This is a genomic window from Proteus sp. G2609 (assembly GCF_963896135.1).
In the GTDB taxonomy this organism is placed as follows: Bacteria; Pseudomonadota; Gammaproteobacteria; order Enterobacterales; family Enterobacteriaceae; genus Proteus; species Proteus mirabilis.
Genome location: NZ_CAWQNB010000026.1, coordinates 1 through 49,157, shown reverse-complemented (window position 1 = coordinate 49,157; position 49,157 = coordinate 1). Strand labels below are relative to the sequence as shown.

The following is a 49,157-nucleotide window of genomic DNA, read 5'->3' as shown; positions in this document are numbered from 1 at the left end:
TCCATTTGGTCTTTGTCACAAAATACCGGCGAAAAATATTTGATCAGGATGCAATTGAAAAATGGCGAGGCTACTTTGCCAGTGTTTGTGCTGATTTTGATGTTGAACTGGTTGAAATGGATGGGGAACGGGATCACGTTCATTTACTGATTAATTACCCGCCAAAACTGGCGATATCTAATCTGGTTAACAGCCTTAAAGGGGTATCGAGTCGATTACTTCGACGTGATCGTCCTGATATTGCCCAACGTGATTACTACAAAGGGGTTCTTTGGTCGCCGAGTTATTTCGCGGGGAGTTGTGGTGGCGCACCAATATCCATTATCCGCCAGTACATTGAGCAACAGGAAACACCTAGTTAGTTAAAAAACCGCGCCTTATATCCCCGACCTGAAGGACGGGGTTTTACGGTGCTTTGGATAAGCTGATTTACAGCTGACCCTCTTTTTTGCGGATCAAATAACGATAAGGTGTTGCTTGCGTCTCTTGCTGTAATAGGTCATGTTCCATAAAACGACAAAAACCGGGAATATCACGCACTGTAGCCGGATCATCAGCAATCACCAACAGTGTTTCCCCCTGAGCCATATTTCTTATGGTCTTACGCACTAACATAACAGGCTCAGGACAACGTAGTCCTAAGGTATCTAATGTTTTTGTCGCATCATCAAATTGGGCATTCATTGTATTAACCATTTTTTCGCACTAACAGATAGCACTATTATATCTCGCTTTGCCTCGCACATCACGGCACATTCATCAACTTCACGTTGAGTTATCGCCGATCTTTGCTTTTGTTGCGCAACAAGAGTATGATGCGCATCCTCTCCTGATGAGAGAAAATCATACGTTTTATTGGGTTCCCTCACCCCAATCACTAAAAAGGTACAATTTATGTATAGGTTTACCTCCCGCCAAAAAGCGGCGGCGCTATTATGGCTTTCGTTATTTCATATATTGATAATTACTTCTAGTAACTATCTTGTTCAATTGCCTATTTCTATTTTTGGCTTCCATACCACATGGGGTGCATTTACTTTTCCATTTATTTTCTTAGCGACAGATTTAACTGTTCGTATCTATGGAGCCCCTCTGGCAAGACGCATTATTACTGCCGTTATGATACCGGCATTAGCTATTTCCTACCTAATATCAACACTCTTTTTCCAAGGAAGTTGGCAAGGTTTTGCCTCACTCAATGATTTTAATATCATGGTGGCAAGAATAGCGACAGCAAGCTTTATGGCGTATGTGTTAGGGCAAATTATGGATGTTTCTGTCTTTAATCGTTTAAGACAGCAACAAAAATGGTGGGTTGCACCAAGTGCAGCGATGTTTTTTGGTAATTTCTTAGATACTGTTGCCTTCTTTTTTATTGCCTTTTATCGCAGTACAGATGCGTTTATGGCGGCCAATTGGGTCGAAATAGCGCTCGTGGATTACACTTTTAAATTGACGATTTGTATGCTGTTTTTCTTACCGGCCTATGGCGTATTATTGAACTTTATTTTGCGCTATTTTTTTGCACAAGAAAATCAACAACAAAGCTATGCTCAAATCCGTCCTTAGCTGATTGACTCCCCCAATAAGGCTTTATTCTTTGTACAATAAAGCCTTAGCTTACTTTTACCAATACCTTGATCTACCGGCAATAAATACCATTATTTAGCATAATAAGTGAAGACACCGCACTACTATTGATAAATGATAAAGAGTAAGACTTTTATTGCCTAGCAATACAAAAATTAACCCGTTTCAATATAATATTTTTATTATCAATTAAACTATTAAAGTATTCTGGATCATCTCAGCTTTTTTCCATCTCGGTTAAGATGATATTCCCCGCCATAAAGATTTTTTACTCTTTTGAAGATAGTAGGAGTCTATTATGTTAAAAGTTATTCAATCCCCAGCGAAGTATATCCAAGGGCCTGATGCGTTATATCATATTGGGAAATATACAAAACCTTTGGGTGAGAGAGCATTGATTATCGCTGATAAGTTTGTCATGGATCTGGCTGGCAGCATCGTCAAAGACAGCATGACACAGTATGAAGTCAATGGACACTTTGAACAGTTTCACGGTGAATGTACACATAAAGAGATTGACCGCTTAGTTGAGATAGCCAAACAACAAGCCGCTCTTGTTATCATTGGTGTTGGGGGAGGAAAAACCCTTGATACCGCCAAAGCCGTCGCCTACAAATGCCAGTTACCTGTGGTGATCTCTCCGACTATCGCATCAACCGATGCCCCTACTAGCGCACTTTCTGTTATTTATACAGAATTAGGCGCATTTGATAGCTATCTTTTCTACCCGAAAAATCCTGATATCGTTGTTATGGATACCAATGTAATTGCCTCAGCACCACCACGTTTATTAGTGGCAGGGATGGGAGATGCCTTAGCGACCTATTTTGAAGCAAGAGCCTGTAGTCGAGCACAAAAGCAAACAATGGCTGGAGGTAAAACCACCCTTGCAGCACTGGCATTAGCAGAGCTTTGTTATCACACCCTACTTGAAGATGGCTATAAAGCCAAACTGGCCGTCAGCCGTAGTGTGTGTACTACTGCGGTTGAAAATATTATCGAAGCAAATACCTTTTTAAGCGGTATTGGTTTTGAAAGTGCCGGATTAGCCGCCGCACATGCAATACATAATGGTTTCACTGCATTAGAAGAGTGCCATGCAATGTATCACGGTGAAAAAGTCGCCTTTGGTACTTTAGTTCAACTAGTGCTAGAAAATAGCCCGTTAGAAGAGATCGAAGAAGTACTCGATTTCTGTGTTCAAGTTGGCTTACCTGTTACCTTAGAAGAATTAGGCGTACATGCTACAGGTGATGAATTAAATGAAAAAATCATGGCTGTCGCAGAATTAAGCTGTGCAGAAGGTGAAACAATTTACAATATGCCATTTGATGTTGATTCCGATAAAGTGTTTGCGGCGATTATGGCAGCAGACCAATTAGGGCGTGAGTGGTTATATTAAGAATTAATATTAATGGCGCCAACAGGGTGCTCTGTACCCTGTTGACTCACGATGTGATGTAAAGTAATAAAAAAGGGAATAAAAGGTCGACTTTTATTCCCAAATTGCTTGTTATTGTAATCAGTGACTACGTTATTGTTATCTCATTAATTTTTTCTACAATGCCCGAGCTAATAAGCTAATTGGGTGTTCACATTTTTTGGTTGTTGACATTTCTATTTGCCATTTACAGGTTTCGCAATCTGTAATGACTAAATCACAACCACTCTCTTCAATTTGACGGAATAATCCCGCCCCAATGCCTTGCGCAACATCGTAGTTTTCCGATTTAAAACCATAAGTACCGGCAATACCACAACATTGTGAATCTAATACAATCACTTCTACCCCAGGAATACGTTTGATTAAATCAATGGAGTAAGCCGCCCACCCCATTTTTTCCATATGGCAAGGGGTATGATAAACCACTTTTAATGGGGTATGTTTTAATGGTAATTCACGCCCTTCTTCCAATAACCGATAAATATAACGTGTTGCTAATTCTATATTTTCCCGTACTTTTGAGGTATCGATATCTAGAATATGTTCATATTCATCACGAATAGTGAAAGTACAAGTAGAAGATGTAGCAACAACCGGAATGTTGTTCTCCACAATTTTTTCTGTCAGAGATTCAAGGTTTACGGTGGCTTGTTTTTTCGCTTGTTTCACAAAGCCGTTGGCAATTAATGCAACACCACAACATTTTTCACGTTTTAATAGTTGAACACCAATATTCATTTTATTGAATACTTTAACTAAATCTTTCCCTAATTGAGGGTGATTGTAGTTAGCATAGCAACCGTGGAAAAACGCAACCTGATCTTTAAAGCGTGCTTGCTCTTCAACCTGTTTTTTCATCCATGTTCTAAATGTACCAAAAGAGTATTTGGGTAATTCACGACGATGGTCGATTTTAAGCGCTTTATCCAAGATTTTACGTACTGGTTTTAATCCGGTAATAGTGTTAACAATCGGCGCCATTGGCGTAGAGAGCGTTCCCATTAAATCAGTATGACTTAAAATAGCATCACGAATTTTAGGTGTTTTAGGATTGTAGTTAAGTTTAGCACGGGAAATGATATCCCCTATTTTTACATCTGAAGGACATGCCACTTCACAACGTTTACAGTTAGTACAGTATTTCAGTGCTTCATCATAAAGCATGGGATCTTTTAAGCGTAAACGCTCACCATCAGGGCCTGCTTGTTTAGGCCCAGGATAGAGTGGATTGACCTTTGCCACAGGACAATAGGTCGTACAAACTGTACATTTAATGCAACTTTCAAAACTGGTATCTTGTAAACTCATAGTATTGCCTCCACAGCCGCAGATGTGGTGTGCTGCGATTTATCACTCTGTAATATTTGTTGAGCGGCATAGAGTGCACTTATCATGGAGACACCTGCACCACAGCCTTCATTTAGAGGATCAAAACCACCTAAAAGCGCCCCCACCGCATAGACATTGTCTAACGCTTCACCATATTTTAACGGTCTTAATTGACTATCTGTATTAACACCAAATCGCATATAAGGCTGTTTGGCAAACACATTGACTTGTGTCCACTCATTACGCGGTAAGCTTTCTAACAAATCTAATTCCATTAATGGCTCGTAAATACGATCAAACTCCGCAATTAAGCCATTATTGAAAAAACTGCCTGTGGCTAATACGACATGCTCGCTACGGATAGGGATATCAGTATGATTACGGGTATGAATACCGACAACCTTATTACCGACTAAATCGGCTTCTTCTGCGCGATCACCCGGCATGATCAAACCACCCGCTTGTTGAAAACGCAGTTTTAGTGCCTGATGTAGGCGAATACCTAATAATGAAGGCGGTAATGTCGGTAATAGACAAATTGGTTTACCCACACACTCTTGTAATAAATTAACTGGCGCTTCTTCATCTAGCCCGATACATGCAGGTAGTACAATTGCCTCAACACTATTATCTATGTGTTTAATTAATTCTTCTGCTAATGCTTGCGTGTTTTCAGGCTTATCTAAATAGCGCGCAATATTAATTGCTCTAAACTCACTTGGATTATCACGTAGTCTATCCAATAAAGGTAAATGAATGTGATAAGGAATGGCCTCAATACCTTGTTCATTTAAAGTACTACTTGCAAACTGCGGTTGAAAATCCAAGAATCCCTCAATCCCCACCACCGCTATTTTTTTCCATGGGAATGGTTGATTAACGCTATAAGTCGGCACGCGCTGTGGGCTCATCCAACTCATGCGAGAACGTCCAACCGGGGTAATACGGTAATGGTTTTCATCACCGTTACCTTTATAGTCTAAATTTCTCGTTGTTGATAACAGCGTTTGCGCTTGCTCTATCAATTGAGTGACATTTGCTTCACCAATACGACTATATGGATGCTCTGGTGCTTGTTGTGCCAGTGTTGATAACGCTTGTTTCGGATGAGAAACTGGCGTGCCATCGGGAAGATGCGTTAATAAATCCAGTGATCCAGATGAAAAATGTAACGCACTTTGTCCATTACTGATAATGGCGCAAGATTTGCCCGCTTCAGCAAGGCGGATCCCCGCAGTCAGTCCTGCTAATCCGCTTCCTATAATGATAACGTCAAATTTCATCATCGGCCTCCACTGAAGCTGTTTTATCAATCATATCGGCATCTAAGCCACATAAACCTTGGTACACCCAACTGGTAAACTCACTTTCACGTAACGCATTACCCCATGCGATAGGACGAATACCTTTCCAACGTTCATTTAGAAAATGAGCCAGTTGTTGTTCGGAGCCATGAGGCGTTGTGACTTGTAAACGATTTAATAATCCTGCTGCGCGACAAGCACATAACTCACCTTGGCAAGTTCCCATTCCCACACGAGTACGACGGCGTAAATCGAGCAAATTATTCACGGTTAAAGAATTCACTGCATAACGCACTTCACCGGCCGTGACCGCTTCACATTCACACACTAAGCTTTTATCAATACGCTCATTACTCAATAGTTTATTGGCTAAATCGCCATGACGATAAACCGCTGAGCCTCGAATTGGCGCCGGTAACGACACCACACTACGCAATGCTTGCTCTGCTGATTGGCGAGAGCCAGGCAGTGGCTCTTCAGCCGTGGTACATTTTGCTGAAATATTTAATTTCTCACAGATCTTGTTTGTGGCCCATTCAGCCATTAATCGGTAAGTCATTAATTTACCACCCGTTATGGTGATAAAGCCCTCGAGTCCATCCCGTTGTGCGTGGTCAAGTAATACAATACCGCGGCTCACATTACGACCAGAAGGATCATCGTCGCTGGCCACTAAAGGACGTACACCGGCATAAGCACGTAAAATACGAGTTTGAGCCAGTTTAGGTGCCAGCATTGAACCTTCGCGGATCAGGATATCAACCTCTTCAGGGGTGACATACATATTGTCGATTTCATCATAAGGAACGCGAGTTGAGGTGGTTCCTATTAATGAGATGGTATCGCCAGGCACTAAAATATCGGCATCCGCAGGCTTACGACAGCGGTTGATCACCATATTATTAATACGGTGTCCTAAAATCAGTAATGCCCCTTTTGCTGGGAACATGCGGACTTTTAAATCACCATATTCTGCAATTTTTTGTCCCCATATTCCTCCGGCATTGGCCACTATTTGTGCGCGGATCTCATACATATTTTTAGATTGATGATCATAAACACGTACACCTTTCACACGATCGCCTTCACGGATCAAGCCCATCACTTCATGATAAGTGAGTACTTGCGCACCATGTTCACGTGCATCTAACATATTGGCCGCCGTTAAGCGGAAAGGATCAACCGTACCATCAGGTACTTTAACCGCACCAATAAGATTAGGATTCACCGAAGGCTCTAAGCGAATAGCTTCTTCAGGTGAAATGGCTTGAGCATCAATACCTGCCGCTTGGCAAGATTGAATAAAAGTTTGTTGGAATTCTAACGAATCTTCAGGGAGAGTAATAAAAAGGCCATCCGTTTTTTCAACACAATGACGAGCGACCCGTTTTAAGATCATGTTTTCTTCTATACACTCACGCGCTGATTCCGGATCGGTCACTGCATAGCGTGCGCCACTATGTAATAAACCATGGTTTCGACCGGTTGCACCGGTTGCGATATCGTGTCTTTCCAGTAGGATACAGCGTAATCCACGACGAGCACAGTCTCTTGCCATGCCTGCCCCCGTAGCTCCACCGCCGATAATAATGACATCTGTTTCTGTCACTGGTGAACCGCTCATCATAGAGATGCCCTCTCACATTACATTCAGCAAACGCTTAATTATTCTTTAACGTTAATTATAGTGTATAAGATACACAAAAAATGTGGTTAATGTTTGATAATGAGCAAAAACGAAAGAGAAACGCTCATGAGTGAAAAATTAAAACGACATATGTGATACTAATCACAAATTATTTACCAGAAAGTGTTTCATAAAGTTAACATATCACTCAAAATTACACATCTTGAAAAATTATTCGACAACTGAGTATTACTTCACAGTAAATTTGCTTCAACAAGTTTACTATTACGTTCGTTAAAGAAAATTTTTTGATTACTTTGTTGTTCGTTTTGTCATTGTTTAATATCAACATATTAAAATAAAAGCCATCGGAGGCTAATATGTTAAGTCTGTTTAGACCTGCGCCGCATAAAGCGCGTCTGCCAAAGGAACAGATAGATCCTGTCTATCGCCGTTTACGTTGGCAAATCTTTATGGGGATTTTCTTTGGTTACGCTGCTTATTATTTAGTAAGGAAAAACTTCGCTTTAGCAATGCCTTACCTCGTAGAAGAGGGATTCTCTAAAGGGGATTTGGGTTTTGCTTTATCAGGGATCTCGATTGCTTACGGTTTCTCTAAGTTTATCATGGGGTCATTCTCTGACCGTGCTAACCCGCGTTACTTCTTACCCGCAGGTCTTATTCTTGCATCCATTGTGATGTTAATTATGGGCTTTGTGCCATGGGCAACTTCGAGCATTATGATCATGTTCGTGCTGTTGTTCCTGTGTGGTTGGTTCCAAGGTATGGGTTGGCCTCCTTGTGGACGTACCATGGTTCACTGGTGGTCACAAAAAGAGCGTGGCGGTATCGTCTCTATTTGGAACTGTGCTCATAACGTCGGTGGTGGTTTACCGCCATTGCTGTTCCTGTTAGGTATGGCATGGTTTAACGACTGGAAAGCAGCATTATATATGCCAGCATTCGCGGCTATTTTAGTAGCGATGATTGCGTTTGCATTAATGCGCGATACACCACAATCTTGTGGTCTACCTCCTATCGAAGAATATAAAAACGATTATCCACCTGATTATAAAGAAACAGACGAACAAGAACTGACAGCAAAAGAAATCTTTATGAAGTATGTTTTCCCTAACAAACTTCTGTGGATGATTGCAATTGCTAACGTATTTGTTTACTTACTTCGTTACGGCGTATTGGACTGGTCTCCGACTTATCTTCGCGAAGTCAAAGATTTCGCCATGGATAAATCCTCATGGGCATACTTCTTATATGAATACGCAGGTATTCCGGGCACACTGCTGTGTGGTTGGATGTCAGATAAAGTGTTCAAAGGTAACCGTGGTGCAACTGGGGTATTCTTTATGACCTTAGTAACCATTGCCACTATCGTATTCTGGATGAACCCAGCAGGTAACCCGAATGTTGATATGGCATGTATGTTAATCATTGGTTTCTTAATCTACGGTCCTGTTATGCTAATTGGTCTGCACGCCCTTGAATTAGCACCGAAAAAAGCTGCGGGTACCGCTGCGGGCTTCACCGGTCTATTCGGTTACTTAGGGGGTTCTGTTGCGGCAAGTGCTATCGTAGGTTACACCGTTGACTACTTCGGTTGGGACGGTGGCTTTATGGTCATGATCGGCGGTAGTGCATTATCTGTTGTGTTATTACTTATCGTGATGATAAATGAAACCAAACACAAACGTGAAATGTCACAGAAGTATGAATAATCATTAACTGATTATTTATGAAATTGATTAAATCTCATCTCTAAAAATCAAGCCACATCAACTTTCTGATGTGGCTTTTTTATTGCCAACTGTACATAGCTTTATTGTACGAAAATGAAAATGGAGCAACTTTATGAGTACACCTTTCAAACTGAAACCGTTAGTGGCGGGCGTTCTTTTAACTCTATCTTTAAGTACAATCGCACAAGCAGCAAGCGATAAAGTAGTGATTGCCCATCGTGGTGCCAGCGGTTATTTACCTGAACACACCTTACCTGCCAAAGCACTCGCCTATGCACAAGGTGCCGATTATCTAGAACAAGATCTGGTGATGACAAAAGATAACCAACTGGTTGTCTTGCATGATCACTATCTCGATCGTGTCACCGATGTTGCTGAACGCTATCCAGACAGAGCAAGAAAAGATGGCCGTTACTATGCTATCGATTTTACTCTTGATGAGATCAAAGGACTGAAATTTACCGAAGGTTTCGATATTGTTGACGGTAAAAAAGTCCAAAGTTATCCAAATCGTTTCCCTATGGGAAAATCTGATTTTCGTATCCACACTTTCCAAGAAGAGATTGAGTTTATCCAAGGCTTAAACAAATCAACAGGACAAGATATTGGTATTTATCCTGAGATCAAAGCACCTTGGTTTCATGAACAAGAAGGGAAAGACATTACTAAAAAAGTTCTCGAAGTCTTAAAACAGTATGGCTATACCCAAAAGAGCGATAATGTTTATCTACAATCCTTTGATCCTAACGATCTAAAACGCATTAAAACAGAATTGATGCCACAAATGGGGATGGATTTAAAACTGGTTCAGTTAATCGCTTATACCGATTGGAATGAGACATATGAAAAACAACCAGATGGTACATGGACAAACTACAGTTATGACTGGATGTTTAAACCTGGCGCCATGAAAGAAATTGCGACTTATGCTGATGGCATTGGTCCTGATTATCATATGTTAGTAGAAGAAGAATCAACACCAGATAAAATCACCTTAACCGGTATGGCCGCCGATGCTCATGCCAACAAGTTAACCATTCATCCATTTACGGTACGAGTGGATAAACTACCTAAATATGCCAAAGATGGCGATCAGCTTTATGACATTATTTATAACCAAGCGGGTGCCGAAGGGGTATTTACTGATTTCCCTGATTTAGGGGTTAAGTTCTTACAAAAACAAGCTAAATAACCTTTATTTCTGTTATCCTGCTCTTATCAATAAAGGGCAGGATAATTTCCCTTGAGTTGCTCGGCTACTCTCACCGTGTCTCATAGTGAAAATCGCTCCGATTATCCATACGCTTTACTCGTTTGTTATCACAGTATATTGTGTTTTAGGCTAATTTTATGCTCGTTTAAATGCTCGTTTACCAATTTGTCTTATTTTTCCATATTATTCATATTAAAAAAGAGAGCCTAAACTCTCTTTTTAATCTGATTAGCAAATAAATTATGCTCTATAAACAGGGAAGGCAATCACATCACTAATGCGCTCAACACCGAGTGCGAGCATAATCAGGCGATCAACGCCTAAAGCAACCCCAGAACATTCAGGTAATCCGGCTTCAAGCGCAGCTAAAAAACGCTCATCAATAGGCTGTTCAGGTAATCCCATGGCAACACGTTGACGATTATCACGTTCAAAACGAAGACGTTGCTCTTTAGCATCCGTTAATTCACGAAAACCATTTGCTAACTCGACACCTTTAAAATAGACCTCAAATCGCTCTGCAACACGATGATCTTCTGAGCTAATTTCAGCAAGGGAAGCTTGTGAAGCAGGAAAATGATAGATAAAGGTTGGTTTTTCAAGACCAATATGAGGCTCTACACCTGACACAAAAAGTAATTGCAGTAGCGTATCTCTATTTTCTTCTGTGTCAGCAATATTTGATAAATCAAGCTTTGCCGCAACCTCACGTAGCTTTTCTTTATCTGCAGATAAAGGGTCGATATCGAGATAGCGCAAAAAGGCTTGTTGATATGAGAGCGATTCAGACGCTTCACAATCAAGCACTTCTTGTAATAAATCATCGACTTCATTCATCAACCGGTACATATCAAAACAAGGTCGATACCATTCAAGCATCGTAAATTCCGGATTATGATATCTACCGGCTTCCTCGTTACGGAAGCAACGCCCCATTTGATAAATTGGCCCACTGTTCGCCGCTAATAGACGCTTCATATGGTATTCAGGACTGGTCATTAAATATAACTTTAGCCCTTGAGAAGCGCCTGGCCCCACAAATTGGGTTTCAAATGGGCATAGATGAATATCGGTAACGGTAGCCTGACTCATCATCGGTGTTTCAACTTCTAAAACACCACGATCAGCGAAAAAACGCCTAATATTACTGACAATTTTCGCCTTTTTCAGTAAGTTGGCGATTGAGGCGCTTGGCTGCCAATCCGCGATTTCACTCATGAACGAAAAACTCCAACAGAAAACAAAGCGTGCAGTTTACTCGCATCCTCTTCAACAGACAAATTTCTTCCAGAAAAGATGTACCATATTTTCATTCCCACCAATTATATTGATTAAATATCGACAAACATATAAATACAATCAATACAACTCTACAAATCATCTACTTTTTTTGCGTTTTTTCGTCACTAGCAATAGCACGTCTATCCCAAGCCAATAACGATACCAACTTTTTATGTCACTAATAGCGTAACGATGTATCAAAAATAAAAATTAGAATAATTCTCTTTCTCAATTAAGCTCAACAATAAACTCATATTTTTCTTATATAAAATAAGTCTATTTTTTATCAATTTTAAGCACTATTTAATATTTAGCAGCGTTAAGTTTGATGGCTATTATAATCCTTAAGAGATTTTATTAATATTTTATTAACAATTAATAAGACAAATCGATTTGTTTTAGATAAATAGTAAAAGTTTATTTTAACTATTTGTTTATATTTTTATTAAATTATATTAAAACAGCTTAAAGATAATTTATTTTAACTTAAAAATCAGTTAATAACAAAAAACCATTGTTCTTTGTAATTCAAATTATCTATACTTTAAAAATGAATTATTCATTGCTAACTTTATTTTTATTTTAGAATTAAATATTTTATTTTATGCTCAAGTTTATCTGGTTAATTATTAGTAAAACCGAGAATTCTTGGTGTAGATCACACTTTTTTTGTGAAATACGGGAAAACCATCATTCATATCAAATTTCCGTACCTTACATTTCGTTATACTAAAATTACAGTCAATGATAATAACGATGTTATCAAGCGTAGTCACAAGGCAGTGAAACATTTTCGTTACGGATAGCTTAAAAAAATAGCATTACTAAATTAATAATGTCAGTGAATTGAATTCTAGACAATTATTCCAATTTTCACTTGAACAATGGAGAAGCGCAGTGCAAACCTTTAATGCCGATATAGCGATAATCGGAGCCGGGGGCGCAGGCTTACGAGCAGCAATTGCTGCAGCGGAAGCAAATCCTCAACTGAAAATTGCTCTGATCTCAAAAGTTTACCCTATGCGTAGCCACACTGTGGCAGCAGAAGGCGGATCAGCAGCAGTGACTCAGGCTCACGACTCCTACGACTTTCACTTCAATGATACCGTTTCTGGCGGTGACTGGTTGTGTGAGCAGGATGTCGTTGATTACTTCGTTGAGCATTGTCCAACAGAGATGACTCAACTAGAACTCTGGGGCTGTCCTTGGAGCCGTAAAGAAGACGGGTCAGTCAACGTCCGACGTTTTGGTGGGATGAAAATCGAACGGACTTGGTTCGCCGCCGATAAAACCGGCTTCCACATGTTACACACCCTGTTCCAAACCTCTTTAAAATACCCACAAATTCAACGTTTCGATGAACATTTCGTTCTCGATATCCTTGTTGATGAAGGCCACGCTCGTGGTGTTGTTGCTATTAATATGATGGAAGGGACGAAAGTTCAAATTCGTGCTAATGCTGTCATTATGGCAACAGGTGGCGCAGGTCGCGTTTATCGCTTTAATACTAATGGCGGTATCGTTACAGGTGATGGTATGGGGATAGCCTTACGTCATGGCGTGCCACTGCGTGATATGGAATTTGTGCAATATCACCCAACTGGTTTACCGGGCTCAGGTATTCTGATGACCGAAGGTTGCCGTGGTGAAGGGGGTATTCTGGTCAATAAAGATGGTTACCGTTATCTACAAGATTATGGCCTAGGACCAGAAACACCATTAGGTAAACCCGAAAATAAATATATGGAATTAGGTCCTCGCGATAAAGTTTCTCAAGCATTCTGGCATGAGTGGCGCGCGGGTCGTACCATTAAAACTCACCGTGGTGATGTTGTGCATCTTGACTTACGTCATCTGGGTGCGAAAAAACTTCATGAACGTTTACCATTCATTTGTGAACTGGCAAAAGCGTATGTGGGTGTTGATCCTGTTAATGAACCTATTCCAGTTCGTCCAACTGCACACTACACCATGGGTGGTATCGAGACTAATCAGCGCACAGAAACACGTATTAAAGGTCTGTTTGCGGTGGGTGAGTGTTCATCTGTCGGCTTACATGGCGCTAACCGTTTAGGTTCTAACTCACTGGCTGAACTTGTAGTATTTGGTCGTCTTGCTGGGGAAGAAGCTGTTCGTCGTGCCCAAGAAGCAACCCCTGCTAACGCATCAGCATTAGATGCACAAACTCGTGACATCGAAGACAATCTGAAAAAACTGATGAACCAAAAAGGTTCTGAAAATTGGGCTCAGATCCGCGATGAAATGGGTGAAGCCATGGAAGAAGGTTGCGGTATCTATCGTACACCTGAATTAATGCAAAAAACCATTGATAAACTGACTGAACTAAAAGAACGTTTTAAACACGTAGAAATTAAAGATACCAGTAGCGTCTTTAATACTGATTTACTGTATAAAATTGAGCTTGGCTTTGGTTTAGATGTCGCTGAATGTATGGCGCATTCTGCAATCAATCGTAAAGAGTCTCGTGGTGCACACCAACGTCTTGACGAAGGTTGTACTGAGCGTGATGACGTGAACTTCCTTAAACACACCCTGGCATTCTATAACCCAGAAGGTGCACCGCGTTTAGAATATAGCGATGTGAAGATCACCAAATCTGCTCCTGCTAAACGTGTCTATGGTGGTGAAGCGACTGCACAAGACAAGCAGAATAAGGAGAAAGCGAATGGCTGATGACATGAAGCACGTTAAGATGGAAGTCATGCGCTATAACCCCGAAACGGATGATGCGCCTCATTTCGTCACTTATGATGTACCTTACGATGAGCAAACCTCATTATTGGATGCATTGGGTTATATTAAAGATAACTTAGCGCCAGATCTGTCTTACCGTTGGTCTTGCCGTATGGCAATTTGTGGCTCTTGCGGCATGATGGTTAACCGAGTCCCAAAACTGGCTTGTAAAACCTTTATGCGTGATTACCCAAATGGCGTGAGAATCGAAGCGTTAGGTAACTTCCCTGTCGAGCGCGACCTTGTCGTCAATATGACTCACTTTATTGAAAGCTTAGAAGCGATTAAACCTTACATCCTAGGAAATGATCGCAAGCCTTCAGAAGGTCCAAATAAACAGACTCCTGCTCAAATGGCGAAATACCACCAATTCTCTGGTTGTATCAACTGTGGTTTATGCTATGCAGCATGTCCTCAGTTTGGTTTAAATCCTGAGTTTATTGGTCCTGCAGCGATTACGTTAGCACAACGTTACAATACCGATAGCCGTGACCACGGGGCTAAAGAGCGTATGCCTCAATTAAATGGTGAAAATGGCGTCTGGTCTTGTACTTTCGTGGGCTACTGCTCTGAAGTCTGTCCAAAACATGTGGATCCTGCTGCGGCTATTCAGCAGGGTAAAGCAGCCAGTGCGCAAGACTTTGTCATTGCCATGCTGAAACCACGTTAAGGAGGAAACAAGACATGACAACAAAACGTAAGCCTTATGTTCGTGGTATGCAGCCAAACTGGTGGACGAAACTCGGTTTCTATCGTTTCTACATCACCCGTGAAGGAACTTGTCTACCACAACTTTGGTTCAGTCTGGTTGTACTGTTCGGTGTATTTGCACTGAAAAATGGACCAGAAAGTTGGGCGGGATTCGTTGGATTCCTAAGTAACCCAATAGTGATGCTGATTAATATTGTGACCCTTATCGCAACGGTATTCCATACGGCCACTTGGTTTAAGCTTGCACCGAAAGCCGTTAATATCGTCGTTAAAGATGAAAAATTACCACAAGAGCCTATCGTTCGTGGTTTATGGGGTCTAACCATCGTCGTGACTGTCGTTATTCTGGCAGTGGCGCTAATTGTTTAACCCAGGAGGAAATAATGAATCAGAATCAACTTCCTAAGCGCTCTGATGAACCTATTTTCTGGGGATTATTTGGTGCAGGTGGTATGTGGAGTGCGATTGTCTCTCCAGCAATTATTATCCTGCTCGGTATTCTAATCCCGATGGGTATTGCGCCAGAAGCATTTACTTACGATCGTATCATGGCATTTAGCCAAGGTTTTATTGGTCGTATTTTCTTACTGCTAATGATTATTCTGCCAGTTTGGTGTGCATTACACCGTATTCACCATACATTGCACGATTTTAAAGTGCATGTACCTGCTAGTAATTGGGTATTTTATGGTGCTGCAGCAATTATTAGTGTTATCGCAATTATTGGTGTTTTTACACTATAATCGCTTGATAAATAAAATTAAAGCCACTCATTGAGTGGCTTTTTTTATCGCTAAACTGCGTGAATATAAAAATTAGCTCGCCAATTTCAAACCAATAATACCGAAAACAATCATCGCTAAACTCAATAAACGATAAATATTGGCGGATTCACCAAAAACGATAATACCAAAGATAGCCGTACCAACGGCACCAATACCGGTCCAAATGGCGTAAGCCGTACCCGCAGGTAAGCCTTTCATCGCATACGATAACATCCCCATACTCACGATCATCGCACTGATCGTAATAATACTTGGTGTTAAACGGGTAAAACCATGAGTGTATTTAAGACCAACCGCCCACACAATTTCTAATAGGCCAGCGACAAAGAGAATTATCCAAGACATAAACTACCCCTATTGATAATTGGGGTCGTCCCCTGAATATACAGATTAAAAAGCTGGGTCGTCCCAGCCTTTGAAAAGTGAAAATAGAGTATAAGAAAAAGTCAGCAACCATGCAAATAGTATTAAATTTGCTCAAGCACGTTTAGCTGTACTTTCCTCACCATAGAGAAAAGCACTCACATCGTCTTCGACTTCCCCCATCGCCATCAATGCGTTAAGGGTTTCTTGTGCTTCTTGTTCGTTAACGATACTCATGGCAAAACCCACATGCACTAATACCCACTTGCCAATCATCGTATCAGGCTCGCCTTCACAAACTAATGCGATATTCACTTCACGCTTAACACCACAAACATCGACCAATGCATTTTCAGTGATGGTTTTTCCCACTTCAACAACTTGACCTGGAATACCAAGGCACATAACAACCCCTATTCGATCTCTATTTGTTTTATGCGCATTGCATCGTCATTCTCAACCCGCAAATTTTGACTACCACAAGCAGGACAACCTGCATTAAAAGTCGAAACAGTCACCACTTGATGGCAATCCCAACACCATGCTTTAGCTGGGATAACCTCAATATGTAGCTGGCAACCTTGTGCGATAGTATCTCGACAAACAATATCAAAGCAAAACTCAAGTGCAGAGACTTCAACACAAGATAGTGCGCTGATCTCCATCCAAACGCTTTTTACTTTTTGCGCATTATTTAATTTAGCTTGTGAGTCAATTATCTCAAATGCGCTCTGGCAAAGCGTGATTTCATGCATGTCTATACCTTACTTGAAGCAGGATAAATAATAGCAACTATAGTATCAGGACATAGTTGCTTTATTCTTGATCTTAGAACAATAAATCAGCGCCTGTTTCAAAAGCCGCTTTACGACGACGCTCTTTAACCATATCTTCAAGTGCATCTCTATCAATACAGACTAATGCCTGCGTTGGGCAGACCTCAACACAAGCAGGGCCTTCAGCACGGTGATGACATAAATCACATTTATTGGCTTCAGCTTTAAATGCTTCAATCGTATTGAGAGCGGTTAATTTACGCATAACTGGACGAGAAACCACTTCCATAGTGCCATAAGGACAAGCCAAGACACAGGTTTTACAACCAATGCATTTATCCTGATCGACATAGTAATAATCTTTATTATGAATAATGGCACCATTAGGACAGACATTGGCACAAGGAGCATCTTCACATTGATGGCAGACAACTGCGGTACTAATTGAAAAGCCTTTCACCACATGAATGCGTGGTTGGAAATTTTGCTCACTAATTTGGTCGATTGCTAAATTATCTTGGGAAGCTTGCTGATGTGAAACAACACATGCTACTTCACAGGTATGGCAACCAATACACTTTTTAGGGTCTGCAATGATGAAACGGTTCATCATATTCTCCTGCTGTTTGTTATATATAGCCGTTATATTGGCGATAAACGCAATTAATTATCTAATTTAGAATAACAATTAGGTATCTATATATTAGATATAGCATGGTTCATGCCAATCTATTTTTAAATTAACTAATCCTTATTTTTCAATTAACTAATTTGCAAATAAAAATGATTATTAATTAGGAAAATTATATTTCGTCAATTTATTCGACATTTTTGACGATCTAATTAAACGATATATAAATAAGTATATATCGATTTGTTAAATTTATATTTTTTACTTTCCCGTTAAATAAGAAAATAGCGGTTTGGATCAAAAATGACTCAGTCATTGATATAAATTTATAATAAAGCGATTACAATATAGTTAATTTTTTAGGGCAATCGGTGGTGTCATGAAATTAAGCAGTAACAATGCTGAAACTATGGAGAGCCTTCGCAGTGAGCGGAATCAATATCGTATACTTGTCGATATTACAAATTCTGTATTAGCGCATCTAGACATGGATGGCCTCATTTCTGAAGTATCTAAAGAAATACATCGTTTTTTCGGACTTAATCATATTAGTCTGATGTTATGTCGTACTTCATCACAAAATAGTCATGAAGGTATTCTTTATTCTAGTCGTTATCAGACAGGAAAATCTGTCATTCGTCAACAACGTAAGTTCAGTAGCGCCAATAACAAAGCCGAAGAAATTATTCATCAAAACAAACCCGTTTTAATCGATATCAATAAAGAAGATCAAGACGATGTTTTGATTAAACGTCTCGTAAAACAAAATATGCAGACGGCTTTGTTATTGCCACTGGCTTTTAACCGTAAACCGCTAGGTTTATTAATCCTAGCGCATGAAATAAGTAGTGTTTTTACTGAAGAAACTTGTCAATTATTGCAACAAATTGCCGCGCGCATCGGGATTGCAATTGAAAATGCCGCCGCTTATGAAGAGATAACTCACCTTAAAGATAGCCTTAAGAACGAAAATATTTGGCTTAATGAACAAATAAATAGAAATGGTAGTTTTAGCGAGATTATTTATCAAAGCGATGCCATGCATAATGTACTAGAACAAATTGAGTTAGTCGCTCAAAGTGACAGTACTGTACTTATCTTAGGCGAAACAGGTACTGGTAAAGAGTTAATTGCACGAGCGATCCATCGTTTAAGTCATCGTAAAAATAAAACGATGATAAAAATGAATTGTGCAGCAGTACCTTCCGGTCTGTTAGAAAGTGATCTTTTTGGACATGATAAAGGCGCTTTTACGGGTGCAACACATGCCCATGTGGGTCGATTTGAAATGGCAGATAAAAGTACGCTTTTTCTCGATGAAATTGGCGATATGCCCATTGAATTACAGCCAAAACTATTACGGGTTCTCCAAGAGCGCGAAATTGAAAGATTAGGTGGTAATAAAGTTATTCCTGTGGATGTACGCTTAATTGCAGCGACCAATAAAGATTTATGTGAACTGACGGATGAAGGGGAATTTCGAGAAGATCTCTATTATCGTCTGAATGTTTTTCCTATTATTATCCCGCCATTACGGGAGCGACCTGAAGATATCCCCTTATTGGCAAAATATTTTACGCAAAAAATTGCCCGCCGCATGGATAGAAAAATAGACTGTATTCCAACACATGCTTTGGAGCAATTAACCCATTATCCTTGGCCGGGAAATGTACGAGAGCTTGAAAATATTATTGAGCGCGCGGTTATTTTAACTCGAGGCTCTACGCTAAATTTGCAACTAAAAGAGTTAAATATCAATAAACCATCTCGTTTAAAACAAGTGCTTTCGCAACCATCAGCCATAGAAAAAAAGATGCAAACTAGCGCACCTGAAAGTGATGATGAAGAGCGTGAGCGGATAATACAAGCCCTTAGAGAAACTAACGGTGTAGTGGCTGGTGCCAGAGGTGCGGCATTAAAATTAGGATTAAAAAGAACCACCTTATTATCACGTATGCAACGCTTAGGTATTTCCATCCCTGAAATTCTTTAGTTTTACGACCACTACAGCCGATATTGTAAAACGAGTGTAATTAATTTGTTACACTCGTTTTTTTCTGTCCATTGGCAACTTTTTTATCCCTATCTATAATTTTAGTGGTTATATTTTTTTAATTATTATCACTAGTTAATTAACGCTAACTTATTATTAATAATATAAATAATCCATGGAGCATATTATCTATGAATGACCTGCTTACAAATAAAATTAATAAAATAAAAGAAGAATATAAAAATAATAAATATGTTTTTATTCCACAAAAAATAGTTATTGATTTAATAAAACAATTAGGTGCAACAGAGAAAGATATAGATACACTCATAGAATATGGTGATTATCTCGCGCAAGATCCCACATTGTCGTTTCGTCACTCTCGCACCGGACGCTACCTTTTCGATAATGAGGCTAAAACCATTTCACGACTAGAGTATCAACCTTTTGTCCTCACTGAAGAAGATGGCTTTATTCGTGAAGATAGCGGTGCACAAAGACACTTTCGAGCAATTGACGATCGCTGGCAAAGCAATACCGCTTACCAAGCATTATTAAAATTGAAAATGCTCCTGATTGAAGGAAATCGATTTACACCACGCCGCTTAACCGATCAACAATCCCCTAAATCAATTTCAACGGTATTTCATTTAAGACTCATTGCTGAACCTAATTCGTTAAGTGAGCTTTCTATTGAAGGGGTGCATAAAGATGGTGTTGATCACACAATGATTGTCATGATGAATAAAAATAATGTAAAAAATAATTCCGGCGCATTACGTGTTCATTCTCCTCAAGAAGCAATAGGTACACCTTGGCAAGATATTAATCCTAATAATGTTCTCTATGAGCATAATAATGCCCAATATCTGGATATATTGTTAATTGCGGATAATGAGTTAAATCATAGTGGTACACCTATTTTTACGCATGACAATAACCACTCTGCTTATCAGGATTTTATTGTGTTATTATCCCGTTATCCAACCGTAGACACTCATCCATCACATCAGTTTGATTCAACCCAATTACATCCCGATTTACCACTAACGTTACATTTAAATAAGCAAGTAGCCTAAGCATAAAGCGATAAAAAAACCGAGCTTACTGATATCTAGATCAGTTATGCTCGGTTTTCGAACAGAAAATAAATATTAATCAGCAAAGTTAGCCTTCAGCGGCTTCTCTTAAACGACGTTTAATATTGTTATATTCTGTTTTTACATAGTGCTCAGCTTGAGCTTGATCTTTAATTGACTCAACACAAACCGCACAATATTTATACTCAGGTGTTTTGGTTATTGGACTTAAGTTTTCTGCAACTAGTTCGTTACAAGCCCCAATCCACCATTGGTAAGTCATATATACCGCACCTTTATTTGGTCTATCACTGACCGCAGCACGAGTTATAACCTTACCTTGTCGAGAGCGTATCCAAACCAACTCTTGATCTTTAATTCCTAACTGTTTGGCATCTTCAGTGTTTAATTGAACATAACCGGGTTCATCAGCCAATGCAGCTAATGCTTTACAGTTACCTGTCATTGAACGACAAGAGTAATGTCCAACTTCACGAACCGTTGCCAATACCATTGGGAACTCATCAGAGAGTTGATCAATAGGTGGCGCCCACTCACAAGTATAAAATTGACCTTTACCATTAGGGGTATCGAACTTACCGCCTTCATAAAGATATTGTGTACCTGGGCTATCTTCTGTTGGGCAAGGCCATTGAATATACGCCAAATCAGCCATTTTTTCGTAAGTTGCACCATAATAAATCGGACATAACTCACGCAACTCATCCCAAATTTCTTTGGTGTTGTTGTAATGCATTGGATAACCCATTGCTGTTGCCATTAAGCTGATTATTTGCCAGTCTGTTTTAACATCACCAACAGGCTCTACCGCTTTATAGAAACGCTGGAATCCACGGTCTGCTGATGTGTACACCCCTTCATGTTCACCCCATGATGTGGCAGGGAAAACAACATCAGCAATCGATGCTGTTTTGGTCATAAAGATATCTTGTACTATCAGTAAATCGAGTTTTTCAAAGGTTCTACGAATAGTGGCTAAATCTGGCTCAGTTTGTAGTGGATCTTCCCCCATCACATAGTGTGCTTTAATTAAACCATGGTCGATATTATGAGGGACTTCACTAAGCGCATAGCCTACTTCTTCAGGCATCGATTCAATGCCCCAAGCTTTGGCAAATTTTTCACGCGCTTTCGCATCAGTAACATACTGATAGCCCGGTAGCGTATTAGGTAGTGCTCCCATATCGCAAGCACCCTGTACGTTATTTTGACCACGAACAGGACCTACCCCAACATATTTCTTACCAAGATTACCGGTTAATAATGCTAAGCTAGTGAGTGAACGAACGGTTTCAACCCCTTGATAGAACTGTGTTACCCCCATTCCCCACAAGATTGTCGCCGTTTCCGCTTTGGCATACATACGCGCTGCTTCACGGATAATTTGTGCACTTAACCCCGTTGTTTTTTCTACCGACTCAGGAGTGTAACTTGCGACTAATTGGCAATACTCATCAAATTGCTCGGTATGATTTTCAATAAAGGATTTATCGTATAATTTTTCCTCTATGATCACATTGGCAATAGCATTTAGCAGTGCAATATTAGAACCATTTTTCAATGCTAAGTGTAAATCAGCCAAGCGAGCTGTTTCGATATAGCGTGGATCACATACAATAATTTTGGCACCCTTTTCTTTCGCCTTCACAATACGGCGAGCGACAATAGGATGCGAGTCTGCGGCATTATAACCGAAGACAAATAGACATTTGGTATCCTCAATCTCAACGATTGAGTTGCTCATAGCACCATTACCGACCGAACGCTGCAGACCTGCAACCGAAGGGCCGTGTCAGACACGAGCACAGCAGTCTATATTATTATTTCCGATAACCGCACGAGCAAATTTCTGCATAACGAAGTTAGCTTCATTACCAGGTCCTCGTGATGAGCCGGTTGTCATAATAGCTTTAGCGCCATATTTCTCTTTGATAGCAAGTAGTTTGCTACTCGCAAACTCAATAGCTTCATCCCAAGAAACCGCTTCTAATTTTCCACCTCTTTCACGGCGGATCATAGGTGTTTTAAGGCGTGGAGTCAGTATCTTAGTATCATGGATAAAATCCCATCCATAATACCCTTTCAGACACAGCTCACCTTGGTTTGTTAAACCATTGGCTCCTTCAGCGCCAATGATTTTACCGTTTTCCACCTTCAGGTAGATTTTGCATCCTGAGGCGCAATACGGACAGACCGTGATGACTTTTTTCATCAACATTGCTCCTGTGTTCATCAACTTTCAGGTTAATACCCGATTCTCTCCTTTATCTATGCAGAGACTGTGCCAAATAAGCCATTATTTTAAATATTTTATAATTAGATGAAAAACAAAGAAAAATAACAGACAGTTATCAGTAATAAGATGAGTAAGAGACAAAAAGGAAACAATTATCGACACTAATGACGATTTTTCTGTCGACGATGAGCAAGCAGTAATAGCAAAGATTAATCGGTCTAATTAACACGATTTTCTCTATGTATTCTTCTCATCAATAAAATTATTATTTTTCAATAAATACAATTAGTTATTTTTATTTAACAACTAAGCACATCATTATTTGATGACAATATGATAATTTGACTTGCTATATTCTTATTTAGGTAAATTTTTAAGAATTAATATTTTGAATAACAATTTATTCGCAAGAAAAAAGGTGAAAAACAATAAAAAAAAAGCCCATAATACTGAACCTGAAAACAACAATGCGGTCTTAAAGACCTCTACACCCCAAAAATTTGATAATAGCTCAACATGCAAAAATTAAAGTTTTTACGATTTTCAAAAGAAAAAGTTTCTCTTTTTTTAGCTGTCTATATTGGTTTATTTCTTAATCTTTCCGTTTACATTGGCCGTTATGGCACACAGAATTCTCACAACTCCCTCATTGAAAGTTTATATATACTGGGTGAAGTTGCAGTAAACATTGCCTTTACTTTCTTCTTATTACGACTTATTTCTTTTTGTGGCACACTATTTTTTAAAATAGTCGCTTCTTTTATTCTGCTCATTAGTGTTTGTGCTAGTTACTATATCTCTTTCTTTGATGTAGTTATTGGCTATGGCATTATTATTTCTACGCTCACCACAGATATCGATTTATCAAAAGAGCTGATTAGCCCTAATGTGATTATTTGGATTATTGGGTTATCTATTTTACCCCTAGCGCTAACTTGGTTATGTAAGAAACCAGAAAAAAATATAACTAAGCAGCAAAAGAAAAAAATCTGGATCAAAAATACGGTCAAAATGCTCGTAATTGCTCTTGCGGTATTTGCCTATCTAAAAACCTTAGATTCGAAACAAAAAGCCTATGAAATCAAGAATAACTTAGATTTGCCAAGCTACAGTGGTGGTTTAAGTTACGCCTATTTACCGACCAACTGGATTATTCCTTTATTTCAATATGCGATAACACAGTACGACGATCACTTTAATAGCCAGAATATCTTTGATCCCGCGGATAACTTTACCTATATACCGTCAAAAGCCAATGAAGATGTCTATGTGGTCTTTATTATTGGCGAGACAGCAAGGTGGGATCATATGGGGCTATTCGGTTATGAAAGACAAACCAATCCCCTATTAAGCCAAGAAAAAAATCTGATTGCTCTGAAAGGTATCTCTTGCGATACAGCAACAAAACTTTCGCTAAAATGTATGTTTGTGCGTGAAAATGGTACAGAAAATAACGATCAGCGAACGTTAAAAGAGAACAATATTTTCTCAGTATTACATCAGCTAGGAATGACATCAGAACTCTTTTCAATGCAAAGTGAGCTTTGGTTTTACAATAAGCTTGATTTAGATAACTATGCCATGAAAGAGATGATGACCGCCAAAAATAGTAATTTTGGCAAAGAATTAGATGATACTTTGCTTATTAACGAAGTCGCAGATTCCGTTGCTCACTATTCTAAAGGTAACCACTTAGTGATTTTACACACTAAAGGTTCACACTTTATGTACTCGCAACGTTACCCAAACGCATTTAAAAAATACCAACCTGAATGCTTAAACGTTGACGATGAGTGCACCAAAGAGCAGCTCGTCAATGCTTATGATAACTCTATTCTTTATACTGATTACTTTATTGATGGTGTACTTAATACCCTGCGTGATAAAAAAGCCATTGTGTTTTATACCTCAGATCACGGCGAGTCAATTTCAGAAAAAGGTGGCTTACACGGCACACCAAAAGAAATTGCACCACCAGAACAATTTAAAGTGCCTTTCTTAGTGTGGATGTCAGATAGCTATTTAGCTGAGCCTGAAAATAAACAGTTATTTGATAATCTCAAACGAAATCAAGATAATAACCGGACTTTCTATCATCATAATATTTTTGACTCGATATTAGGCTGTCTAGGTTACTCATCACCCGATGGGGGGATTAATAATCAAAATAATCTCTGTTTTGGTGACATAGCTAGCGAAGCACAGTAACTCGTTTCTAATCAATAAAAACCCCATGCTTAAGATTAAGCATGGGGTTTTTACTCGCTGAGATTAAAATAATGGCTTATTTAAAGTCAGCATCTGTATACAGGTGTGTTGCTTGAATTTCTTTGACGTTTCTTGCACCACCTAACATCATATTAATTCTTAACTCTTTATTTAATTGCTGGATAACTGAATTAACACCTTCAGCACCGCCTAAATTTAATCCATAAAGAATTGGACGCCCCACAGCAACAACATCTGCACCACTCGCTAACGCTTTAAAGACATGTGAGCCACGACGAACACCACTATCGAAAACGATAGGAACACGTTTGTTCACGACTTTAGCAATAGCTGGCAATACATCAATGGTTGCTGGTGCACTATCTAACTGACGACCACCATGATTAGACACCCAAATCGCATCAGCACCCGCTTTAATTGCAGTATCGGCATCTTCAGGTGATTCAATACCTTTCACAATGACTGGTAAACCTGACATCTTTTTCACATATTGAATATCAGCAGGAGTAAATGCTTGTTTAGCTTGAGCATAGATTTCACTAATACCTGAACCTTTACCTGTTTTTGATTTATCATCACTGATTTTGGCGAATGCTTCCAAATTGGCAAAACCTAACGGAAATTGAAAGTTGTTTTTGACATCATCTTCACGATAACCACCAACAGAGGAGTCGATAGTCATAATAATGCCTTTCGCGCCATACTGTTTTGCTTGCGATAAAATATACTGATTAAACGCGTCGTTTTTACTCATATATAGCTGAAAAAAGAACGGATAACCCGGTTGTGCTTGCGCGACTTCTTTAATAGTTTTATTACCATAAGTACTTAATGAGAAAATAGAACCCGCTTTCGCCATACCTTTTGCTGTGGCAACTTCGCCTTGTTGATGAGCAAGCCCTTGTGCTGCCATCGGTGCCTGAATAATAGGCGTATCTAATTTAATACCTAAAAATTCTGTTTTTAGATTAATATCTGAAAACTCAATACCTTGTAATGAACGGGGCATAATATATTTTTTATCAAATGCTCGAGTATTTGCTCTTAAATTATTTTCATCCTCAGCCCCGCCACGAATATAACCGAAAGCACCTTTATCCATATTTGCTTCTACCTGTGCTTCCATGGCTTTTAAATTAACTATTTTGATTGGACCTTCTGCGGTACTTGCTTTATATTCAGCTGCTTGTACAACTCCCACACTTAATGCCATAGCAATTGCGGTCGTTTTTAACAATGTATGTTTCATTATCTCCCCCTATGTAGGAATTAATGGATTATATTTATAGTTTAAGAAAAAACACTCAGATTATAAGAATAAATATAAACTCTATTTTTATAGAAACTTAAAATAATCGTTCTGATTTTTTAATATATAATAATTAAATAAATCAAATGTAACTTAATAAAAATTAGGTCATTAAGGAAAATATATATAATTATTTAAATATAATGATATTTAAATAACATAATGACGTTTTAAAAAATAATCTTGATGTCGTTAAAAGCGAGTATAAGCTGACTATGGAAATAATGTATCTAAAGATTATTGCTTTAAGCATTCAAAAAATTTGTTTAAGTTAAAAAAAACCCCCGCGGGCGGGGGTGAGATAAGCGCAATTAAAAGTCTCAAATCAACTCAGGAGAAAAATACCTTTAGTGTCGATTACGAACAATTTGGTAACGGCGCGTTAGATACTCAATTGGCACGCTCCAAATATGAACTAAACGGCAGAATGGGAACAATAAAAAAATCGTCATACCTAGGAATATGTGCAATTTAAAAATAAGTGCAACACCTTCAAGATTTGCCGAAGCACCGCCATGGAATGTCACAATAGCTTGCGCCCATGCCACCAGCTTCATCATCTCACTACCATCCATATGCTGTGCAGAGAATGGGATAGTCAGTAAGCCGAGTGCAACTTGGACAACCAGCAAGGTTAAGATCATGATGTCACCAAATGACGATGTTGCTCTTACCCGTGCATTCGTCAAACGACGTTTTAACAGCATAATGCCGCCAATCAGCATTAACACACCACAAGTACCACCACCAACCATCGCCATAATTTGTTTATATTCAATTGGTAGAAAAGATTGATACATCCAGTGTGGCGTTAACATCCCCAGAAAATGGCCTGCAAAAATGCCGATAATACCAATATGGAATAAGTTCGAAGCAAGTCGCATGTTTTTCTTGTCTAACATCTGACTGGAGCCTGCACGCCATGTATATTGACCATAATCATAACGTAACCAACTACCGATAAGAAAAACAGCACCAGCAATATAGGGGTAGATATCAAAAAACAACATATTAACGTAATTCATTTTTGTGCTCCCATATCCAGCGAATTACCGACGTTGAGATATTGAACAGGCGTTTCTTGCGCAAAACGTCGCTGATGCTGGCTAATATTGTTACTACCACATTGCGCACTTTCACCTAGAAACGTCACTTGCTCTTCTTCCCATACGGCATCTAATGCAGCCGGCGTATCATCTACAGGCTCTTTTTCTACTTGAGCCGCCAGTTGTGAAGCGTCTAACTCACTTTGTGAGAGACAAAGCAATACATCAAAAAGAGCGTGATAATCACTGCCTCGCTGTTTTAAACGCTCACTCAGCAATGCCAAAATAGGGGCAATATTATTAAGCCCTTCAATACTTTCATCGGTAGGCAATAGCGTTAAATACTCAAGATAAGTAGGTAAGTAATCAGGCAATTCACGACTACTTAAGGTGATCCCTGCTTGTTGATACTGATTAAGCAGATCAACCATTGCCTGACCACGATCACGCGATTCACCATGTACATGTTCAAATAACAATAGCGATCTCGCTCTACCTCGATCAAAAATCTCACTGTAATTCGCTTGTGCATCCAGCAGATCTTGCTGCGTGAGTTCACGAATAAACGCCATTAATTTTGCGACTTGCGTGACAGGAAGCTCGTCAGCTTCCTGCAATGCATCAATGATCTCATTACGATGTTCCCAGAGATCTTCGCTGGGATAATCCAATAACAGAGAAATAACTTTCAAAGAGATCATCATATTTTCTCCTCAGAACGGCGCTCATCTTGAGGGGTTTTGGAAGTGATATCGATGGCATCAATACGATGACTATTAAACAGATTAAATTTACTCTCGCTGCCATGACAACCATCACCAAAACTAAAACCACAGCCGTTACGCTCAGGAAAAGCTTCTCTTGCTAACTCACGATGGCTAGAAGGAATAACAAAGCGATCTTCATAATTGGCAATCGCCAAATAGCGATACATCTCTTGTGCCTGTGCTTCGGTTAATCCCACTTGCTCTAATGCTGTCAAATCGGTTTTACCTTCTACCGTTTCTGCGCGTTTATAATGGCGCATTGCCAACATTCTTTTTAATGCTAATAACACTGGCGCTGTATCGCCTGCGGTCAGCAAGTTAGCCAAATATTGGACAGGAATACGTAAACTTTCTACATCCGGTAATACTCCCGTATGTGGCAACACTCCTGCATCAGCCGCAGATTGAATAGGTGACAGAGGTGGCACATACCACACCATAGGTAAAGTACGATATTCAGGGTGTAATGGTAATGCCAGCTTCCAATCCACCGCCATTTTATAAACCGGCGAACGTTGGGCTGCATCAATCACACTTAATGGAATACCTTGCTCTTCTGCAGCTTTAATAACTTCAGGATCGAAGGGATCTAAAAAGATATCTAATTGACTTTGGTATAAGTCTTTTTCATTATCAGCACTGGCGGCTTGTGAAATTTTATCTGCGTCATACAGCATCACACCAAGATAACGAATACGTCCAACACAGGTTTCTGAGCATAGGGTTGGTTGACCTGATTCGATGCGCGGATAACAGAAAATACATTTTTCTGACTTACCGCTTTTCCAGTTAAAGTAGATTTTTTTGTATGGACACCCTGTTAAACACATGCGCCAACCACGACACTTATCTTGATCGATAAGCACAATACCATCCTCAGCACGTTTATAAATCGCACCACTTGGACAGGTCGCGACACAAGCAGGATTTAAGCAGTGTTCACATAAACGAGGTAAATACATCATAAATGTATTTTCAAACTGCCCATACATCTCTTTTTGCATATTGGCGAAGTTTTTATCCGCAGCACGTTTGCTAAATTCGCCCCCTAAATCATCTTCCCAGTTTGGGCCTTTTTCGATCTTGGTCATACGCTGACCTGTTATCAACGAACGAGGACGTGCGGTGGGTAATGAGCCTTCTGGTGCATTTTTTAAATGCTCATAGTCATAATCAAATGGCTCATAATAATCATCTAATGCTGGCACATCTGGGTTGGCAAAAATCTTTGATAATAGCCCAACACGGTTACCCATTCTTGGTACTAACTTACCTTTAATATTTTTGATCCAGCCGCCTTTCCACTTCTCTTGATCTTCCCAATTTTGGGGATACCCTGTACCCGGTTTAGTTTCAACATTATTAAACCAAGCGTATTCCACACCTTCACGACTGGTCCAAACATTTTTACAGGTTACTGAACAGGTATGGCAACCGATACATTTGTCGAGGTTCAGTACCATACCGACTTGTGAACGAATTTTCATTATGCCTTCTCCTGTCCATTCAGGGTTTGTTGATAAGCATCGCCTTCACCATCAAGCCAATCAATCTGTTTCATCTTACGTACCACAACAAATTCATCGCGGTTAGAGCCCACAGTTCCATAGTAGTTAAAGCTATAAGCCAACTGAGCGTATCCACCAATCATATGGGTCGGTTTAGGGCAAACACGCGTCACGGAATTATGAATACCGCCACGCATTCCGGTTATTTCAGAGCCTGGTAGGTTTATTTGGCGCTCTTGTGCGTGATACATATAAATCATGCCATCAGGAATACGTTGGCTCACAATCGCTCTTGCGGTTAACGCACCATTACTGTTGTATGCTTCAACCCAATCGTTATCACTAATACCCATCTCTTTAGCATCATCTTCACTCAGCCAAACCACAGGGCCACCACGACCGAGGGTTAACATCAGTAAGTTATCGCTATACGTTGAGTGAATACCCCATTTTTGGTGAGGCGTCAGGAAGTTCAGCGCTTTTTCTGGGAAGCCGTTCGGTTTTTTACCTTTCACTGCTTCTATTGCCTTAGTATCAATAGGTGGACGATAAACCACTAAACTTTCGCCATAAGCACGCATCCACTCATGATCTTGATATAACTGCTGACGGCCACTTAAAGTACGCCAAGGGATCATCTCGTGAACATTGGTATAACAAGCGTTATAAGAGACATGCTCATCTTCCAGACCAGACCATGTAGGACTTGAAATGATCTTACGAGGTTGAGCAACGATATCGCGGAAACGAATTTTCTCATCTTCTTTTACTTTAGCTAAATGAGTGTGATCGCGTCCTGTCACTTTACTTAGAGCATCCCACGCTTTTACCGCCACTTGACCATTCGTTTCAGGTGCTAAAGAGAGGATAACTTCGGCTGCATCAATTGCGGTTTCAATCGCCGGGCGCCCTTTTGCCACACCCTCATGACGAACGCGATTAAGTTTTTTCAGGAAATCAACTTCTGTCTGTGTATTCCAACCGATCCCTTTACCGCCATTACCTAATTTATCCATTAACGGCCCAAGTGAGGTAAAACGAGCATAGGTATTTGGATAATCACGCTCCACAGGAATAAGATGCGGTGCAGTTTTCCCCGGGATAAGGTCACATTCACCTTTTTTCCAATCTTTGACATCAAATGGTTGTGCCATTTCAGCCGCGGAGTCATGTTGTATTGGCTGTGTCACTAAATCGGTTTCAACCCCTAAATGACCGACACACAATTTAGAGAAGGTTTTAGCAATACCTTTATAAATTTCCCAATCGGTTTTAGACTCCCAAGCAGGATCTACCGCGGCGGTTAATGGATGAATAAATGGGTGCATATCCGAGGTATTCATATCATCTTTTTCATACCATGTGGCGGTTGGTAACACGATATCGGAGAACAGACAGGTACTTGACATACGAAAGTCTAAAGTCACCACTAAATCGACCTTACCCTCACCGCCTTTATCTTGCCATTCTACTTCTTGTGGCTTAACTTGGCCTTGTTCACCTAAATCTTTACCTTGTAATCCATTTTCCGTCCCTAATAGATATTTCAGTAAATATTCATGTCCTTTACCTGCAGATCCCAATAAATTAGAACGCCAGATAAATAAGTTACGAGGGAAGTTTTGCGGATTATCCGGTTGCTCTGATGCAAAACGGATCTCACCTGATTTCAGAGCATTAACGGTATAATCCGTTGCACTGACGCCAGCTTGTTGAGCTTTTTTGGTAATAGATAATGGGTTAACGTTTAATTGCGGTGCTGATGGTAACCACCCCATACGCTCCGAACGCACATTCATATCAATTAAGCTACCGCTAAAGCGTGATTTATCTGCTAAAGGTGATAGTAATTCTGTCGGTGATACCGTTTCATAGCGCCATTGACTTGAATGATTATAGAAAAATGACGTGCTATTCATATGACGAGGTGGACGCTGCCAATCCAGACCAAAAGCTAATGGCAGCCAACCTGTTTGTGGACGCAGTTTTTCTTGTCCCACATAGTGAGCCCATCCACCACCACTTTGGCCAATACAACCACAGAAGATCAGCATATTGATAATGCCACGGTAGGTCATATCCATGTGATACCAATGGTTAATGCCCGCACCGACAATCACCATTGAACGACCATGTGTTTTTTCTGCATTATCAGCAAATTCACGTGCAATGCGGATAATATCTTGACGGCTAACCCCTGTTACTTGTTCAGCCCATGCGGGTGAATAGGCTTTGATCTCATCATAGTTTGTCGCACAGTTTTCATCATTTAAACCACGATCGACACCATAGTTAGCCAGTAATAAGTCATAAACGGTAGTGACATATTTTTCTTCGCCATTGGCAAGAGTAATGCGTTTTGCTGGCAGTTTATGAACGAGAACATCATCAAGGGTAACACCTTCAAAGTATTCACTCTTGATGCCACCAAAGTAAGGAAATGCAACGTCAACCACATCATCATGGTTTTCTAAAAGACCCAATTGTAAAGTGACTTCTTCGCCACTCTTACCGTCTTTAGGCTCTAGATTCCATTTGGCAGCGCCTTCCCAACGAAAACCCATTGAACCTTGAGGAGCGACCAATTGCTGTGTTTTCTCATCAATAGCAATGGTTTTCCATTCTGGATTTTTCTCCTGATCGAGATTGTTCACTAAATCAGCGGCACGTAGCATGCGACCCGCAACTAACTTGCCAGAGTCATGCTTATCTAACATCACTAACATTGGCATGTCAGTGTAAGTGCGCACATAGTTACTAAAGTATTCAGTTTGGCGTTTAACGTGGAATTCGTTAAGAATAACGTGTCCCATCGCCATTGCCATGGCGCTATCTGTACCTTGTTTTGGGTTTAACCACTGGTCACACAGTTTAGCAATTTCAGCATAATCAGGTGTTACTGCTACCGTTTTGGTGCCTTTATAACGAACTTCGGTAAAAAAGTGAGCATCTGGCGTACGGGTTTGAGGTACGTTTGAACCCCATGCAATCAGATAAGAAGAGTTATACCAGTCAGCTGACTCTGGCACATCTGTTTGCTCCCCCCAAGTCATTGGTGAGGCAGGTGGTAAATCACAATACCAATCGTAAAAACTTAAGCAAGCACCACCAATAAGAGATAAATAGCGGGCACCGGCGGCGTAAGACACCATTGACATTGCCGGAATAGGTGAGAAACCAATAATACGATCTGGGCCAAAAGTTTTAGCGGTATAGACGTTAGAAGCCGCAATAATTTCATTCACTTCAGACCATGAAGAGCGAACAAAACCACCACGACCACGAGCTTGTTTATAACTTTTCGTTTTTTCGGGAGCATTAACAATCGATGCCCATGCATCAACTGGATCAGCGTGTTGCGCTTTGGCTTCACGCCATAATTTGATCAGACGTTTACGCACCATTGGGTATTTAACGCGGTTAGCGCTATATAAATACCATGAATAGCTCGCACCACGCGGACAACCACGGGGTTCATGATCAGGCAGATCAGGACGAGTTCGTGGATAGTCTGTTTGCTGGGTTTCCCATGTTACTAAGCCGTTTTTGACATAAATTTTCCAGCTACATGATCCGGTGCAGTTAACACCATGTGTAGAACGCACGATTTTGTCATGTTGCCAACGGCTACGATAACTATTTTCCCAGTCGCGATTAACATTTAACTCTTGCCCGTGATCTTGTGAAAACGTATCACCAAGCTGTTTAAAATAGCGGAATCTATCGAGAAATTTACTCATCAGATACTCTCCCAATGCGCGTTAGCGCGCTCACATTGCGTATAATTCGTCATTATTATTTATTGTGTTTACGTCCATAGACCAACCAAGTGATCAGAACGCAGGCGATATAGAACAGAACGAAGATTTTCATTGCCCCAGCAGGTGAACCCGTCATCGCAAGGGATGTACCAAAGGCTTTAGGAATAAAGAAGCCACCAATCGCACCGATTGCAGAGATAAAACCCAATGCAGCTGCACTTTCTGTTACGGCTTCTTTTTGCGCAGCTTCATCTGAAGCCCCTTGTGCCTTCATGCGATCAATAGTGATTTTTCTAAATACCACGGCAATCATTTGGAATGTTGAACCACTGCCTAGCCCTGCCGTTAAAAACAGCACCATAAACACGCCATAGAAAGCAATAAACGATCCACCAGCACCATTTTCCGGTAGGGTTAAGAACAGGAGCACTGAGAAAATAGCCATAATGATAAAGTTGATAAGCGTCACTTTAATGCCACCAAATTTATCAGATAGCGCACCTCCCACAGGGCGAGCTAATGCTCCAAGTAAAGGACCAAAGAAGGCATAATGTAAAATGACAATATCGGGGAACTGGGTTTTCGATAACATTGCAAACCCGGCAGAAAAGCCGATAAAAGAACCAAAAGAGCACAGATAGAGGATACTGAGTAACCAAAGATGACCACGTTTTAAAACAGGTAGCTGTTGACTTAAAGAAGCTTTATTAGCAGCCAGATCATTCATGCCAAACCAAGCTGCAAAGGTAAAGATAAGCAAGAAAGGTACCCAAATCCACGCCGCATTCTCTAGCCATAAACGTGAGCCATCAGGTTGAACGACACCGGGGCCACTAAACATAGCAAAAACGCCCACACTGACAACCAAAGGCGCGATTAATTGCATCACGCTGACACCTAAGTTACCCAATCCGCCATTTAATCCTAATGCACCGCCTTGGTGTGCTTTAGGAAAAAAGAAGCTGATATTTGCCATACTCGATGCGAAGTTTGCACCAGCAAAACCACACAGCAGAGAGATAACGATAAAAGTGGAATAAGATGTCGTGAGATCTTGCACGGCAAACCCTAGCCAGAGACAAGGAATAATCAAAAATACCGTACTAATAGCCGTCCAACGACGACCACCAAAAATAGGAATAACAAAAGAGTAAGGGACACGTAGTAGCGCACCTGAAACAGAAGGTAGAGCAGTCAGCATAAAGAGCTGATCAGTGGTAAAATTAAAGCCAACCTTATTTAAATTGACAGCGACTGCACTAAATAACATCCAGACGCAGAAGGATAGTAGTAGACAAGGAACAGAAATCCATAAATTACGCGATGCGATTTTTTGACCAGTTTTTTCCCAAAAAGCTTTATCTTCAGGATGCCAATTTTCGATCACCCCTTTTCTCATTTTTTCTGGGTGTTGAGAAAGTGCCATAACAACCTCGGTTAACGGTTAAATTGGCTTCTTTTTACGGTGAGATGGGTTTGCGAGTCATGATCTGCATCAAGCAAGATTTTGTTTGATTTTTCATCTAAATCTATGTTTTATACCTAAGTATTAATAGGGTTACGTGACTATTTTAAATGTAAATCAATAAATTAGGTAAAATCACTTACTCTTTATTAAACGCATTACAATACTTAGATATTTAGAGGTACTCCCTTTGGAGTATATGTTATTTAGCGGTTTTTTAAGGCAAGATAGACCAGATCAAACTGGGAATACATCATGAAAATGCACAACATTCAATGGCATTATCGCTTTTCAATTATTAATCAAATCGCTATTTTAATGTTGCTTTTCACACTATTTGGTGTGGTAGGTATGGCTATTTCTAACCACATTATTTTAAGCGTACAAGGCAATGCTCACGCCATTAATAAATCCGGCTCACTGCGCATGCAAAGCTATCGTTTACTCTCAGCCTTACCCCTTGATGATAAGCACCGTGATTATCTACAAGAATTAGAAAATGATTTAGATAGTAAAGAGTTACGTCAAGTATTAAGCACCTCATCACTGCAATCACAATATGTACAACTGACTCATTACTGGAAAGAGACATTAAAACCAACTTTGTCAGCAGCCAAACAGCCTAATGATGCGAAACAAGAAGTTATCTTTTTTGTTTCTCAACTCGATACATTAGTATCAAGTATTGACCAACTTACTGAACAAAAAATCCGCCTAGTCGCTTATACTCAACTTATCTTTACCGCTCTTACCTTATTACTGCTGTTTGGTTCTGTTTGGCATTTTCGTCGTCGCTTATTACTGCCTTGGCAACAATTGATGTCCATGGCTAATTCTATTGGACATGGTGATTTTTCAACTCGTTTTCGGCCTCGTCCTCACCATGATGAAATTGCCACACTAGGAATTGCACTTAACACCATGTCAGAAGAGCTATCGACGCTCTACAGTGAATTAGAACAACGAGTCATTGAAAAGACCCATGATTTACAACAAAAAAATAAGGTTCTCTCTTATCTTTATCACTCAAGTCAACAACTGCATTCCCAAGCGCCACTTTGCGCTCGCTTAAGGCAGATCCTTGCAGAGCTACAGCATATTATTCCTGATAGCTATTTGCAGATCCGTCTATATGAAGATAATCAACATACATTATTTAATGAGATAAGCTTAGCCCCTTCCTCACGCCCTGAATATTGTCCAACGCCTGATTGTGAGCGTTGCAATGAAGATACCAGCATCACTACACCGTTAAATAATCGCTTATTACATTGGGAATTGACCGATCAGATCCACCGCTATGGTTTATTCGTAATGCAGCTACCGGAAAATAGTGTACTTACTGACGAACAGAATAATTTAATGCTCTTATTGACTAAGCAAATTTCCGCAATGCTTGCCATGGAGCAACAAAATGAACAGCAACAACAGCTATTATTAATGGATGAGCGTTCAGCGATTGCACGTGAATTACATGATTCGATTGCTCAATCGCTATCATGTTTAAAAATGCAGGTCAGTTATCTACAAATGCAATCGGAAACCTTGCCAGATAACTGTCAAAAACTACTAAAAGAGATGCGAGAAGAGCTAAATGTGGCTTATCGTCAGTTAAGAGAATTACTGACCACATTTCGCTTGAAATTGACAGAGCCTGGCTTATTAGCCGCATTAGAAAATACACTAAATGAATTTAATCAACGTTTAGGGTTTGCTATCCATTTTGATTATCAGTTACCTGCAAAATGTGTTAATTCACATCAAAGTATTCATGTGGTGCAAATTGTTCGTGAAGCATTAAATAATATTCTGCAACATGCGAATGCAAACTGGGCTGAAGTCGCATTAACACTTAATAATGGCATCGTTGAACTGCAAATTAATGATAATGGTGAAGGTATTACGCCTAATCCCGAAAAGATAAATCACTACGGACTGATTATTATGCGTGAACGCGCGAATAGTCTGAATGGCTCTTATAGTATAAGGGTTCGCAAAGAAGGTGGAACGCAAGTATTTGTCACATTTCCGTTAATCACTACCCATAAAGATCCTATCGAAAAGGGAGCAAATCATAATGAATAATATGGGAGCAGTCGCAGACAAAGCGACTATTTTATTAATTGATGATCACCCGATGTTACGCAATGGTGTGAAACAACTTTTAAGTCTTGATACAACATTAACCGTCGTTGGTGAAGCTGGCGATGGTATTCAAGGGGTAAAATTAGCTGAAGAGTTAGATCCTGATTTAATCCTACTCGATCTCAATATGCCGGGTATGAATGGTTTTGAAACACTCGATCAACTGCGATTACGATCGCTCTCTGGACGGATCGTTGTGTTTAGTGTATCAAACTACAGTGATGATCTGATCACCGCCTTAAAACGGGGAGCGGATGGCTATCTCTTAAAAGACATGGAGCCAGAAGAGCTATTAGCCGCTTTAAAGCAAGCAGCCGCAGGGAAAATGGTGGTTAGCCCAACATTAACCCCCATTTTAGCGCAGTCGCTACGAGAAGATCGTTCTGAAGGTGAGCGGGATATAGACCAACTCACCCCACGAGAGCGCGATATTTTAAAGCTGATAGCACAAGGGCTATCCAATAAGATGATCGCACGTAAACTCGATATTACTGAAAGTACGGTTAAAGTACATGTCAAACATCTACTCAAAAAGATGAAATTAAAATCTCGTGTTGAAGTCGCGGTTTGGGTTCATCAACAACGTGTGGATTAATCAAAATTGGGCACAATGGGTTGGTGAATATTCATTAACTCCACCAATTCCTTTGCCCCTTTTTGTAGTGACTCGCCTTTTAACCACATTGCATGTACCGGTAAGCGCAATTCATTTTTAGTATTTTTAAATTGCAGTTGTTTTAATTTTCCCTTTTGTAACTGCGTATAAATCAGCGAATAAGGTAAATTCCCCCAGCCCATCCCCGCTTCAACCATACCTAATGCCATTTGAAAGTTATCTGTTTGCCAGTAATTAGTCGCCACTAAAGAGCGTACATCTCTTATCTCTTGAGTATGGCTGGCTATCATTATCTGTCTTACATTCACTAAATCTTCAATAAATACCCCTGCAGGGTGAGCAAGTGCAATATGACTTGCCGAAATTGTGGCAACTAATGACTCAGAGCCCAAATATTGAAATTGTTCATCGCCATTGACGTATAACCCACCATACACGAGACATAATTGGATTTTACGTGCGTGCAGCATCTCAATAATGTCATCTTGCGCCGCGGTTACTACATTCACTTTTAGTAAGGGGTAACGCTGTGTTAACTCAGATAATGCTGGTAATAAATAGTCGGGATTAATATCTGCCGCGACGCCAATATTTAATATACTTTCCAGATCCATTGAAAGCTCTTGAGCATGAACCTGTAATAGCTTTAATTGCTCAGCAATCATTCTGGCGTGAGGTTCAAGTGCTTTAGCTTTTTCTGTTGGCCGTGGCTCTCTCGATGAACGCTCAAACAGCGCATAACCTAATTCAGCCTCCATATTAGCAATCGCCATACTGACCGCAGAAGGAACACGTTTTAATGAACGCGCAGCCGCAGAAAAAGAGCCTTTATCCATAACGGCTAAAAATATCGCGATATGTTCACTTGAGAACTGCATGTTCACTCCTGATGTTTCAGTTAAATTGATATTAGCTAACTTTTTCTGTCACTATTACTGATTTATCTTACGATGCTTAACCACACTGATCCACAAAAAAAGAGAGTATCATGCAAGGTATTAAGCGAAAAATTGTCTATGTTACCGCTTATGAAGTATTTGGTTGGGTTATCTCATCGGTAGGACTGGCGCTTTTAGCCGATAGTTCAACCGCTGTTACGGGGCCACTCGCACTCATTATTACCACTATCGCGGTAAGTTGGAATTTTATTTATAACTGTTTATTTGAATTTTGGGAGAGTCGACAAAAGTCGAGAATTCGCACCTTTAGACGCCGTCTTGCTCATGCGGTAGGTTTTCAGCTTACGTTGGTGGTTTACCTTATTCCGCTGATAGCTTGGTGGCTAGGGGTTTCATTATGGCAAGCACTGGTGATGGATTTTGCACTTATTATCATCATCCCTTGCTATACATTTGTCTATAACTGGGTATTTGACAAAATTTTTGGCTTACCAAAATCAGCATTGCCCGAAGATGTGCCTGTTGCTTAATAAAGTGATGTAGAAGTGATCGTTATTTCGATCACTTCTCTATTGGATAAATATCTTCTAACGCAAATTGTTCAATCCCACCTTCTAATTCACAACGCCCTAACCCAATATTTTTATCATCTGCCGTCGTCCTTCTTAGCAATTTACCGGTCACTTGTGATAATGCACTATCTAACTCCAACACACGATAATATTCCTTCATATAGCTCTCTTCACCCAATGCCATATAAACCAAAAACTCATCGCCGACTTTAATGTTCATATATACCCTATTTTTTCATTATCCTGCTAAATTCAATGATGAAAATTAGTCTAACTAATCATTATCCATTAAAAATTGACTTATTCGATATTACATTAAATTAATTTATTAGTTTCCAACTCATCATAATGATGCTGATCAGAATAAATAACAGAGTTAAATATTGAAAAAAACGCTCAGATAAATACACCAGTAAATAGCGCGCTAAAGGAATCGAAATAAGTGATCCTAAACAAAGAATGATGGCCGTATGCACATCGGTATAGCCACCAGCACTATAAGCAATAGCAGAGCCACCTGACAAAATTGTAGTAATAAATATAGAACTACCGATCGCTTCCTTAATATTCATTTGTGCAAAACGCATAAGCACGGGTAAGACAACCAATCCCCCACCAACCCCCGTCGCCCCTAAGACAAATCCGGCACTCATACCGGGAACAAAAAGAGAACTCAGAGGAATTGATGAGCTAGGTGCCAATGATGATAACGGATGTGATGATGTGGATTTTTTGAATATTCGTTGTAAAAAAAGGAACATTGAAAAGATAATCGCCACAATCATCAGGATATTAATGCCTAATTCAACCTGCTCATAATATTGAGGTTGTGATCCCAACCAGGTTACCCCATAGCTGGCTAAAAATGTGGCCGGAAACATGATCCCTAAAATCAATAATGCTGGTTTTAATGGAATATTTCCTAAACGAAAATGAATATAAGAAGAGGAAATTTTCATTAACATCGATAATAAATTAGCGGTCGCCACTGCTGCTAATGCATTCATTCCAAATAAATAGATAAGCACAGGTAATAAGATAACACCACCCCCCACTCCCGTTGTGGTGATAACTAAACCTATAGCAGAACCAATAAGGAGTTGAGTGGCCAGTAGCATCTAATTTCCTTTTGTAGAAAACATATTCAGTTTCGATTATAAGCAAAATAACTTATAACCAAAAGGAATTAGATATAACAAATAAGAATATAAAGACAGTTATTATAAAAAAGCCTCTTATTGCTAAGAGGCTTACTCGATAATTGTTTGATAACTCAGCTAGTTAATCTCAGCTAATAGACTGTCTGCTGAAAAATAGTCACCGGCTTTCGCCTTTTGCTGCAATACACCATGACAGGTAGCAACTACCTGTACTTCCATTTTCATCGCCTCCATAATGGCAATAACATCCCCTTGATTGACTTTATCACCATCGGATAATAACCAACTATGTAATATCCCTGAAATCGGTGCAGTGACCGCATTTTCCCGCACCTGACACTCTTTGTGCTCGCTAATAGCCGTGGGTATAACGGCCGAGAGAGAAAGTAATTGTGCGGGTAGCGCTAATTGATGACGACGACCATCTATTTCAATAAAGGTACGCACTAGTGGTTCATTTTCTGCTGGTATACTACGAGGAAAATGACTGTTTTTTGCTTGAAAATCGCTTTCAATCCAACGAGTGTGAACACTGAAGTTATCAATAAAATCAGGATGTTCCATCATTTCGCGATGAAAAGGTAACACACTGGCTACGCCTGCGATGTTAAATTCAGCTAAAGCTCGTCGCGCTCTCGCAATGGCTTGTTCACGACTAGCCCCTGTCACAATAAGTTTTGCCATCATTGAATCAAATTGACGTGATACTTGGTCATTTTCCGCCACACCACTATCAACACGAACGCCCGGCCCAGCCGGTTGACTAAATTGGCTAATTAAACCGGGGGTGGGTAAAAAACCTTTTGCCGGATCTTCTGCATTGATCCTAAACTCAAAACTATGACCACGAGGCTCAGGGGTTTCATTAATACTTAACGGTAATCCCTCAGCAATACGCAATTGTTCAATCACTAAATCAATACCGGCTGTTTCTTCAGTCACCGGATGCTCTACTTGTAGACGTGTATTCACTTCAAGGAAAGAGATTGTCCCGTTCGCACTCAATAAAAATTCTACCGTCCCCGCACCGATATAACCTGCTTTAGCACAAATATCTTTTGCTGATTGATGAATACGTTGCCGTTGTTCATCAGTTAAATAACGGGCAGGGGCCTCTTCAATAAGTTTTTGATTACGGCGCTGTAATGAACAATCTCGTGTACCAACTACCACGACATGGCCTAATTTATCAGCAATAATTTGTGCCTCAATATGGCGAGGCTTATCAAGAAATTGCTCAACATAGCATTCACCACGACCAAATGCGGTTACTGCTTCTCTTACCGCTGAATGGTAAAGCTCTTCAATTTCTGCCATATGATGGGCAATTTTTAGGCCTCGTCCACCACCACCAAATGCCGCTTTAATAGCGATAGGCAAGCCATACTGTTTCGCAAAATCCAGAACCTCTTTAGCATCACTAACCGGATCAGCAGTACCATTCACCAATGGTGCACCTACGGATTGTGCAATTTTACGCGCTTGAACTTTATCCCCTAATACTTCGATAGTCTGTGGATCTGGGCCAATCCAAAGGAGTCCCGCATGCTGTACCGCTTTAGCGAAATCAGCTCGCTCAGAAAGGAAGCCATAACCAGGGTGGATCATGGTGGCTTTGCTTTTATGGGCAATTTCAATGATTTTATCTATCGCTAAATAACTTTCTTTCGGTGAGTTACCCTTTAAACCATAGGCTTCATCTGCAAGACGCACATGTAATGCATCTATATCATCATCTGCATAAATAGCAATGGACGTTGCACCATAATCCTGACAAGCACGAATAATACGAACTGCGATTTCACCTCTGTTAGCAATCAACACTCGATGCTTCACTCGTTGCTTTTGGTTAGTTGTTATCATGAGTGGCATACTCCTATCAATATTCTTGAAATAAAGTAATTGGGTTAAAACGAATTTTAGCGTTAATAGGGATTTGCCCCGCCAATGACAGATGGTATTCGGCAACAGCCCCAATTACGGGGTATCCTCCAGTGAGAGGGTGATCATGAAGAAATAATACCGGTTGACCATTAATCGGTACTTGTATGGCACCAATGCAAGTTCCTTCACTCGATAACTCTTGTTGTTGCTGACGTTCAAGCGATTTATCCCCCAATAAACGTAATCCGATACGGTTAGATTGTGGTGTCACTTGCCATAATTGTGAGGTTAATGTTTTTATCGCATCTTCTGTAAACCAATCCGTACGAGGTCCTAACACAATATCAAGGGTAACGATATCTTCTTGCTTTGGTAAACCGAAACTCGGTTGCTCTTGGCTAATAATGCCCGTTGATGCGTTATCATCGTTTAGATGAAGAACATCGCCATTTTGTAAGGCTCGAGGGCCAATCTGAGCTAAAGTATCAAACGCATAACTACCTAACACTGGGCTTAATTCAAACCCCCCTCTCACGGCCAGATAACTACGAACCCCCGCTGTAGGTATTTCTACTGTGATTTCATCTCCACTGCGTACATCAATAGTTTGATAGGTAGAGAAAAAGGCTATATCTCCGGTCGTTTGTTTTAAGCTGATCGTACAATCTGCACCTGATAGCGCTATGACACAGTCTTGTTGCGCTTTTAGTATTAATCCACCTTGTGTTATTTCTAATGCTGCTAATGAAGGCGGGTTTCCCACTAAGCGATTCGCTGCATGTAACGCACATTTATCAAGTGCTCCTGATGCACTAACCCCCATTGATGCAGCACCTAAACGCCCTTCATCTTGAAATAAGGTTTGTAGACCTGCGGAAATAACATATAGCCCTTTATCCTTATTAAAGGATAAAGCATTAATAGATTGTTTTTTCTCAGGTAATGAAACCGTCACTGGCGCTTTTTGTACATCGACAAACTGTACAGTATCACCAGGTAATAAAAATGCCGGCTGTTCACGTGAGAGATCCCACATTTTTATCTCTGTAGTACCAATTAATTGCCAGCCACCAGGACTTTGCTGTGGGTAAACACCGCTAAATTCTCCCGCTAATCCTACAGAGCCTGCGGGGATACGTGTACGTGGTGTTTTACGTCGAGGAACATAAAGCTCAGTTTTATCAGCAATTAAATAAGCAAATCCCGGTGCAAACCCCGTAAAAGCGACTTGATAAGTTTGTTCTGTGTGTCTGCGGATCACCTCTGTCGCAGTGATCCCCAATAATTCAGCCACCTCATGCAGATCTTCTCCTTGATAATGAACGGGGATTGTTAATAAGTGACTTTGACGCATCGCGATCGCTTTTATCTCGATATTGCGCAATATTGCCACTAACTCTTTCGCCGTAATTAACCAAGGTACATATTGGATCAATAGTGTTTTTGCCGCTGGAACAATATCTTCTATCTCAGCAATATTGGCTTGCTTAATTGCTTCATAAAACGCCAATGTCTCTTTTAATGAAGTCAACTCAACTAATATGTGAGATAAATTAACAGGTAAAAAGCGCAAAATACGCCTCCCTTTTATTGCCAATAACGGATCGGGCGGCTGCTGTAATAGCATCAGGCGTTGCATGCATAAAATAAGTCATTACGCCTCCTTTATTCCTATTGCAGATGTGAAAGGTTTTATCGCAATACCGTGTGTTATTAAGATCTCTTTGACACTTTTTGCGAGATTAACCGCATCAGGACTATCACCATGAACACAAATAGAATCCGCCTGTATAGCAGTAAAAGTACCCTCTATCGATTCAACACCCCCTTTTTGTACTAGCTTTAACATACGCTGAGCCACCAATTGAGGATCGTGTAATACAGCCCCCTCTTGTTTGCGCGAAACAAGTGTGCCATCAGCATGATAAGCTCTATCAGCAAAAGCTTCGGCAACAACATGTAATCCTTTCTCTTTCGCAAGTGTGATCAGCGGCGATCCCGCTAAAGCCACTAATATAAGTTGTGGATCAATAGCTAAAATAGCTTCAATAACCGCTAATGCTTGGCATTTATCATGAGCAATGGTGTTATAAAGCGCACCATGAGGTTTAACATAAGTCACCTTCATACCGACGGCTTTCGCTAAACCTTGCAAAGCGCCAATTTGATAAATGACATCAGCGGTTAATTCATCACTGGCAATATCCATATTACGTCGCCCAAAACCTACTAAGTCAGGATAAGCAACATGAGCACCTATCGCGACTTGATGCTGTTTCGCTGCTTTTAATGTTTTTAAAATGCCTTCTGGTGAACCGGCATGAAAACCACAAGCAATATTGGCACTGCTGACAATTTCAAGCACTGCAGCATCATTGCCCATACGCCATTGACCAAAGCTTTCACCTAAATCACTATTTAAATCTACCGCTTTTATCATCGTTATTATTCTCTTAAGCAATATTGAGGTAATTGAAAATAGCGCCAACAGACATGATCCCCATATACCAAGTCAAAGCGCAGACTAAAATTGCCGACCATTGCAACCACATTGGATATTTATAGCCATTCATAAGATCTTGACGACGCCACGCAACAAAAATAAATAACGTCATACCAATAGGTAAAATCAATCCGTTGAAGCCACCAGCAAAGACTAATAAGGCAGCAGGAGCTGTTCCCATAACCATATAAATTGCCAATGAAATAGCGATAAAAATAATGGTAGCAATATTGCGTTGACGCTCTGTAATACCCTTTTTAAACACGGTTATAAACGACATAGACGTATAAGCAGCACCAATCACACTAGTCAACGCAGCTGCCCATAAAATAAGACCAAAAATTCGTAGTCCAGTTAAGCCCGCTGCATGTTGGAATGCTTGAGAAGCAGGATTAGCCGCATGGCTGGAAATATCTAGTGTCACTCCACTTGCGACAACACCTAAAATTGCTAAAAATAGGATATAACGCATTAATCCAACCACTAATATCCCTTTAGTTGCCGCGCTAGATACCGCATCGATATTTTCAATACCTGTTGTACCTTTATCGAGCAGACGATGTGCTCCTGCATAACAAATATAACCACCAACCGTACCTCCGACGATGGTTGTTATAGTGGCAAAATTAATCGTATTAGGCAGTACAGTTTGTTTTAATGCTTCACCTATAGGAGGATTAGACGCAAACATTACAAAAAGTGTTAATAAAATCATCACGATGCCAAGAACAATGATCATGCGATCAATAAAATGACTCGCTTTGCGTGAAGAGAAGATATAAATCGCCAGTAAAGCACTTAAAACCCCACCCCATTTAGGATCCAGTCCTACCATGGCATTAAGCCCTAAACCAGCCCCAGCAATATTACCGACATTGAATACCAAACCACCAAAAATAACCAATACAGCTAATAAGTATCCACTACCGGGAATTGCCTTATTCGCAATATCAGAAGCGCGCATGTTAGTCACGGTAATGACTCGCCAAATACTTTGTTGCACAACAAAGTCAATAACGATAGAAGCTAATATCCCAAATGCAAAGGCTGCTCCCATCGTCGCTGTAAAGGTAGCTGTTTGCGTAATAAAACCTGGACCAATTGCAGATGTAGCCATTAAAAAAATAGCTGCAATTAATGATGAACGCCTATTTTTTATAAATGATGGTGATGTTGTATTCACAGGATCTTGTGTAGCCATAACTGGCCCCCTTTTATCATAATTATTTTAATTATTATTGCTTAGGTAAGTAGTAAGGCAATTAGCATGCCATTGTTGAGCACAGAGTAATAATTGTTAATCAATAGATATTAGATTGTTGAACAATTAATAATAATAGATGAATAAATAAGCAAATAGATTTAAATATACGATGATAAAAGTGCCAACAAGATCTCATTTTTAACATTTTGTTGACATTTGAGTGGAGGAATAAAAAATAGATATGCCCCAAAATAGCGCATAAAAAAGAGTTATGCGCTATTTTAGGGCATACATTTTGGCATCAAATACAGTTGATAATATAAAAATTTATTAATGATTTTGTTAACTATTTTTAATAAAAACAAGGATAAAGAGAGTGAGGAAACTAGCACAGTTGTATATTAGAGGTTATATATTATATAGCTGACTGTTAGAATAGAGGCTTCTATTACGTTTATAGCAGAAGATAATGCAGAAAAAAACATCGCCACAGATCCTTTGCCAAAAAATCGCTGATATTATTCGCCAAAAAATTACTATCGGCGAATTACCTCCAGGAGAGAGGCTTTCAGAAGCTACTTTAAGCGAGCAGCTTGAAATATCTCGTAATACATTAAGAGAAGTATTTCGTATATTAACCCAAGAAGGCCTATTAACCTATAAACCTAATCGTGGTGTGTTTGTTTCTGTACCAGATATGGCATCAATTATGGATATTTATCGCGTAAGAAGGCTGATTGAATGTGATGCTTTACGACATGCCTATCCAATGCACCCAGCCATTTCCCGCATGCAAGATAACGTTAATCAAGCAAAAATGTTTCAACAACAAAAAGATTGGAATAGCGTTGGAACCTGTAATATGCATTTCCATACCGCTATCGTCGAGCTTTCTGATAGCCCTAGGTTATTTAAACAATATCAACTTATTTTAGCAGAATTACGATTAGCCTTTGGTTTACTCAATGATCCCCAGTTATTACATGCTCCTTATATTGAGAAGAATGAGCATATTTTAACGCTATTAATGAATGGGAAAGCGCAAGAAGCGGCAATCGAAATGGAAAGTTATTTAGAAATATCCGAGCGAACCGTATTAGCCGCTTTTTCTCGCCACAACATCTGTTAATATCAACGAAAAATAGATAGTAAAATTGCCCTCATCTAGAGCATGCTTAAATTTACAGGATTAGTTTTCAAACGCAAAAAAGCCAACCCATTGGGTTGGCTTTCTCGTCTTATTTAATGCTTGGCAGTTCCCTACTCTCACATGGGGAGACCCCACACTATCATCGGCGCTACGGCGTTTCACTTCTGAGTTCGGCATGGGATCAGGTGGGACCACCGCGCTATGGCCGCCAAGCAAATTCGGTTTTAATCACTCGCTTCCTTCCTTTCGGTAAGTCGCCAGTAATTTAATCTTGAACAAGCTGACTTTATTGTTTCGTCTCTCTGACAAAACACTTTCGGTGTTGTCAGGTTAAGCCTCACGGTTCATTAGTACTGGTTAGCTCAACGTATCGCTACGCTTACACACCCAGCCTATCAACGTCTTAGTCTTAAACGTTCCTTTAGGTCGCTTAAAGCGACAGGGAAGACTCATCTCGAGGCAAGTTTCCCGCTTAGATGCTTTCAGCGGTTATCTCTTCCGCACTTAGCTACCGGGCAATGCCATTGGCATGACAACCCGAACACCAGTGGTGCGTTCACTCCGGTCCTCTCGTACTAGGAGCAACCCCTCTCAATCTTCCAACGCCCACGGCAGATAGGGACCGAACTGTCTCACGACGTTCTAAACCCAGCTCGCGTACCACTTTAAATGGCGAACAGCCATACCCTTGGGACCTACTTCAGCCCCAGGATGTGATGAGCCGACATCGAGGTGCCAAACACCGCCGTCGATATGAACTCTTGGGCGGTATCAGCCTGTTATCCCCGGAGTACCTTTTATCCGTTGAGCGATGGCCCTTCCATTCAGAACCACCGGATCACTAAGACCTACTTTCGTACCTGCTCGAGCCGTCACTCTCGCAGTCAAGCTGGCTTATGCCTTTGCACTAACCGCATGATGTCCGACCATGCTTAGCCAACCTTCGTGCTCCTCCGTTACTCTTTAGGAGGAGACCGCCCCAGTCAAACTACCCACCAGACACGGTCCCCGACCCAGTTTATGGGCCTAGGTTAGAACATCAAACGTTAAAGGGTGGTATTTCAAGGTTGGCTCCATGCAGACTGGCGTCCACACTTCAAAGCCTCCCACCTATCCTACACATCAAGGCTCAATGTTCAGTGTCAAGCTATAGTAAAGGTTCACGGGGTCTTTCCGTCTTGCCGCGGGTACACTGCATCTTCACAGCGAGTTCAATTTCACTGAGTCTCGGGTGGAGACAGCCTGGCCATCATTACGCCATTCGTGCAGGTCGGAACTTACCCGACAAGGAATTTCGCTACCTTAGGACCGTTATAGTTACGGCCGCCGTTTACTGGGGCTTCGATCAGGAGCTTCGCTTGCGCTAACCCCATCAATTAACCTTCCAGCACCGGGCAGGCGTCACACCGTATACGTCCACTTTCGTGTTTGCACAGTGCTGTGTTTTTAATAAACAGTTGCAGCCAGCTGGTATCTTCGACTGGCTTCAGCGCCGTCCGCGAGGGACTTTACCTACCGCCAGCGTGCCTTCTCCCGAAGTTACGGCACCATTTTGCCTAGTTCCTTCACCCGAGTTCTCTCAAGCGCCTGAGTATTCTCTACCTGACCACCTGTGTCGGTTTGGGGTACGATTGTTGGTAACCTGAAGCTTAGAGGCTTTTCCTGGAAGCGGGGCATCAATTGCTTCACCACCTTGGTGGTTCGTCATCACATCTCAGCATTAAGTGACCGGATTTGCCTAATCACTCTGCCTACCTGCTTGAACCGGGACGACCGTCGCCCGGACAACCTAGCCTTCTCCGTTCCCCCATCGCAGTTACCACCAGTACGGGAATATTAACCCGTTTCCCATCGACTACGCTTTTCAGCCTCGCCTTAGGGGTCGACTCACCCTGCCCCGATTAACGTTGGACAGGAACCCTTGGTCTTCCGGCGTGCGGGTTTTTCACCCGCATTATCGTTACTTATGTCAGCATTCGCACTTCTGATACCTCCAGCATACCTCACAGTACACCTTCGCAGGCTTACAGAACGCTCCCCTACCCAAC

39 protein-coding genes and 2 rRNA genes are annotated in these 49,157 nt (G+C 40.4%); 16 read left to right on the top strand and 25 right to left on the bottom strand.

The genetic code is table 11. The annotated features are described in order from the left end of the window. The coding region (gene tnpA, locus AACV01_RS07745; protein ID WP_161682666.1) for an IS200/IS605 family transposase at nucleotides 1-362 on the top strand (362 nt) is incomplete at its 5' end. A gap of 67 nt (nucleotides 363-429) precedes the next feature. On the opposite strand, the gene tusA is transcribed toward tnpA, so the two are convergent. Further along, nucleotides 430-684: a sulfurtransferase TusA gene (tusA, locus tag AACV01_RS07740; protein ID WP_004245397.1), complete on the bottom strand. Its 255-nt coding sequence runs from the start codon at nucleotides 682-684 to the stop codon at nucleotides 430-432. A 210-nt stretch (nucleotides 685-894) separates the two neighbouring features. Between tusA and AACV01_RS07735 the strand changes: the two genes are divergently transcribed. Both AACV01_RS07735 and AACV01_RS07730 read left to right on the top strand, forming a co-directional pair. Continuing rightward, nucleotides 895-1,569, top strand: coding sequence for a 7-cyano-7-deazaguanine/7-aminomethyl-7-deazaguanine transporter (locus AACV01_RS07735; RefSeq protein WP_004245400.1), 675 nt, complete (start codon nucleotides 895-897; stop codon nucleotides 1,567-1,569). Nucleotides 1,570-1,888: 319 nt separating this feature from the next. After that, nucleotides 1,889-2,992 (top strand): glycerol dehydrogenase, encoded by a 1,104-nt coding sequence (locus tag AACV01_RS07730; RefSeq protein ID WP_004245401.1) that lies wholly within the window; start codon nucleotides 1,889-1,891, stop codon nucleotides 2,990-2,992. Between the two features lie 156 nt (nucleotides 2,993-3,148). Here the strand turns inward: AACV01_RS07730 and glpC are convergent, their stop codons facing one another. Genes glpC through glpA form a run of 3 tightly spaced genes read right to left on the bottom strand, consistent with a single transcriptional unit; the run spans nucleotide 3,149 to nucleotide 7,294 of the window. After that, the gene (gene glpC / locus AACV01_RS07725) at nucleotides 3,149-4,342 is read right to left on the bottom strand and encodes an anaerobic glycerol-3-phosphate dehydrogenase subunit GlpC (protein WP_036894138.1); all 1,194 of its coding nucleotides are present in this window, start codon (nucleotides 4,340-4,342) and stop codon (nucleotides 3,149-3,151) included. Further along, complete coding sequence (gene glpB, locus AACV01_RS07720; RefSeq protein ID WP_017827251.1) at nucleotides 4,339-5,646, bottom strand: glycerol-3-phosphate dehydrogenase subunit GlpB; 1,308 nt, start codon at nucleotides 5,644-5,646, stop codon at nucleotides 4,339-4,341. The genes glpC and glpB overlap by 4 nt, the downstream gene beginning before the upstream one ends. After that, nucleotides 5,636-7,294: an anaerobic glycerol-3-phosphate dehydrogenase subunit A gene (gene glpA / locus AACV01_RS07715; RefSeq protein WP_004245405.1), complete on the bottom strand. Its 1,659-nt coding sequence runs from the start codon at nucleotides 7,292-7,294 to the stop codon at nucleotides 5,636-5,638. The genes glpB and glpA overlap by 11 nt, the downstream gene beginning before the upstream one ends. A 380-nt stretch (nucleotides 7,295-7,674) precedes the next feature. Between glpA and glpT the strand changes: the two genes are divergently transcribed. Both glpT and glpQ read left to right on the top strand, forming a co-directional pair. Next, the gene (glpT, locus tag AACV01_RS07710) at nucleotides 7,675-9,027 is read left to right on the top strand and encodes a glycerol-3-phosphate transporter (RefSeq protein ID WP_004252777.1); all 1,353 of its coding nucleotides are present in this window, start codon (nucleotides 7,675-7,677) and stop codon (nucleotides 9,025-9,027) included. A 133-nt stretch (nucleotides 9,028-9,160) separates the two neighbouring features. Then, the gene (gene glpQ / locus AACV01_RS07705; protein ID WP_020945119.1) at nucleotides 9,161-10,240 is read left to right on the top strand and encodes a glycerophosphodiester phosphodiesterase; all 1,080 of its coding nucleotides are present in this window, start codon (nucleotides 9,161-9,163) and stop codon (nucleotides 10,238-10,240) included. Nucleotides 10,241-10,501: 261 nt separating this feature from the next. Here glpQ and epmA read toward each other — a convergent pair whose 3' ends face one another. After that, on the bottom strand, nucleotides 10,502-11,479 hold the full coding sequence (epmA, locus tag AACV01_RS07700) for an elongation factor P--(R)-beta-lysine ligase (RefSeq protein ID WP_004245408.1): 978 nt from the start codon (nucleotides 11,477-11,479) through the stop codon (nucleotides 10,502-10,504). A 960-nt stretch (nucleotides 11,480-12,439) separates the two neighbouring features. Between epmA and frdA the strand changes: the two genes are divergently transcribed. The 4 genes from frdA to frdD are packed head-to-tail and all read left to right on the top strand — an operon-like array spanning nucleotide 12,440 to nucleotide 15,750. Beyond that, entirely contained in the window at nucleotides 12,440-14,236 is a 1,797-nt protein-coding gene (frdA, locus tag AACV01_RS07695; protein ID WP_004248869.1) for a fumarate reductase (quinol) flavoprotein subunit, read from the top strand. Next, nucleotides 14,229-14,966, top strand: coding sequence for a succinate dehydrogenase/fumarate reductase iron-sulfur subunit (locus AACV01_RS07690; protein ID WP_161682664.1), 738 nt, complete (start codon nucleotides 14,229-14,231; stop codon nucleotides 14,964-14,966). The genes frdA and AACV01_RS07690 overlap by 8 nt, the downstream gene beginning before the upstream one ends. Before the next feature lie 14 nt (nucleotides 14,967-14,980). After that, complete coding sequence (gene frdC, locus AACV01_RS07685) at nucleotides 14,981-15,376, top strand: fumarate reductase subunit FrdC (protein ID WP_004245411.1); 396 nt, start codon at nucleotides 14,981-14,983, stop codon at nucleotides 15,374-15,376. A gap of 14 nt (nucleotides 15,377-15,390) precedes the next feature. Further along, complete coding sequence (gene frdD / locus AACV01_RS07680; RefSeq protein ID WP_004245412.1) at nucleotides 15,391-15,750, top strand: fumarate reductase subunit FrdD; 360 nt, start codon at nucleotides 15,391-15,393, stop codon at nucleotides 15,748-15,750. A gap of 72 nt (nucleotides 15,751-15,822) precedes the next feature. Here the strand turns inward: frdD and sugE are convergent, their stop codons facing one another. The 4 genes from sugE to hydN form a co-directional block, all read right to left on the bottom strand. Next, nucleotides 15,823-16,137, bottom strand: coding sequence for a quaternary ammonium compound efflux SMR transporter SugE (gene sugE, locus AACV01_RS07675; protein ID WP_004245413.1), 315 nt, complete (start codon nucleotides 16,135-16,137; stop codon nucleotides 15,823-15,825). A 132-nt stretch (nucleotides 16,138-16,269) separates the two neighbouring features. Continuing rightward, entirely contained in the window at nucleotides 16,270-16,560 is a 291-nt protein-coding gene (gene hybG, locus AACV01_RS07670) for a hydrogenase maturation factor HybG (protein ID WP_004245414.1), read from the bottom strand. Nucleotides 16,561-16,568: 8 nt separating this feature from the next. Next, nucleotides 16,569-16,910 carry a hydrogenase maturation nickel metallochaperone HypA gene (gene hypA / locus AACV01_RS07665; protein WP_004245415.1) on the bottom strand — a complete coding sequence of 114 codons (342 nt, stop codon included), beginning with the start codon at nucleotides 16,908-16,910 and terminating at the stop codon, nucleotides 16,569-16,571. 73 nt (nucleotides 16,911-16,983) lie between these two features. Then, a complete protein-coding gene (gene hydN / locus AACV01_RS07660; RefSeq protein WP_004248867.1) occupies nucleotides 16,984-17,541 on the bottom strand; it encodes an electron transport protein HydN in 558 nt (185 codons plus the stop codon). A gap of 400 nt (nucleotides 17,542-17,941) precedes the next feature. On the opposite strand from hydN, the gene AACV01_RS07655 reads away from it, so the two are divergent. Then, a complete protein-coding gene (locus AACV01_RS07655; protein WP_004245418.1) occupies nucleotides 17,942-19,555 on the top strand; it encodes a sigma 54-interacting transcriptional regulator in 1,614 nt (537 codons plus the stop codon). 191 nt (nucleotides 19,556-19,746) lie between these two features. Beyond that, complete coding sequence (locus AACV01_RS07650; protein WP_046335126.1) at nucleotides 19,747-20,634, top strand: 2OG-Fe dioxygenase family protein; 888 nt, start codon at nucleotides 19,747-19,749, stop codon at nucleotides 20,632-20,634. Nucleotides 20,635-20,722: 88 nt separating this feature from the next. Here the strand turns inward: AACV01_RS07650 and fdhF are convergent, their stop codons facing one another. After that, nucleotides 20,723-22,867, bottom strand: a complete 2,145-nt coding sequence (gene fdhF / locus AACV01_RS07645) for a formate dehydrogenase subunit alpha (RefSeq protein ID WP_080544259.1) — start codon at nucleotides 22,865-22,867, stop codon at nucleotides 20,723-20,725. Between the two features lie 540 nt (nucleotides 22,868-23,407). Here fdhF and eptB point away from each other — a divergent pair. Continuing rightward, a complete protein-coding gene (gene eptB / locus AACV01_RS07640) occupies nucleotides 23,408-25,099 on the top strand; it encodes a kdo(2)-lipid A phosphoethanolamine 7''-transferase (protein WP_046335124.1) in 1,692 nt (563 codons plus the stop codon). Nucleotides 25,100-25,175: 76 nt separating this feature from the next. On the opposite strand, the gene AACV01_RS07635 is transcribed toward eptB, so the two are convergent. The 6 genes from AACV01_RS07635 to AACV01_RS07610 all read right to left on the bottom strand — a co-directional run bounded on the left by AACV01_RS07635 (nucleotide 25,176) and on the right by AACV01_RS07610 (nucleotide 34,937). Beyond that, entirely contained in the window at nucleotides 25,176-26,369 is a 1,194-nt protein-coding gene (locus tag AACV01_RS07635) for a lactate oxidase (RefSeq protein WP_020945115.1), read from the bottom strand. 407 nt (nucleotides 26,370-26,776) lie between these two features. After that, the gene (gene narI / locus AACV01_RS07630) at nucleotides 26,777-27,454 is read right to left on the bottom strand and encodes a respiratory nitrate reductase subunit gamma (protein WP_004245424.1); all 678 of its coding nucleotides are present in this window, start codon (nucleotides 27,452-27,454) and stop codon (nucleotides 26,777-26,779) included. Next, on the bottom strand, nucleotides 27,451-28,176 hold the full coding sequence (gene narJ / locus AACV01_RS07625) for a nitrate reductase molybdenum cofactor assembly chaperone (RefSeq protein WP_012368809.1): 726 nt from the start codon (nucleotides 28,174-28,176) through the stop codon (nucleotides 27,451-27,453). The genes narI and narJ overlap by 4 nt, the downstream gene beginning before the upstream one ends. Next, a complete protein-coding gene (gene narH, locus AACV01_RS07620; RefSeq protein WP_004245426.1) occupies nucleotides 28,176-29,729 on the bottom strand; it encodes a nitrate reductase subunit beta in 1,554 nt (517 codons plus the stop codon). Before narH ends, narJ begins: the two co-directional genes overlap by 1 nt. Next, nucleotides 29,729-33,490 (bottom strand): nitrate reductase subunit alpha, encoded by a 3,762-nt coding sequence (locus AACV01_RS07615; RefSeq protein WP_161682662.1) that lies wholly within the window; start codon nucleotides 33,488-33,490, stop codon nucleotides 29,729-29,731. Before AACV01_RS07615 ends, narH begins: the two co-directional genes overlap by 1 nt. Before the next feature lie 55 nt (nucleotides 33,491-33,545). Then, nucleotides 33,546-34,937: a NarK family nitrate/nitrite MFS transporter gene (locus tag AACV01_RS07610; RefSeq protein WP_020945113.1), complete on the bottom strand. Its 1,392-nt coding sequence runs from the start codon at nucleotides 34,935-34,937 to the stop codon at nucleotides 33,546-33,548. Between the two features lie 294 nt (nucleotides 34,938-35,231). Between AACV01_RS07610 and narX the strand changes: the two genes are divergently transcribed. Next, entirely contained in the window at nucleotides 35,232-37,061 is a 1,830-nt protein-coding gene (gene narX, locus AACV01_RS07605; RefSeq protein ID WP_046334569.1) for a nitrate/nitrite two-component system sensor histidine kinase NarX, read from the top strand. A 1-nt stretch (nucleotide 37,062) separates the two neighbouring features. Then, nucleotides 37,063-37,716, top strand: a complete 654-nt coding sequence (narL, locus tag AACV01_RS07600) for a two-component system response regulator NarL (RefSeq protein ID WP_369744359.1) — start codon at nucleotides 37,063-37,065, stop codon at nucleotides 37,714-37,716. Here narL and AACV01_RS07595 read toward each other — a convergent pair. Next, nucleotides 37,713-38,615, bottom strand: a complete 903-nt coding sequence (locus AACV01_RS07595; RefSeq protein ID WP_004245431.1) for a LysR family transcriptional regulator — start codon at nucleotides 38,613-38,615, stop codon at nucleotides 37,713-37,715. The two genes, narL and AACV01_RS07595, sit on opposite strands and share 4 nt — an antisense overlap. A gap of 110 nt (nucleotides 38,616-38,725) precedes the next feature. Here AACV01_RS07595 and AACV01_RS07590 point away from each other — a divergent pair, with 110 nt between their 5' ends. After that, nucleotides 38,726-39,166 (top strand): PACE efflux transporter, encoded by a 441-nt coding sequence (locus tag AACV01_RS07590; protein ID WP_004245432.1) that lies wholly within the window; start codon nucleotides 38,726-38,728, stop codon nucleotides 39,164-39,166. Between the two features lie 31 nt (nucleotides 39,167-39,197). Here the strand turns inward: AACV01_RS07590 and AACV01_RS07585 are convergent, their stop codons facing one another. From AACV01_RS07585 to AACV01_RS07560, 6 genes are all read right to left on the bottom strand, one after another. Beyond that, nucleotides 39,198-39,428, bottom strand: a complete 231-nt coding sequence (locus tag AACV01_RS07585) for a hypothetical protein (RefSeq protein ID WP_004245434.1) — start codon at nucleotides 39,426-39,428, stop codon at nucleotides 39,198-39,200. A gap of 100 nt (nucleotides 39,429-39,528) precedes the next feature. Then, nucleotides 39,529-40,326: a sulfite exporter TauE/SafE family protein gene (locus AACV01_RS07580; protein WP_036969721.1), complete on the bottom strand. Its 798-nt coding sequence runs from the start codon at nucleotides 40,324-40,326 to the stop codon at nucleotides 39,529-39,531. 159 nt (nucleotides 40,327-40,485) lie between these two features. Beyond that, on the bottom strand, nucleotides 40,486-42,231 hold the full coding sequence (locus tag AACV01_RS07575; protein WP_161682660.1) for an acetyl/propionyl/methylcrotonyl-CoA carboxylase subunit alpha: 1,746 nt from the start codon (nucleotides 42,229-42,231) through the stop codon (nucleotides 40,486-40,488). A gap of 16 nt (nucleotides 42,232-42,247) precedes the next feature. Then, entirely contained in the window at nucleotides 42,248-43,825 is a 1,578-nt protein-coding gene (locus AACV01_RS07570) for a 5-oxoprolinase subunit B/C family protein (protein ID WP_202611860.1), read from the bottom strand. Nucleotides 43,826-43,906: 81 nt separating this feature from the next. Further along, nucleotides 43,907-44,692, bottom strand: a complete 786-nt coding sequence (locus AACV01_RS07565) for a LamB/YcsF family protein (RefSeq protein WP_161682656.1) — start codon at nucleotides 44,690-44,692, stop codon at nucleotides 43,907-43,909. 13 nt (nucleotides 44,693-44,705) lie between these two features. Beyond that, the gene (locus AACV01_RS07560) at nucleotides 44,706-45,956 is read right to left on the bottom strand and encodes an NRAMP family divalent metal transporter (protein ID WP_004245440.1); all 1,251 of its coding nucleotides are present in this window, start codon (nucleotides 45,954-45,956) and stop codon (nucleotides 44,706-44,708) included. A 472-nt stretch (nucleotides 45,957-46,428) separates the two neighbouring features. Between AACV01_RS07560 and AACV01_RS07555 the strand changes: the two genes are divergently transcribed. Next, a complete protein-coding gene (locus tag AACV01_RS07555; protein WP_004245441.1) occupies nucleotides 46,429-47,088 on the top strand; it encodes a GntR family transcriptional regulator in 660 nt (219 codons plus the stop codon). Between the two features lie 118 nt (nucleotides 47,089-47,206). Here the strand turns inward: AACV01_RS07555 and rrf are convergent. After that, nucleotides 47,207-47,322: ribosomal RNA gene (rrf, locus tag AACV01_RS07550) — 5S ribosomal RNA — on the bottom strand. A 113-nt stretch (nucleotides 47,323-47,435) separates the two neighbouring features. After that, nucleotides 47,436-49,157 (bottom strand): 23S ribosomal RNA (locus tag AACV01_RS07545); the annotation flags it as partial.

What these genes read in the sequence shown, in the direction of transcription:
- glpQ (WP_020945119.1), top strand. Translation starts at nt 9,161, where the DNA reads ATGAGTACACCTTTCAAACTGAAACCGTTAGTGGCGGGCGTTCTTTTA.
- eptB (WP_046335124.1), top strand. Translation starts at nt 23,408, where the DNA reads ATGCAAAAATTAAAGTTTTTACGATTTTCAAAAGAAAAAGTTTCTCTT.
- AACV01_RS07610 (WP_020945113.1), bottom strand. Translation starts at nt 34,937, where the DNA reads ATGGCACTTTCTCAACACCCAGAAAAAATGAGAAAAGGGGTGATCGAA.
- AACV01_RS07730 (WP_004245401.1), top strand. Translation starts at nt 1,889, where the DNA reads ATGTTAAAAGTTATTCAATCCCCAGCGAAGTATATCCAAGGGCCTGAT.
- tusA (WP_004245397.1), bottom strand. Translation starts at nt 684, where the DNA reads ATGAATGCCCAATTTGATGATGCGACAAAAACATTAGATACCTTAGGA.
- AACV01_RS07575 (WP_161682660.1), bottom strand. Translation starts at nt 42,231, where the DNA reads ATGATAACAACTAACCAAAAGCAACGAGTGAAGCATCGAGTGTTGATT.
- AACV01_RS07735 (WP_004245400.1), top strand. Translation starts at nt 895, where the DNA reads ATGTATAGGTTTACCTCCCGCCAAAAAGCGGCGGCGCTATTATGGCTT.
- narL (WP_369744359.1), top strand. Translation starts at nt 37,063, where the DNA reads ATGGGAGCAGTCGCAGACAAAGCGACTATTTTATTAATTGATGATCAC.
- hybG (WP_004245414.1), bottom strand. Translation starts at nt 16,560, where the DNA reads ATGTGCCTTGGTATTCCAGGTCAAGTTGTTGAAGTGGGAAAAACCATC.
- glpA (WP_004245405.1), bottom strand. Translation starts at nt 7,294, where the DNA reads ATGATGAGCGGTTCACCAGTGACAGAAACAGATGTCATTATTATCGGC.
- AACV01_RS07655 (WP_004245418.1), top strand. Translation starts at nt 17,942, where the DNA reads ATGAAATTAAGCAGTAACAATGCTGAAACTATGGAGAGCCTTCGCAGT.
- AACV01_RS07565 (WP_161682656.1), bottom strand. Translation starts at nt 44,692, where the DNA reads ATGATAAAAGCGGTAGATTTAAATAGTGATTTAGGTGAAAGCTTTGGT.
- frdC (WP_004245411.1), top strand. Translation starts at nt 14,981, where the DNA reads ATGACAACAAAACGTAAGCCTTATGTTCGTGGTATGCAGCCAAACTGG.
- hypA (WP_004245415.1), bottom strand. Translation starts at nt 16,910, where the DNA reads ATGCATGAAATCACGCTTTGCCAGAGCGCATTTGAGATAATTGACTCA.
- narX (WP_046334569.1), top strand. Translation starts at nt 35,232, where the DNA reads ATGAAAATGCACAACATTCAATGGCATTATCGCTTTTCAATTATTAAT.
- narJ (WP_012368809.1), bottom strand. Translation starts at nt 28,176, where the DNA reads ATGATCTCTTTGAAAGTTATTTCTCTGTTATTGGATTATCCCAGCGAA.
- hydN (WP_004248867.1), bottom strand. Translation starts at nt 17,541, where the DNA reads ATGAACCGTTTCATCATTGCAGACCCTAAAAAGTGTATTGGTTGCCAT.
- sugE (WP_004245413.1), bottom strand. Translation starts at nt 16,137, where the DNA reads ATGTCTTGGATAATTCTCTTTGTCGCTGGCCTATTAGAAATTGTGTGG.
- AACV01_RS07690 (WP_161682664.1), top strand. Translation starts at nt 14,229, where the DNA reads ATGGCTGATGACATGAAGCACGTTAAGATGGAAGTCATGCGCTATAAC.
- AACV01_RS07635 (WP_020945115.1), bottom strand. Translation starts at nt 26,369, where the DNA reads ATGAAACATACATTGTTAAAAACGACCGCAATTGCTATGGCATTAAGT.
- narI (WP_004245424.1), bottom strand. Translation starts at nt 27,454, where the DNA reads ATGAATTACGTTAATATGTTGTTTTTTGATATCTACCCCTATATTGCT.
- AACV01_RS07595 (WP_004245431.1), bottom strand. Translation starts at nt 38,615, where the DNA reads ATGCAGTTCTCAAGTGAACATATCGCGATATTTTTAGCCGTTATGGAT.
- AACV01_RS07555 (WP_004245441.1), top strand. Translation starts at nt 46,429, where the DNA reads ATGCAGAAAAAAACATCGCCACAGATCCTTTGCCAAAAAATCGCTGAT.
- glpC (WP_036894138.1), bottom strand. Translation starts at nt 4,342, where the DNA reads ATGAGTTTACAAGATACCAGTTTTGAAAGTTGCATTAAATGTACAGTT.
- narH (WP_004245426.1), bottom strand. Translation starts at nt 29,729, where the DNA reads ATGAAAATTCGTTCACAAGTCGGTATGGTACTGAACCTCGACAAATGT.
- AACV01_RS07650 (WP_046335126.1), top strand. Translation starts at nt 19,747, where the DNA reads ATGAATGACCTGCTTACAAATAAAATTAATAAAATAAAAGAAGAATAT.
- AACV01_RS07615 (WP_161682662.1), bottom strand. Translation starts at nt 33,490, where the DNA reads ATGAGTAAATTTCTCGATAGATTCCGCTATTTTAAACAGCTTGGTGAT.
- frdD (WP_004245412.1), top strand. Translation starts at nt 15,391, where the DNA reads ATGAATCAGAATCAACTTCCTAAGCGCTCTGATGAACCTATTTTCTGG.
- epmA (WP_004245408.1), bottom strand. Translation starts at nt 11,479, where the DNA reads ATGAGTGAAATCGCGGATTGGCAGCCAAGCGCCTCAATCGCCAACTTA.
- glpT (WP_004252777.1), top strand. Translation starts at nt 7,675, where the DNA reads ATGTTAAGTCTGTTTAGACCTGCGCCGCATAAAGCGCGTCTGCCAAAG.
- AACV01_RS07580 (WP_036969721.1), bottom strand. Translation starts at nt 40,326, where the DNA reads ATGCTACTGGCCACTCAACTCCTTATTGGTTCTGCTATAGGTTTAGTT.
- glpB (WP_017827251.1), bottom strand. Translation starts at nt 5,646, where the DNA reads ATGAAATTTGACGTTATCATTATAGGAAGCGGATTAGCAGGACTGACT.
- AACV01_RS07585 (WP_004245434.1), bottom strand. Translation starts at nt 39,428, where the DNA reads ATGAACATTAAAGTCGGCGATGAGTTTTTGGTTTATATGGCATTGGGT.
- AACV01_RS07590 (WP_004245432.1), top strand. Translation starts at nt 38,726, where the DNA reads ATGCAAGGTATTAAGCGAAAAATTGTCTATGTTACCGCTTATGAAGTA.
- AACV01_RS07560 (WP_004245440.1), bottom strand. Translation starts at nt 45,956, where the DNA reads ATGGCTACACAAGATCCTGTGAATACAACATCACCATCATTTATAAAA.